This is a genomic window from Xanthomonas sp. 3058 (assembly GCF_014199765.1).
Classification (GTDB): Bacteria; Pseudomonadota; Gammaproteobacteria; order Xanthomonadales; family Xanthomonadaceae; genus Xanthomonas; species Xanthomonas campestris_B.
Genome location: NZ_JACHOF010000001.1, coordinates 509,804 through 567,245 on the forward strand (window position 1 = coordinate 509,804; position 57,442 = coordinate 567,245).

53 protein-coding genes, 1 tRNA gene and 1 riboswitch (2 of these 55 cut by a window edge) are annotated in these 57,442 nt (G+C 64.7%); of the genes, 29 read left to right on the top strand and 25 right to left on the bottom strand.

The genetic code is table 11. The features are described 5' to 3' along the window. From cyoC to murJ, 9 genes are all read right to left on the bottom strand, one after another. On the bottom strand, positions 1-492 hold the 5' portion of the coding sequence (gene cyoC, locus GGR61_RS02445) for a cytochrome o ubiquinol oxidase subunit III (protein WP_184408713.1). It extends 138 nt beyond the left edge of the window; the window shows 492 of its 630 coding nt (coding positions 1-492); the start codon lies at positions 490-492; its stop codon lies off the left edge, out of view. After that, positions 489-2,489 carry a cytochrome o ubiquinol oxidase subunit I gene (gene cyoB, locus GGR61_RS02450; RefSeq protein ID WP_184620338.1) on the bottom strand — a complete coding sequence of 667 codons (2,001 nt, stop codon included), beginning with the start codon at positions 2,487-2,489 and terminating at the stop codon, positions 489-491. Before cyoB ends, cyoC begins: the two co-directional genes overlap by 4 nt. After that, positions 2,489-3,424 (bottom strand): ubiquinol oxidase subunit II, encoded by a 936-nt coding sequence (gene cyoA / locus GGR61_RS02455; RefSeq protein WP_184408715.1) that lies wholly within the window; start codon positions 3,422-3,424, stop codon positions 2,489-2,491. Before cyoA ends, cyoB begins: the two co-directional genes overlap by 1 nt. 358 nt (positions 3,425-3,782) lie before the next feature. Beyond that, a tRNA-Thr gene (locus tag GGR61_RS02460) sits at positions 3,783-3,858 on the bottom strand. Between the two features lie 172 nt (positions 3,859-4,030). Then, positions 4,031-4,981 (bottom strand): 4-hydroxy-3-methylbut-2-enyl diphosphate reductase, encoded by a 951-nt coding sequence (ispH, locus tag GGR61_RS02465; protein WP_184408716.1) that lies wholly within the window; start codon positions 4,979-4,981, stop codon positions 4,031-4,033. Positions 4,982-5,060: 79 nt separating this feature from the next. Then, positions 5,061-5,573 (bottom strand): signal peptidase II, encoded by a 513-nt coding sequence (gene lspA, locus GGR61_RS02470; RefSeq protein WP_184620339.1) that lies wholly within the window; start codon positions 5,571-5,573, stop codon positions 5,061-5,063. A gap of 301 nt (positions 5,574-5,874) precedes the next feature. Next, on the bottom strand, positions 5,875-8,706 hold the full coding sequence (gene ileS / locus GGR61_RS02475; RefSeq protein WP_184620340.1) for an isoleucine--tRNA ligase: 2,832 nt from the start codon (positions 8,704-8,706) through the stop codon (positions 5,875-5,877). A gap of 6 nt (positions 8,707-8,712) precedes the next feature. Continuing rightward, positions 8,713-9,798 (bottom strand): bifunctional riboflavin kinase/FAD synthetase, encoded by a 1,086-nt coding sequence (locus GGR61_RS02480; protein WP_184408719.1) that lies wholly within the window; start codon positions 9,796-9,798, stop codon positions 8,713-8,715. A 219-nt stretch (positions 9,799-10,017) separates the two neighbouring features. After that, the gene (gene murJ, locus GGR61_RS02485; RefSeq protein ID WP_184620537.1) at positions 10,018-11,622 is read right to left on the bottom strand and encodes a murein biosynthesis integral membrane protein MurJ; all 1,605 of its coding nucleotides are present in this window, start codon (positions 11,620-11,622) and stop codon (positions 10,018-10,020) included. Between the two features lie 116 nt (positions 11,623-11,738). Between murJ and rpsT the strand changes: the two genes are divergently transcribed. Then, a complete protein-coding gene (gene rpsT, locus GGR61_RS02490) occupies positions 11,739-12,008 on the top strand; it encodes a 30S ribosomal protein S20 (RefSeq protein WP_002807888.1) in 270 nt (89 codons plus the stop codon). Positions 12,009-12,099: 91 nt separating this feature from the next. On the opposite strand, the gene obgE is transcribed toward rpsT, so the two are convergent. From obgE to rplU, 3 genes are all read right to left on the bottom strand, one after another. Next, positions 12,100-13,149, bottom strand: a complete 1,050-nt coding sequence (gene obgE / locus GGR61_RS02495; RefSeq protein ID WP_184408721.1) for a GTPase ObgE — start codon at positions 13,147-13,149, stop codon at positions 12,100-12,102. A 235-nt stretch (positions 13,150-13,384) separates the two neighbouring features. Then, positions 13,385-13,645 (bottom strand): 50S ribosomal protein L27, encoded by a 261-nt coding sequence (gene rpmA / locus GGR61_RS02500; RefSeq protein WP_184620341.1) that lies wholly within the window; start codon positions 13,643-13,645, stop codon positions 13,385-13,387. Between the two features lie 12 nt (positions 13,646-13,657). Further along, positions 13,658-13,978, bottom strand: coding sequence for a 50S ribosomal protein L21 (rplU, locus tag GGR61_RS02505; RefSeq protein ID WP_006450001.1), 321 nt, complete (start codon positions 13,976-13,978; stop codon positions 13,658-13,660). Positions 13,979-14,304: 326 nt separating this feature from the next. On the opposite strand from rplU, the gene uvrA reads away from it, so the two are divergent. Together uvrA and GGR61_RS02515 are read left to right on the top strand one after the other, a co-directional pair. After that, positions 14,305-17,271, top strand: coding sequence for an excinuclease ABC subunit UvrA (uvrA, locus tag GGR61_RS02510; protein WP_184620342.1), 2,967 nt, complete (start codon positions 14,305-14,307; stop codon positions 17,269-17,271). Next, positions 17,271-17,678: a thioesterase family protein gene (locus GGR61_RS02515; RefSeq protein ID WP_184408723.1), complete on the top strand. Its 408-nt coding sequence runs from the start codon at positions 17,271-17,273 to the stop codon at positions 17,676-17,678. Before uvrA ends, GGR61_RS02515 begins: the two co-directional genes overlap by 1 nt. Positions 17,679-17,981: 303 nt before the next feature. Here the strand turns inward: GGR61_RS02515 and GGR61_RS02520 are convergent, their stop codons facing one another. Beyond that, the gene (locus GGR61_RS02520; protein ID WP_184408763.1) at positions 17,982-18,410 is read right to left on the bottom strand and encodes a copper chaperone PCu(A)C; all 429 of its coding nucleotides are present in this window, start codon (positions 18,408-18,410) and stop codon (positions 17,982-17,984) included. Positions 18,411-18,475: 65 nt separating this feature from the next. Here GGR61_RS02520 and GGR61_RS02525 point away from each other — a divergent pair, with 65 nt between their 5' ends. From GGR61_RS02525 to GGR61_RS02545, 5 genes are all read left to right on the top strand, one after another. Then, complete coding sequence (locus GGR61_RS02525) at positions 18,476-19,246, top strand: enoyl-CoA hydratase/isomerase family protein (RefSeq protein WP_184620343.1); 771 nt, start codon at positions 18,476-18,478, stop codon at positions 19,244-19,246. Between the two features lie 70 nt (positions 19,247-19,316). Beyond that, positions 19,317-20,222: an acyl-CoA thioesterase II gene (tesB, locus tag GGR61_RS02530; RefSeq protein ID WP_184620344.1), complete on the top strand. Its 906-nt coding sequence runs from the start codon at positions 19,317-19,319 to the stop codon at positions 20,220-20,222. 158 nt (positions 20,223-20,380) lie between these two features. Beyond that, complete coding sequence (locus GGR61_RS02535; RefSeq protein ID WP_184620345.1) at positions 20,381-20,890, top strand: DUF2007 domain-containing protein; 510 nt, start codon at positions 20,381-20,383, stop codon at positions 20,888-20,890. A gap of 82 nt (positions 20,891-20,972) precedes the next feature. Beyond that, on the top strand, positions 20,973-22,166 hold the full coding sequence (locus GGR61_RS02540; protein WP_184620346.1) for a sigma-70 family RNA polymerase sigma factor: 1,194 nt from the start codon (positions 20,973-20,975) through the stop codon (positions 22,164-22,166). Between the two features lie 388 nt (positions 22,167-22,554). Next, positions 22,555-23,013 carry a hypothetical protein gene (locus GGR61_RS02545; protein WP_184408764.1) on the top strand — a complete coding sequence of 153 codons (459 nt, stop codon included), beginning with the start codon at positions 22,555-22,557 and terminating at the stop codon, positions 23,011-23,013. Between the two features lie 353 nt (positions 23,014-23,366). Here the strand turns inward: GGR61_RS02545 and GGR61_RS02550 are convergent, their stop codons facing one another. Next, complete coding sequence (locus GGR61_RS02550; protein WP_184620347.1) at positions 23,367-24,104, bottom strand: EF-hand domain-containing protein; 738 nt, start codon at positions 24,102-24,104, stop codon at positions 23,367-23,369. On the opposite strand from GGR61_RS02550, the gene GGR61_RS02555 reads away from it, so the two are divergent. From GGR61_RS02555 to GGR61_RS21010, 4 genes are all read left to right on the top strand, one after another. Then, positions 23,995-24,909, top strand: coding sequence for an arginyltransferase (locus tag GGR61_RS02555; RefSeq protein WP_184620348.1), 915 nt, complete (start codon positions 23,995-23,997; stop codon positions 24,907-24,909). The two genes, GGR61_RS02550 and GGR61_RS02555, sit on opposite strands and share 110 nt — an antisense overlap. A gap of 51 nt (positions 24,910-24,960) precedes the next feature. Further along, a complete protein-coding gene (locus tag GGR61_RS02560; protein ID WP_260286810.1) occupies positions 24,961-26,193 on the top strand; it encodes an endonuclease/exonuclease/phosphatase family protein in 1,233 nt (410 codons plus the stop codon). A gap of 245 nt (positions 26,194-26,438) precedes the next feature. Next, a complete protein-coding gene (locus GGR61_RS02565) occupies positions 26,439-27,053 on the top strand; it encodes a hypothetical protein (protein ID WP_260286811.1) in 615 nt (204 codons plus the stop codon). Positions 27,054-27,078: 25 nt separating this feature from the next. Continuing rightward, entirely contained in the window at positions 27,079-28,131 is a 1,053-nt protein-coding gene (locus GGR61_RS21010) for an XVIPCD domain-containing protein (RefSeq protein WP_260286812.1), read from the top strand. Between the two features lie 284 nt (positions 28,132-28,415). Here GGR61_RS21010 and purT read toward each other — a convergent pair whose 3' ends face one another. Beyond that, positions 28,416-29,618, bottom strand: coding sequence for a formate-dependent phosphoribosylglycinamide formyltransferase (purT, locus tag GGR61_RS02575; protein ID WP_184620349.1), 1,203 nt, complete (start codon positions 29,616-29,618; stop codon positions 28,416-28,418). A 126-nt stretch (positions 29,619-29,744) separates the two neighbouring features. Between purT and GGR61_RS02580 the strand changes: the two genes are divergently transcribed. From GGR61_RS02580 to GGR61_RS02600, 5 genes are all read left to right on the top strand, one after another. Next, a complete protein-coding gene (locus GGR61_RS02580; protein WP_184408732.1) occupies positions 29,745-30,602 on the top strand; it encodes an SPFH domain-containing protein in 858 nt (285 codons plus the stop codon). A 9-nt stretch (positions 30,603-30,611) separates the two neighbouring features. Further along, positions 30,612-30,896 carry a hypothetical protein gene (locus GGR61_RS02585; protein WP_184408733.1) on the top strand — a complete coding sequence of 95 codons (285 nt, stop codon included), beginning with the start codon at positions 30,612-30,614 and terminating at the stop codon, positions 30,894-30,896. Then, positions 30,893-31,072: an Arc family DNA binding domain-containing protein gene (locus tag GGR61_RS02590; protein ID WP_184408734.1), complete on the top strand. Its 180-nt coding sequence runs from the start codon at positions 30,893-30,895 to the stop codon at positions 31,070-31,072. The genes GGR61_RS02585 and GGR61_RS02590 overlap by 4 nt, the downstream gene beginning before the upstream one ends. Positions 31,073-31,397: 325 nt before the next feature. Next, entirely contained in the window at positions 31,398-31,850 is a 453-nt protein-coding gene (locus GGR61_RS02595; RefSeq protein WP_326520607.1) for a PH domain-containing protein, read from the top strand. A 15-nt stretch (positions 31,851-31,865) separates the two neighbouring features. After that, complete coding sequence (locus GGR61_RS02600; RefSeq protein ID WP_184620351.1) at positions 31,866-32,663, top strand: M15 family metallopeptidase; 798 nt, start codon at positions 31,866-31,868, stop codon at positions 32,661-32,663. Positions 32,664-32,699: 36 nt separating this feature from the next. On the opposite strand, the gene GGR61_RS02605 is transcribed toward GGR61_RS02600, so the two are convergent. From GGR61_RS02605 to GGR61_RS02625, 5 genes are all read right to left on the bottom strand, one after another. After that, positions 32,700-33,374 (bottom strand): DNA-3-methyladenine glycosylase, encoded by a 675-nt coding sequence (locus GGR61_RS02605; protein WP_184620352.1) that lies wholly within the window; start codon positions 33,372-33,374, stop codon positions 32,700-32,702. Positions 33,375-33,376: 2 nt separating this feature from the next. Next, the gene (locus GGR61_RS02610; RefSeq protein ID WP_184620353.1) at positions 33,377-33,748 is read right to left on the bottom strand and encodes a DUF423 domain-containing protein; all 372 of its coding nucleotides are present in this window, start codon (positions 33,746-33,748) and stop codon (positions 33,377-33,379) included. A 97-nt stretch (positions 33,749-33,845) separates the two neighbouring features. Then, positions 33,846-35,033: an SRPBCC family protein gene (locus GGR61_RS02615; protein ID WP_184620354.1), complete on the bottom strand. Its 1,188-nt coding sequence runs from the start codon at positions 35,031-35,033 to the stop codon at positions 33,846-33,848. Between the two features lie 376 nt (positions 35,034-35,409). Next, positions 35,410-36,051 (bottom strand): response regulator transcription factor, encoded by a 642-nt coding sequence (locus GGR61_RS02620; RefSeq protein ID WP_006450021.1) that lies wholly within the window; start codon positions 36,049-36,051, stop codon positions 35,410-35,412. Positions 36,052-36,062: 11 nt separating this feature from the next. After that, positions 36,063-37,244, bottom strand: coding sequence for a sensor histidine kinase (locus GGR61_RS02625; protein WP_184620355.1), 1,182 nt, complete (start codon positions 37,242-37,244; stop codon positions 36,063-36,065). A 233-nt stretch (positions 37,245-37,477) separates the two neighbouring features. Between GGR61_RS02625 and GGR61_RS02630 the strand changes: the two genes are divergently transcribed. The 5 genes from GGR61_RS02630 to GGR61_RS02650 all read left to right on the top strand — a co-directional run bounded on the left by GGR61_RS02630 (position 37,478) and on the right by GGR61_RS02650 (position 40,693). Further along, positions 37,478-38,077 carry a GNAT family N-acetyltransferase gene (locus GGR61_RS02630; protein WP_184408741.1) on the top strand — a complete coding sequence of 200 codons (600 nt, stop codon included), beginning with the start codon at positions 37,478-37,480 and terminating at the stop codon, positions 38,075-38,077. Positions 38,078-38,080: 3 nt separating this feature from the next. After that, the gene (gene minC / locus GGR61_RS02635) at positions 38,081-38,827 is read left to right on the top strand and encodes a septum site-determining protein MinC (protein ID WP_184620356.1); all 747 of its coding nucleotides are present in this window, start codon (positions 38,081-38,083) and stop codon (positions 38,825-38,827) included. A gap of 36 nt (positions 38,828-38,863) precedes the next feature. Beyond that, positions 38,864-39,673, top strand: a complete 810-nt coding sequence (minD, locus tag GGR61_RS02640; protein ID WP_005994582.1) for a septum site-determining protein MinD — start codon at positions 38,864-38,866, stop codon at positions 39,671-39,673. A gap of 2 nt (positions 39,674-39,675) precedes the next feature. Further along, the gene (minE, locus tag GGR61_RS02645; RefSeq protein ID WP_003484370.1) at positions 39,676-39,933 is read left to right on the top strand and encodes a cell division topological specificity factor MinE; all 258 of its coding nucleotides are present in this window, start codon (positions 39,676-39,678) and stop codon (positions 39,931-39,933) included. 268 nt (positions 39,934-40,201) lie between these two features. After that, positions 40,202-40,693, top strand: a complete 492-nt coding sequence (locus GGR61_RS02650; protein ID WP_184408743.1) for a hypothetical protein — start codon at positions 40,202-40,204, stop codon at positions 40,691-40,693. A gap of 46 nt (positions 40,694-40,739) precedes the next feature. On the opposite strand, the gene GGR61_RS02655 is transcribed toward GGR61_RS02650, so the two are convergent. Both GGR61_RS02655 and GGR61_RS02660 read right to left on the bottom strand, forming a co-directional pair. Next, a complete protein-coding gene (locus GGR61_RS02655; RefSeq protein ID WP_184408744.1) occupies positions 40,740-42,041 on the bottom strand; it encodes a HAMP domain-containing sensor histidine kinase in 1,302 nt (433 codons plus the stop codon). Beyond that, the gene (locus GGR61_RS02660) at positions 42,034-42,750 is read right to left on the bottom strand and encodes a response regulator transcription factor (protein ID WP_184408745.1); all 717 of its coding nucleotides are present in this window, start codon (positions 42,748-42,750) and stop codon (positions 42,034-42,036) included. The genes GGR61_RS02655 and GGR61_RS02660 overlap by 8 nt, the downstream gene beginning before the upstream one ends. Positions 42,751-42,898: 148 nt before the next feature. Here GGR61_RS02660 and GGR61_RS02665 point away from each other — a divergent pair, with 148 nt between their 5' ends. The 5 genes from GGR61_RS02665 to GGR61_RS02685 all read left to right on the top strand — a co-directional run bounded on the left by GGR61_RS02665 (position 42,899) and on the right by GGR61_RS02685 (position 51,381). Continuing rightward, a complete protein-coding gene (locus GGR61_RS02665; protein WP_184620357.1) occupies positions 42,899-44,632 on the top strand; it encodes a glycosyltransferase family 39 protein in 1,734 nt (577 codons plus the stop codon). A 99-nt stretch (positions 44,633-44,731) separates the two neighbouring features. Then, positions 44,732-45,496: a phosphatase PAP2 family protein gene (locus GGR61_RS02670; protein ID WP_184620358.1), complete on the top strand. Its 765-nt coding sequence runs from the start codon at positions 44,732-44,734 to the stop codon at positions 45,494-45,496. After that, positions 45,493-47,160, top strand: a complete 1,668-nt coding sequence (locus GGR61_RS02675; RefSeq protein WP_184620359.1) for a phosphoethanolamine--lipid A transferase — start codon at positions 45,493-45,495, stop codon at positions 47,158-47,160. The genes GGR61_RS02670 and GGR61_RS02675 overlap by 4 nt, the downstream gene beginning before the upstream one ends. Positions 47,161-47,295: 135 nt before the next feature. Further along, entirely contained in the window at positions 47,296-49,323 is a 2,028-nt protein-coding gene (locus tag GGR61_RS02680) for a M2 family metallopeptidase (protein ID WP_184620360.1), read from the top strand. Positions 49,324-49,455: 132 nt separating this feature from the next. Then, positions 49,456-51,381, top strand: coding sequence for an XVIPCD domain-containing protein (locus GGR61_RS02685; protein ID WP_184620361.1), 1,926 nt, complete (start codon positions 49,456-49,458; stop codon positions 51,379-51,381). Positions 51,382-51,654: 273 nt separating this feature from the next. Here GGR61_RS02685 and GGR61_RS02690 read toward each other — a convergent pair whose 3' ends face one another. Next, on the bottom strand, positions 51,655-52,059 hold the full coding sequence (locus GGR61_RS02690; RefSeq protein WP_184408752.1) for a hypothetical protein: 405 nt from the start codon (positions 52,057-52,059) through the stop codon (positions 51,655-51,657). Between the two features lie 16 nt (positions 52,060-52,075). Further along, a complete protein-coding gene (locus GGR61_RS02695; protein ID WP_184408753.1) occupies positions 52,076-53,329 on the bottom strand; it encodes a multidrug effflux MFS transporter in 1,254 nt (417 codons plus the stop codon). A 266-nt stretch (positions 53,330-53,595) separates the two neighbouring features. Beyond that, positions 53,596-53,710: riboswitch (glycine riboswitch) on the top strand. Positions 53,711-53,799: 89 nt separating this feature from the next. Here GGR61_RS02695 and gcvP point away from each other — a divergent pair. Continuing rightward, positions 53,800-56,673: an aminomethyl-transferring glycine dehydrogenase gene (gene gcvP, locus GGR61_RS02700; RefSeq protein ID WP_184620362.1), complete on the top strand. Its 2,874-nt coding sequence runs from the start codon at positions 53,800-53,802 to the stop codon at positions 56,671-56,673. Between the two features lie 134 nt (positions 56,674-56,807). Here gcvP and GGR61_RS02705 read toward each other — a convergent pair whose 3' ends face one another. Continuing rightward, positions 56,808-57,026, bottom strand: a complete 219-nt coding sequence (locus GGR61_RS02705) for a hypothetical protein (RefSeq protein ID WP_184620363.1) — start codon at positions 57,024-57,026, stop codon at positions 56,808-56,810. A gap of 236 nt (positions 57,027-57,262) precedes the next feature. On the opposite strand from GGR61_RS02705, the gene GGR61_RS02710 reads away from it, so the two are divergent. Then, a protein-coding gene (locus tag GGR61_RS02710; RefSeq protein WP_184620364.1) for a carboxylesterase/lipase family protein crosses the window boundary here: on the top strand, positions 57,263-57,442 show its start. 1,476 nt of this gene lie beyond the right edge of the window; only the first 180 of its 1,656 coding nucleotides appear in the window; the start codon lies at positions 57,263-57,265; its stop codon lies beyond the right edge, outside the window.

Sequence of the window (57,442 nt, forward strand, 5' to 3'; positions counted from 1 at the left end):
CACCGCCATCCACAACAGACCGGAGGCGACGTGCAGGCCGTGCGTGCCCACCAGGGTGAAGAAGGCCGACAGGAACGCGCTGCGCCCCGGGCCGGCTCCTTCATGGATCAAGTGGTTGAACTCGTAGACTTCCATGCACAGGAAGCCGATACCCAACAGTGCAGTGACCGCCAGCCAGCCGTACAGGCCACCCATCTTGCGCTTGTGCGCGGCGATCATCGCAAAGCCGAAGCTCAGGCTGCTGAACAACAGCAGGAAGGTTTCCACCAGCACGAACTTCAGGTCGAACAACTCCTTGGCGGTCGGTCCGTCCACCGTGGCGCCGGAGAGCACCGCATAGGTGGCGAACAGACCGGCGAACAGCAGGCAGTCGCTCATCAGGTAGACCCAGAACCCGAAGACGGTGTTGCCACCGGCGTCGTGATGCTCGTGGTCGTCGTGGCCGCCCGCGTGGGCGGCGTGGTCAAGCGTGGTCGAGGAAGACATGGTCATACCACCTTCGCGGCCTGCGCCGCCTGTTGCTGTTCGAGCAGGGCAAAGCGCGCGTTTTCGATGCGCTCCACTTCGTCGGCCGGCACCCAGTAATCGATGTCGTCATCGAAGGTGCGGGCGATGAAGCTGCCGATCATGCCGACCAGGCCGATGATGGCCAGCCACCAGATGTGCCAGATCAGACCGAAGCCCAACAGCACGCTGAAGGCACCGATATAGACACCTGCGCCGGTATTGCGCGGCATGTGGATGGCCTCGTACTTGGACGGACGCACCCAGCCCTTGCCGTTCTGCTTGTCGGCCCAGAACTGATCGCGGTCATCGATGTGCGGCAGCACGGCGAAGTTGTAGAACGGCGGCGGCGAAGAGGTTGCCCACTCCAGCGTACGGCCATCCCACGGATCGCCCGTGTAGTCCATGTGCTCCTTGCGCTTCCACACGCTGTAACCGATCTGCACCAGATTCAGGAAGATGCCCATGCCGATGATCGCAGCACCCACCGCAGCGACATACAGCCACGGCGCCCACTCGGGGTGGTTGTAGGTGTTCATGCGACGGGTCATGCCCATGAAGCCGAGCACGTACAGCGGCATGAAGGCCACGAAGAAGCCGATGATCCAGCACCAGAACGAGGCCTTGCCGATCTTCTCGTTGAGCTTGAAGCCGAACGCCTTCGGGAACCAGTAGGTCAGACCTGCCAGGTACCCGAACACCACGCCGCCGATGATGACGTTATGGAAGTGCGCGATCAGGAACAGGCTGTTGTGCAGCACGAAGTCCACGGCCGGGATCGCCAGCATCACGCCGGTCATGCCGCCGATGGTGAAGGTGATGATGAAGCCGATCGTCCACAGCACCGGCGAGGTCATGTGCACACGACCGCGGAACATGGTGAACAGCCAGTTGAAGATCTTCACGCCGGTCGGGATCGAGATGATCATCGTCGTGATGCCGAAGAAGGCATTGACGTTGGCACCCGAGCCCATGGTGAAGAAGTGGTGCAACCACACCACGAACGACAGCACGCCGATGCACGAAGTGGCGTAGACCATCGAGGTGTAGCCGAACAACCGCTTGCGGCTGTAGGTGGCGATCAACTCGGAGAAGATGCCGAACGCCGGCAGGATCAGGATATAGACTTCCGGGTGACCCCAGATCCAGATCAGGTTGACGTACATCATGGCGTTGCCGCCACCGTCATTGGTGAAGAAGTGCGTGCCCAGGTAACGGTCGGCACCCAGCAGCGCCAGCGCCACGGTCAGGATCGGGAACGCGGCGATGATCAGGATGTTGGTGATCAGCGCGGTCCAGGTGAAGATCGGCATGCGCATCAGGGTCATGCCCGGCGCGCGCATCCGCATGATCGTCACGAAGAAGTTGATGCCTGTCAGCAACGTGCCCAAGCCTGAGACCTGCAACGCCCAGATGTAGTAATCGACGCCGACCCCCGGACTGTATTCCAGCCCCGACAACGGCGGATACGCCAACCAGCCGGTCTGCGCGAATTCACCGACACCCAGCGAGATGTTGATCAGCGCCGCACCGGCCACGAACAGCCAGAAGCTCAGCGAGTTCAGGAACGGGAACGCCACGTCGCGCGCACCGATCTGCAGCGGCACGATCAGATTCAACAAGCCCGTCATGAACGGCATGGCCATGAAGAAGATCATGATCACGCCGTGCGCGGTAAAGATCTGGTCGTAGTGATGCGGTGGCAGCACACCTTCGCCGCCGTTACCCGCCAGCGCCTGCTGGGTGCGCATCATCGCCGCATCGGCAAAGCCGCGCAGCAGCATGACCAGCGCCACGATGATGTACATCACACCGATGCGCTTGTGATCCACCGAGGTGAACCACTCGTTCCACAGGTAGCCCCACAGCTTGTACTTGGTGATGGCGCCCGCGATGAGCAGGCCGAGCAGGCCGGCGCCACCGAGAGCGACCATGATGATCGGCTCGTGGTACGGAACCGCCTCGATCGTAAGTTTGCCTAGCATCACTTGTCTCCAGAAGTGCACATGGCGACCGGCTCTGCAGCCGATGCCTGATGGTCGCCATGGCCTTTGCTATGGCCCGGACCATTCATGTATTTGTCGACGAGCGAGCGGAACATGCCGTCCTGCACCGACGAGTAGTAGGTGACCGGATACTGTTCCTTATCGTTGCGATTGGCGGCCAGCACCTGGTACTCGGCGGCATTCAACGCGGTCGGCGATGCCTTGACCTTGGCCACCCACGCATCGAAGCCGGCCTGATCGACGGCGTGCGCCTTGAAGCTCATCTTCGAGAAGCCGTGGCCGCTGTAGTTGGTCGACAGGCCGAAGTATTCGCCCGGCTCGTCGGCGACCAGATGCAGCTTGGTTTCCATGCCGGCCATCGCGTAGATCATGGTGCCCAGATGCGGGATGAAGAACGAGTTCATCACCGTGTCGGAGGTGATCTTGAAGTTCAGCGGCGTGTGCACCGGGAAGGCGATTTCGTTGACCGTGGCAATGTTCTGGTCCGGGTAGATGAACATCCACTTCCAGTCCAGCGACACCGCTTCGATGGTGATCGGCTTGACGTCCGAATCCAGCGGCCGGTACGGGTCCAGCGCGTGCGAGGAGCGCCAGGTCAGCACGGCAAGCACCAGGATGATCACGCACGGGATCGACCACACCACCACTTCGATGGCGGTGGAGTGCGACCAATCCGGCTCGTAGCGCGCTTTCGTGTTGGACGCGCGGTATTTCCACGCGAACGCAATCGTCATCACGATCACCGGGATGACCACGATCAGCATCAGCACCACCGAGGTGATCAGCAGTTGCTTCTCGTCGTGGCCGATCTGGCCTTTCGGATTGAGGATGGCCGAGTTGCAGCCTGCCAACAGCAGGAACGGCAGCATCAGGCCTGGACGAAGTACACGCCCGAGATGTTTCAACGGAATCATCGGTCGATCCAAGTGCGGAGGAACGCCAGCCTCGTTCGTCGTATCCGTTGGGGGACGTGTCCGCCGGTGCGCTTCGTGAGGGAAGGCGCCGTGCAGACCGAAGACACGGGTTAGCTCCCTAATTTTAGACTTTGCTGCACCTGCACGAAACCCATCGACACTGATCTGCCGCAATTAAAGCGCGCAAAAGTATGCGACATGTTGTCGCAGCGCAGCGTGGCGCCGGAAATACGTCGCTGCAGGCGTCGATTGCGACCAGCGCGATAGGCAGTGCATTGGGCGCGCATTCCACGCCTGCACGGGCACCCCCCCCAAAACGCAACTGGGCCGACCAATGGCCGACCCAGTGTTGAAGCGATGGTGCCGGAAATAGGAATCGAACCTACGACCTACGCATTACGAATGCGCCGCTCTACCAACTGAGCTATTCCGGCGAGCCGTGAATTGTAGGAGCGCAGCCGGCTTGCGGTCAATCGCCGGCAGCGACGAGCGGGCATTGAAAGCCAAGGCGCTGGGTTGCGACCGACCCAACCTGGTCAGCTGCAGCCATGCACCACCGCCAAGTACCACACCGACTCGATGCCCCTCAACCAGCGGCGCGCGCCTTCAGCTAACCAGCCGCAGCCGCAGTTCCTTGGGCAGTGCGAACACCATCGATTCCGGCTCGCCCTCCAGCTCGGACACGCCCTGTGCGCCCAACTCGCGCAACCGGGCCAGCACGCCATCGACCAGCACCTGCGGCGCCGAGGCGCCGGCGGTCAGGCCGATATGCTGCTTGCCGACGATCCAGGCCGGATCGATCTCGCCGGCATTGTCGATCAGATAGGACTCCACCCCGTCGCGCCGGGCCAGCTCGCTGAGGCGGTTGGAGTTGGAGCTGTTGGGCGAACCGACCACCAACACCAGGTCGCACTGGCGCGCCAGATCGCGCACCGCGTCCTGGCGGTTCTGGGTGGCGTAGCAGATATCGTCGTGGCGCGGCCCCTGCATCGCCGGGAAACGCGTCCGCAATGCCTCGATGATGCCCATGGTGTCGTCCACCGACAGCGTGGTCTGGGTGGTGTAGGCAAGGTTGTCGGGCTGACGGATCTGCAGCGTGGCGACCTGCTCGATGTCTTCGACCAGATAGATCGTGCCCGGGCCGCGCTCGCGGCTCCACTGCCCCATCGTGCCTTCCACTTCCGGGTGTCCGGCATGGCCGATCAGCACCACGTCGCGGCCGGCCCGGCAATGCCGCGCCACCTCGAAATGCACCTTGGTCACCAGCGGGCAGGTGGCGTCGAACACCTTGAGTCCACGGCGCTCGGCTTCCTGACGCACCGCCTGCGAGACGCCATGTGCGCTGAAGATCACCGTGGCGTTGTCGGGCACCTCGTCCAGTTCTTCGACGAAGATCGCGCCGCGCTGCTTGAGGTCATCGACCACGAAGCGGTTGTGCACGACTTCATGGCGCACGTAGATCGGCGCGCCCAGCGTTTCGATCGCGCGCTTGACGATCTCGATCGCGCGGTCGACACCGGCACAGAAACCACGGGGATTGGCGAGCAGGACATCCATGACTGGCATTCTACGGGAATGGGGAAAGAGGGGTCGGATCAGGCGGCGGGTATCGGCACCCGGGCTTCAGCGTCGATTCCTAGTGACGAGTGCCCGATTCCCGCTTGCCGCCCTTGTCGAACAACCCGAACAGGGCAATCCCGATGGCGCCGCCCACGATCGCCGAGTCGGCGATGTTGAACGACGGCCAGGTGTGGCTGCCGATGTACCACTGGATGAAATCGACCACGTGGCCGTGCATCAGGCGGTCGATCACGTTGCCGATCGCCCCGCCGATCACCAGCGCATATGGCAACGCGCTGCGCCATTCGCCGCGCGCAGTGCGCGACAGCCAGAACGCCAGCAGGCCGCTGATACCCACCGCCAGTGCGGTGAAAAACCACAGCTGCCAGCCGCCGGCATCGCTCAGGAAGCTGAAGGCTGCGCCGGTGTTGTAGGTGCGGTACCAGTTCCAGAAGCCGTCGATCACCGGCACCGGCGTGTATTCGGGCAGGCTGGACAGCACCCAGGCCTTGCTCCACTGGTCCAGCCCGACCACGACGGCCGATAGCACGAGCCAGATCAAGGCGGAGGGTTTGGGGCGTTGACTCATGTCGAAAGATCGCAGTTGGGGTGGCTTCTCCTGCGAAGGAGAAGATGCCTGGATGGCAGAGCAGACGTGGCGATGAGACGTACAAGCATGGCACGTGCGACGAATCCATCCGCGCCCCTGCTGCTGCCGCGTGCGGACGCTTCAGCAAGCGAGCCTCCGCAGCTGGGCATCGAGCGCAGCAACGTGACAGCGCGCTGCTGCCGGCGGCAGCAAAACCCGCCACGCCATGCAGCTGGTTCACACCGCTGGAGCGGCAACGCGTGGCGGACATTTCCCGCCACGCGCGGTCAACAACCCCACATCAGAACCAGCGACGCTGCTCGCCCGGGCCTTCGAGATTGCTGACGCAGCGGCTGCACAGTTCCGGATGGCGCGGGTCGCTGCCCACGCTGGCCTGGTGGTGCCAGCAACGCACGCACTTGGCCTTGGTGGTCGGCTGCGCGCTGACGAAGATGTCGTCGGTGCTGGCCGCGGTCACGGTGACATCGCCGCTGATGAACAGGAAGCGCAGTTCCTCGGCCAGCGGCTGCCAGCGCGCGGCGGTCTGCGCATCGACGGCGATGGTGATTTCCGCTTGCAGCGCCGCGCCGATCGCGCCATTGGCACGCATCGGCTCCAGCACCTTGGCCACCTGCTCGCGCAAGGCCAGCAGCTTGTCGAAGTCGGCGCTGGTCAGCGCGGCATCGGCCGACAACGGCGCCAGGCCGTCGTACCAGGTGGCGAACAGCACGTTGTCGGCGTGCTTGCCCGGCAGATACCCCCACAGTTCTTCGGCGGTGAAGCTCAACACCGGCGCGATCCAGCGTACGAACGCCTCGGCCACGTGATACATCGCGCTCTGCGCCGAACGGCGGCCGCGCGCATCCTCGGCCATCGTGTACAGGCGGTCCTTGGTCACGTCCAGATACAGCGAGCCCAGGTCCACGCTGCAGAAATTCAGCAGCGCCTGCACGATCTCGGCAAAGTCATAGCGCGCGTAGGCGGCGACGATCTTTTCCTGCAACTCATGCGCGCGATGCACGATCCAGCGGTCCAGCAGCACCATGTCGTCGAGCGCTACCAGATGCTGCAGCGGGTCGAAGCCATGCAGGTTGCCGAGCAGGAAGCGCGCGGTGTTGCGCAGGCGGCGATACGCATCGGCATTGCGCTTGAGAATCTCCTGCGACAACGACATTTCGTTGCTGTAGTCGGCCGACGCGATCCACAGGCGCAGGATGTCCGCGCCGAGGGTCTTCATGATCTCCTGCGGCTCGATGCCGTTGCCGGACGACTTGGACATCTTGCGGCCATGCTCGTCCACGGTGAACCCGTGGGTGAGGCACTGCTTGTAGGGCGCCGCCTTGTCCATCGCCACGCCGCTCAGCAGCGAGGACTGGAACCAGCCGCGATGCTGGTCGGAGCCTTCCAGGTACAGATCGGCGGGCTTGGGCAGGCCGCGGTCCACCAGCACCGCTTCATGCGTCACGCCGGAGTCGAACCACACATCCAGGATGTCGGTGATCTTGTCGTAATCGGCCGCTTCATCGCCCAGCAATTCGGCCGCGTCCAACGTGTACCACACGTCCACACCGCCCAGTTCCACCCGGTCGGCGACCTGGCGCAGCAACTCGGTGCTGCGCGGATGCGGCTCGCCGGTTTCGCGATGCACGAACAAGGCGATCGGCACGCCCCAGGTGCGCTGGCGCGAGATGGTCCAGTCCGGGCGACCCTCGACCATGCCGGCGATGCGCGCCTGGCCCCAGGACGGATACCAATGGACGTTTTCGATCGCCTTGAGCGCATCGGCGCGCAGGTTGGCCTGCTCCATCGAGATGAACCACTGCGGCGTGGCGCGGAACGCGATCGGCGTCTTGTGGCGCCAGCAATGCGGGTAGCTGTGCTCCATCTTGCTGGCAGCCAGCAACACGCCGGTATCGCGCAGCGCGTCGATGATGACGTCGTTGGCTTTCCAGATATGCAGCCCGGCCAGCACGGTGTCGCCCAGCGGCGGCGTGGAGGGCAGATACACGCCACGCCCGTCCACCGGATTGATCTGCGCGGCGGTGTAGCGCTCCAACAGGCCGTACTGCTTGGAGACCTGGTAGTCCTCCTGGCCATGACCGGGCGCGGTATGCACGGCACCGGTGCCTTCTTCGGCCGAGACATGTTCGCCCAGCAGCAGCGGGATCTCGCGCTCGGCATAGAACGGGTGATCGAGCAGCATCTGGTCCAGCACGGCGCCCTTGGCATGGCCATGCACTACCACTCCATCCACGCCGTAGCGCGCCAGCACCCTGGCCGCCAAGGCTTCGGCCACCACCAGCCAACGTGGCTGGCCACGGTCGGCCGGCCCTTCGACCAGCACGTAATCGAGCTCCGCACCCAGGCTCACCGCCAGCGATGCCGGCAGCGTCCACGGCGTGGTGGTCCAGATCGGCACCGCCACGCTGGTGCCGGCCGGCAGACTGGCGCCGAACGCGGCAGCCACGGCCCCCGGATCGCGCGCCGGATAGGCCACATCCACGGTCGGCGAGACCTTGTCGGCGTATTCGATCTCGGCCTCGGCCAGCGCCGAGCCGCAATCGAAGCACCAATGCACCGGCTTGACGCCGCGGGTCAGGTGGCCGTTGTCCACCACCTTGGCCAGCGCGCGGATTTCGTTGGCTTCGAAGCGGAAGTCCAGCGTCTTGTACGGATTGTCCCAATCGCCAATCACGCCCAGGCGCTTGAAGTCGCGCCGCTGCAGATCGATCTGCTCGGTCGCGTATTCGCGGCACTTCTGGCGGAACTCGGCGGCATCGAGCTTGACCCCGACCTTGCCGTATTTCTTTTCGATCGCAATCTCGATCGGCAGGCCGTGGCAGTCCCAGCCCGGGATGTACGGCGCATCGAAGCCAGCCAGATACTTCGACTTGACGATGATGTCCTTGAGGATCTTGTTGACCGCATGACCCAGGTGGATCTGGCCGTTTGCATACGGCGGGCCGTCGTGCAGCACGAACAGCGGGCGCCCTGCCGCGTTGGCGCGCAGCTGCGCGTACAGCCCCTCGCGCTCCCAGCGGTCCAGCATCGCCGGCTCGCGCTTGGGCAGGTCGCCGCGCATCGGGAATTCCGTCGCGGGCAGATGGAGCGTGGCTTTGTAGTCTTGGGTCACAGGTCTCTACCGTTGCGCTGCGTGAGGTGATGTACGGGGATGTTGCGAGGGAGTGGCATCGACGGCGTCCGGGTCTGCCGAGCGGCGCGAAGCACTGCCGTGTTGTCCCTCGCTGGAAACACCGACGGAGCGAGCAACGTCCGCATCGGCAGGCAATCGCGAGGGACTCGCCTTGAGCACGGCGCGCGCCTGCTCGGCGTCGCGGTGCATCTGCACGGTCAACGCATCGAGCCCGTCGAACTTTTCTTCGTCGCGCAGCTTGGCGACGAATTCGACTTCGATATGCCGGCCATACAGATCGCCCTGGAAATCGAACAGGTGCGCTTCCAGCAACGGCTCCACGCCGGCCACGGTGGGTCGGGTGCCAAAGCTCGACACCGACGGCCATGGCCGCTCGGCCACGCCATGCACCCAGGTCGCGTAGATGCCCGATAGCGCAGGCGTGCGCGGAAAACGCAGATTCGCAGTGGGATAGCCGAGCGTGCGCCCCAGTTGTTTGCCGCGCACCACCCGCCCGCCGATCGCATACGGGCGGCCGAGCAGCTCGCCGGCATGCACGAACTCGCCGATGCCCAGCAGCTCGCGGATGCGCGTGGCAGAAATCCGTTCGCCATGCAGGTGCACCGGGGTGATTTCGCCAGCCACAAATCCATGCTGCTCACCCAACGCACGCAGCAAGGCGATATCGCCACCACGCCGATGGCCGAAACGGAACTCGGGGCCGATCCACACCTCTTTGGCGCACAGCCGACCGACCAGCGCCAGCCGTACGAAGTCTTCGGCGCTCATTGCCGACAAGCGGCCATCGAAACGGATCATGCCCACGCTGTCGGCACCGAAACGGTGCAACCCTTCGACCTTGGCGCGGGCCAGGGTCAGGCGCGGCGGCGGCGCGGCCGGGGCGAAAAACTCGCGCGGCAGCGGCTCGAAACTCACCGCCACCGCCGGCACGCCCAGCGCGCGCGCGCGCGCGACCGCGTGCTGCACCAACGTCCGATGCCCCAGGTGCAGGCCATCGAAGGCGCCGATGCAGACCACGCTTCCGTGCGGGAACAGGGTCCCGCCCTCGACGTCTCTAAACAGCCTGCTCATTCCTCGATCCAAACAGATGCCGGCCTGCCAGCCGACCCTCGTTGATGCATAACCCGCAAGTATAGCCGTGCCTGTCAATATGCATGGGCGCGGCCCCAGGCCGGTGCCGCACTGCTGCGTCCCGGAAGCGGGCAGGCGATTGCGCGGCTCCCCGGCCCGGCATCGGCCCCTCCGTGCGTGACGGATGGTGCCGCACCCGCTCAGCCGCTCGGCGGGCGACTAGCCCTCGCGCAGATGCCGCGGCCGCAATCCCAGTGCCACTTGCGCCACCAGATAGGTCGCCCCACCGCTGCCGACCAGCACCGCCAGCCAGCCGATGCGGTCCCACTTATCCATCACGGTGAACGATGGCAGCCACCACAGCAGACCCAACAGCACTACTGCCATGGCCGCACACGCCAGCAGCAGACGGGCCGCATAGCTGCCCCAACCCGGCCGCCGCTGGTACACGCCGGACTTGCCCAGCCAGTACCACAGCAAACCCAGGTTGAGATAACTCGACAGCGCACTGGCGATGCCCAGCGCCAGATGCAGACCCGGCTGCTTGCCCAGCGCCTGCATCACGCCCTGCGCCTTGAGCTCCGGCGGCACCATGATCTGGTAGACCACCGCCAGCAGCGCGAAGTTGAACACCATGTTGGCGATCAGCGCTGCCACGCCCGCGCGCACCGGGGTGCGGGTGTCCTGGCGGGCATAGAACGCCGGCAGCACCACCTTGAGCATGGCGTAGGCCGGCAGGCCGAAACTCAGACCGTAGACCGACATTGCGGTCATGCGCGTCTCGAAGGCGGTGAACTGACCGTACTGGAACAACGTCGCCACCAGCGGTTCGGCCAGCAACAGCAATCCCAGCATCGCCGGCATCGCGATCAATAGCGTGGTGCGAAAGCCCCAATCCAGCGCGCCGGAAAACGCGCTGCGGTCGGTCTTGACGTGATGGCGCGCCAGCGCCGGCAGGATCACCGTGCCCAGCGCTATCCCGAACACGCCCAGCGGCAGTTCCAGGAACCGGTCGGCCAGCGACAACCACGACTGCGAGCCATCGGCCAGCCGCGCGGCGATCACCGTGTCCAACAGCAGGTTGATCTGCGCTACCGATGAGCCGAACAGGGTCGGCACCATCAGGGTCAGCACCTTGCGCACGCCCGGATGTCGCCAGCCCCAGCGCGGCAGGATCAGCAGGTTGATCCCTTTCAGCGAAGGCAGCTGGAACAGCAACTGCAGCATGCCCGCCGCCAGCACCGCCCAGCCCAGTGCGAGGATCTGCTTCTCCGGAGTTCCGCCCAGCCGCGGCGCCAGCCACACGGCCCCGGCGATCATGCACAGGTTGAGGATCACCGGGGTCAGCGCCGGCATGGCGAACTTCTGGAAACTGTTCAGTGCCCCGCCGGCCAGCGCGGTCAGCGAGACGAACAGCAGGAACGGGAAGGTCAGACGGAACAGGTCCACCAGCAGGCCATGCTTGGCCGGGTCGGTATCGACGCCGCTGGAGAACAGCGTGGCCAGCTGCGGCGCAAAGATCAGCGCCAGCGCGGTGACCAGCAGCAGCACTCCCCCGAGGGTACCGGCCACGCGCGACATCAGTTCACGCAGATCGTCATGCGGCCGGGTTTCCTTGACCTCGGTGAACACCGGCACGAAGGCGGTGGCGAAGGAGCCTTCGGCAAATAGCCGACGCAGGAAATTGGGGACCCGGAAGGCCGTCCAGAACGCATCGGTCAGCGCATTGGTGCCGAAGGTGGTGGTGATGACCTGGTCGCGCACCAGCCCCAACACCCGCGACACCATGGTCATGCTGCTAAATGAGAGCAGGCTTCTCAACATGCCGGGCTTGCTCACGCTGTATCCCTCTTGACAACTGACTTGACGTACATAACTAAGTCCATCATACTTTCCCGCTTGCTTTTTCCACCATACCGATTTTTCAGGAACCCACCACCGTGGCCAATATCAAGTCCGCCAAGAAGCGCGCCAAGCAGACCGTCGTGCGCAATGAGCGCAACACCGGCCAGCGTTCGATGCTGCGCACCGCCGTCAAGAAGGTGATCAAGGCCCTTGACGCCAACGATGCTGCAGGCGCCGAAGCCGCTTTCGCCGTTGCCCAGCCCATCCTCGACCGTTTCAGCGCCCGTGGCCTGATTCACAAGAACAAGGCTGCGCGTCACAAGAGCCGCCTGACCGCTCGCATCAAGGCCATCAAGGCCGCGTAAGCGAGCCGTGTTGGCACCACCGCAGGCCTGGCTTGCGGTGGCATAGAAAAACCCGGCCTCGGCCGGGTTTTTTATGTGCCTGCGCATGCGCTCAGCCGGCATTGCGCGCCTCGAGCTCGTCCTCGCGCTGGCGGTCGAAGAATGCCATGACGTCCTTCATGATCGGGAAGGTGCCATCGCGACCCAGCGCCGAAACCAGATACCACGGTGCGGTCCAGCCGAGTTCGGCCACGATGGTCTCGGCTGCGGCGCGCGCCTCGTCCTCGAACATCAGGTCGGCCTTGTTGAGCACCAGCCAGCGCGGCTTTTTCAGCAGCTCGGGATCGTGCCGTTCCAGCTCGCGCTCGATGGTGCGCACCTGATCCACCGGCGACACGTCCACACCGCCGTCCATCGGCGAAATATCCACCAAATGCAGCAGCAGACGGGTGCGCTGCAGATGGCGCAGAAACTGCGTGCCCAGCCCGGCGCCGTCGGCAGCACCTTCGATCAGGCCCGGCACGTCGGCGATGACGAAGCTGCGATAGGCCTCGACACTGACCACGCCCAGATTCGGATACAAGGTGGTGAACGGGTAATCGGCCACCTTCGGCGTGGCCGAAGACACCGCGCGGATCAAGGTGCTCTTGCCCGCATTGGGGAAGCCCAACAGGCCGACATCGGCCAGCAGCTTCAGCTCCAGCTTGAGCAGACGCTCCTCGCCCTCCTCGCCAGTGGTGGACTGGCGCGGCGCACGGTTGACCGAGCTCTTGAAATGCATGTTGCCCAGGCCGCCCTTGCCGCCTTTGGCCACCAGCAGACGATCGCCATGCTGGGTCAGGTCGCCGATGATCTCGTCGGTCTGCACGTTCATCACCACGGTGCCGACCGGCACCACGATGATGCGGTCTTCGCCACCCTTGCCATAGGCCTGACGCCCCATGCCGTTCTCGCCGCGCTGCGCCTTGAAGGTGCGCTCATGCCGGAAGTCGACCAGCGTGTTGACGTTCTCGTCGGACACGATCCACACGCTGCCGCCACTGCCGCCATCACCACCGTCGGGACCACCCAGCGGGATGAACTTCTCGCGGCGAAAGCCGACACAGCCATTGCCGCCATTACCGGCGGTGACCAGGATTTCTGCTTCGTCGACTAACTTCATGAGATTTGGGATTCGTAATTTGGGATTGGTAACACCACCGCAGGGCGCCACTTGGCGGCCGCGGAAAAAGCAGGAAGCAACCGTATCGGAACGCACAGGAATCCGCTGTTGCGAATCCCAACTCCCGAATCACCACTCCCGGCTCTCAAACGAAAAACCCCGCCGAAGCGGGGCTCTCCGTGTCGTTCGTCACCGCGCTGGCGCGGCTACGAACTGGCCTGCATGGAACGGGCGATTACGCCTCGGCAACCACGCTGACGGTACGACGCTTCTTCGCACCCTTGACCGAGAACTCCACCTTGCCGTTCACCAAGGCGAACAGGGTGTGGTCGCGGCCGAGGCCAACGCCGCTACCCGGGTGGAACTGGGTGCCGCGCTGACGCACGATGATGTTGCCGGCGTCGATGGCCTGGCCACCGAAGATCTTCACGCCGAGGTATTTCGGGTTGGAATCGCGACCGTTGCGCGAGGAACCTACGCCCTTTTTATGTGCCATGACTGGTTCTCCTTACTTCTTATCGCCACCGGCAATGCCGGTGATCTCGATTTCGGTGTAGTACTGACGGTGTCCCTGACGCTTCATGTGGTGCTTGCGGCGACGGAACTTGATGATGCGCACCTTGTCGGCGCGGCCATGGGCCACAACCTTGGCGGTGACCGAGGCGCCCTTCAGCGCATCGCCCAGCTTGATGCCATCGCTATCGCCCAACATCAGGACGGTGTCGAACTTGATCTCGTCGCCTGCTTCGACTTCGAGCTTTTCCACGCGGAGCGTTTCGCCCTGCGCGACGCGGTATTGCTTACCGCCGGTTACCAGAACTGCGTACATGACCAGGTTTTCCTCTGTAGTTATTATGGTCGCACTGACGTGCCCTAGGGCAGACAGGAGCGGGATTGTACTGGCCTATCGGGTTTTGGGTCAACCCGCAAGCGGGATGCCGGCCGGTTTCCGATTGACGGCATACAGGCTTGCCCCAGCCCACGTCGAACGACACCCATGCAACGCATCATCCGGCCGCCACAGCGCTCCGGTCAGACTGGCATTTCGGGCAATTGCCCTCACCTAGGTCGGCGGGTAGGCTGATCGACTGCCACTCATTCCTGCTGAGCACGCTCGCATCACCGCCGGTTCGCCGGCCCGACATCGGATCCCCCATGGCGATGGATTTCATCCGCATCCGCGGCGCGCGGACGCACAACCTCAAGAACATCGATCTCGACCTGCCTCGCGACAAATTGATCGTGATCACCGGCCTGTCCGGCTCGGGCAAGTCGTCGTTGGCGTTCGACACCATCTATGCGGAGGGCCAGCGCCGCTACGTCGAGTCGCTGTCGGCGTATGCGCGCCAGTTCCTCAGCGTGATGGAAAAGCCCGACCTGGACCATATCGAAGGTCTGTCTCCGGCGATTTCGATCGAGCAGAAATCCACCTCGCACAATCCGCGCTCCACGGTCGGCACGATCACCGAGATCTACGACTATCTGCGCCTGCTGTACGCGCGGGTCGGTCAGCCGCGTTGCCCGGACCATGGGTTCCCGCTGGAAGCGCAGACCGTCAGCCAGATGGTCGACCACATGCTCACGTTGGACGCCGAGCAACGCTACATGCTGCTGGCGCCGGTGATCCGCGACCGCAAGGGCGAGCACGCGCAGGTGTTCGAGCAACTGCGTGCGCAGGGTTTCGTGCGCGTGCGCGTGGATGGCGAGCTGTACGAGATCGATGCGGTGCCGGCATTGGCGCTGCGCCAGAAGCACACCATCGAAGCGGTGATCGACCGTTTCCGCCCGCGCGAAGACATCAAGCAGCGGCTGGCGGAAAGTTTCGAGACCGCGCTCAAGCTCGGCGAAGGCATGGTCGCGGTGCAGTCGCTGGACGACCCGGCCGCCGCACCGCACCTGCTCTCGTCCAAGTACAGCTGCCCGGTCTGCGATTACTCGCTGCCGGAGCTGGAACCTCGGCTGTTTTCGTTCAATGCGCCGGTCGGTGCCTGCCCGAGTTGCGATGGCCTGGGCGTGGCCGAATTCTTTGATCCGGATCGCGTCGTGGTGCATCCGGAGCTGTCGCTGTCGGCCGGCGCGGTGCGCGGCTGGGATCGGCGCAATGCCTATTATTTTCAGCTGATCGCCTCACTGGCAAAGCACTACAAGTTCGACGTGGATGCGGTGTGGAATTCGTTGCCGGCCAAGGTGCGCCAGGCGGTGCTGTTCGGCAGCGGCGATGAGGTGATCAGCTTCACCTACTTCACCGATGCCGGCGGGCGCACCACCCGCAAGCATCGCTTCGAGGGCATCCTGCCGAACCTGGAACGCCGTTACCGCGAAACCGAGTCGCCGGCGGTGCGCGAAGAGCTGACCAAGTACGTCAGCCAGCAGCCCTGCCCTGCCTGTAACGGCACCCGCCTGAATCGCGCCGCACGCAATGTCTTCGTGGCCGATCGCCCGTTGCCCGAACTGGTGGTGTTGCCGGTCAACGAGGCGCTGGCGTTTTTCCGCGGGCTGTCGCTGCCCGGTTGGCGCGGCGAGATCGCCGGCAAGATCGTCAAGGAGATCGCCGAGCGGCTGGGCTTCCTGGTCGATGTGGGCCTGGATTACCTGACCCTGGAACGCAAGGCCGACACCTTGTCCGGCGGCGAGGCGCAGCGCATCCGCCTGGCCAGCCAGATCGGCGCCGGACTGGTCGGGGTGATGTACGTGCTGGACGAACCGTCGATCGGCCTGCACCAACGCGACAACGAACGCCTGCTCGGCACGCTGACGCGGCTGCGCGACCTGGGCAATACGGTGATCGTGGTCGAACACGACGAAGACGCGATCCGCCTGGCCGACCACGTGCTGGATATCGGCCCCGGCGCCGGCGTGCACGGCGGCGAAATCTGCGCCCAGGGCACGCTACAGGACATCCTGGATGCGCCGCGTTCGCTGACCGGCCAATACCTGTCGGGCAAGCGCCGTATCGAGATCCCCAAGCAGCGCCACAAGCCCAACCCGAAGATGATGCTGCATCTGCGCGGGGCGACCGGCAACAACCTCAAGAACGTCGACCTGGACATTCCAGCCGGCCTGCTGACCTGCATCACCGGCGTGTCCGGCTCGGGCAAGTCAACGCTGATCAACGACACGCTGTTTTCGCTGGCCGCCAACGAAATCAATGGCGCCTCGCATCCGGTGGCCGCGCATCGCGAGGTCGAGAATCTCGACCTGTTCGACAAGGTGGTGGACATCGACCAATCGCCGATCGGGCGCACCCCGCGCTCCAACCCGGCGACCTACACCGGCATGTTCACGCCGTTGCGCGAGCTGTACGCGCAGGTGCCGGAGTCGCGCGCACGCGGCTATTCGCCGGGACGCTTCAGCTTCAACGTGCGTGGCGGCCGCTGCGAGGCCTGCCAGGGCGATGGCATGATCAAGGTGGAGATGCACTTCCTGCCCGACGTCTACGTGCCGTGCGATGTGTGCCACGGCAAGCGCTACAACCGCGAAACGCTGGAGATCCGCTACAAGGGTTACAACATCAGCGACGTGCTGGAAATGACCGTCGAAGATGCGCTGCAGCTGTTCGAGCCGGTGCCGAGCATCGCGCGCAAGCTGGAGACCCTGATCGATGTCGGCCTGAGCTATATCAAGCTGGGCCAGAGCGCGACCACGTTGTCCGGCGGCGAGGCGCAGCGCGTCAAGCTGTCCAAGGAATTGTCGCGTCGCGATACCGGACGCACCCTGTACATCCTCGACGAACCGACCACCGGCCTGCACTTCCACGACATCGAGGCGCTGCTCGGCGTGCTGCACAAGCTGCGCGACGAGGGCAATACGGTGGTGGTGATCGAACACAATCTGGACGTCATCAAGACCGCCGACTGGATCGTCGACCTGGGCCCGGAAGGCGGTCATCGCGGCGGCACCATCCTGGTGTCCGGCACGCCGGAAGACGTGGCTGCGCACAAGGCCTCCTACACCGGTCAGTTCCTGGCCAAGATGCTGCCGTCGGTGAAGGCACGCGAGACCCGCCCGGCGGCGATGGCCAACAAGCCCGATGCGCGCCCGCCGCGCAAGGTCAAACCGGAGAAGGTGGCCAAGGTCGCCAAGTCCGCCACCAAGAAAACCGCAAAGAAGAAGGCGAGCTGATGAGCGAAGAGCAAAAGATCCTGGCACGTATCCCGATCAGCGTGCGCTGGCGCGACATGGACAGCATGGGTCACGTCAACAACGCCAAATACATTTCGTACCTGGAAGAAGCGCGCGTGCGCTGGATGCTGGGCGTGCAAGGCGTGGCGATGACCGACCGTATCGCGCCGGTCGTCGCCGCCACCAACGTCAACTACAAACGCCCGCTGGTGTGGCCCAACGACATCACGGTGGAGTTGTTCGTCGAGCGCCTGGGCAGCAGCAGCATCACCATCGGCCACCGCATCGTCGACCAGAAGGACGACAGCGTGCTGTATTCGGACGGCAACGTGGTGGTGGTGTGGATCGATACGCAGACCGGCAAGAGCGCGTCGCTGCCGGATGCGGTGCGCACGGCCAGCAGCTGACTGCCCGGACCCGAGCACTGGGTTTCTCAGCGTTCGGTGGCGACGGCGGCTCTGGTAGGAGCCGCCGTTTTTGTGTTCGGCGATAGGGTGATCGTCACTGCGTAATGCGGTTGGCCCGCATTGTCGGCGCAGGAAGAACCCGGTGACGCGGCAACGGTTGGTGCCGCCTCAGGCCGTTGCCTGGTCGATCGACTGCGTTGCTGAACCGCTGCACGTGTCGATCGGCATCAGCATGCACGCTGGCTTCGACGACACTGCCGCCTGCATGCTGCAATGTCGCGTGTCACTCCGCGCAGCGCTCGATCAGGAGCCCGGCGCGCGCGTGCGCGCCTGCAACGTGGCCTCGATCTTGCGGCCATCCTGCAAGGTGAAGGTCACCGGCACCTGTGCGCCTTCCTGTAGCGGCCCGGTCGCGTCCATCAGCATCAGATGCACACCGCCCGGCGCCAGCGTGACCGACTTCCCGGCCGGCAATGCCAGCGCGGGCACCGCTCGCATGCGGCTGACCCCATCGGCCTGCGTGGTCTGGTGGATGGACACATCGGCAAACACGCGGCTCTTGGCTGCGGTCACCGTCACCGGTTGCGCGCAGCCGTTGTGGAATTGCCCGAACCCCGCCGCCATGCCCATGCCGCCAGGCGGCGGAAGGCGGATCCAGCCGTCCTTGAACGCGGGCAGACACTGCGCGCCGACGCCCGCACTTGCCACCGCCAACAACGCACCGAACAGCACGCATCCACGCATACGCCGCCTGCTATGACTGCCGTCTATCATGATCCGATCTCCAGGAGCCCCGAATGAGCATCCAGATCTTAGACCATGGCCGTCTTCGCGAAATCCGGCTGGCGCGCCCGCCGGTCAATGCGCTGGACACTGCGCTATGCCAGGCACTGAGCGTTGCGGTGCAGCAGGCCGGCGATGAGACCGATGGCATCGTGCTGTCGGGCAGCGAGCGCATTTTTTCCGGTGGCATGGACGTACCGCATCTGCTGTCGCACGGCACCGACCGCGCCGCGTTGCTGGCCAGCTGGACGGCCTTCTTCGAGGCCGCGCAAGCGCTGGCCAACAGCCGCGTGCCGGTGGTGGCCGCCATCGGCGGACATGCGCCGGCCGGCGGCTGCGTGCTGGCGCTGTGCTGCGACTACCGGGTGATGGCGCGCAGCGCCGACACCGCCAAACCGTATGCGATCGGCCTGAACGAAGTGCAGGTCGGCCTGGCCGCGCCGGAAGGCATCCAGCGGCTGCTGCGCCGCGTGGTCGGGGCGCACCGTGCCGAGCGCCTGCTGATCTCCGGCCAGTTGCTGCCCGCCGAACAGGCGGTCACGATCGGCCTGGTCGATGAGTTGGTCGATGGTGATCTGGTCACCGCCCGCGCAGTGGCCTGGCTGCAGGACCTGCAGCAGCTGCCGCGCCAACCGATGCTGACCACGCGCGCGATCGCCCGCGCCGATCTGCGCGCGGCACTGGCGCCGGAGCTGATCCAGCTGGAGCGTTTCATCGACGGTTGGTACGCGGCGGATGCGCAGGCCGCCTTGCACGGCCTGGTCGCGCGCCTGCAAAAGAGCTGAACCCGCTCGGGCACGGCGCGCACAGGGCGGCCGCTATAATCGTGGTCCATCGCACGCCCAGGCCCGCCCCTTGTCCGTCCCTGCCGAACCCGTCGCATCCGAATTGATCAGCCTGCTGTCGCTGGAACGGCTGGAGGACAACCTCTTTCGCGGCCAGAGCCGCGATATCGGCACCAAATACGTGTTCGGCGGACAGGTGCTGGGCCAGGCGTTGTCGGCGGCGCAGGCCACGGTGGAGAACGGCCGTCAGGCGCACTCGCTGCATGCGTATTTCCTGCGCGCCGGCAATATCGACCACCCGATCGTCTACGAGGTCGATCGCACCCGCGATGGCGGCAGTTTTTCGGTGCGCCGGGTCACCGCGATCCAGCACGGCAAGGTGATCTTTTTCTGCGCGGCCTCGTTCCAGGAAAGCGAGGACGGCGCCGAGCACCAGTCGGTGATGCCGGTGGTGCCGCCACCCGAAGACATCGAACCCACCCCGCCACTGGCACAGGAGGTGCTGGAGAAACTGCCGGCCAAGGTCCAGCGCTGGCTGTCGCGCGGCGGGCCATTCGAATTTCGCCACGTGTTTCCACGCGACGAACTCCGGCCGCCCAAACGCCCACCGTTCCAGCAGATGTGGCTGCGCCTGAGCGACTCGATCGGCGACGACCTCGGCCTGCACCGTGCCTTGCTCGCCTATGCCTCGGATTTCCAGCTGCTGGGCACCTCCACCTTTCCGCACGGCATCAGCTACTACACGCCGAATGTGCAGATGGCCTCGCTCGACCATGCGCTGTGGTTCCACCGCCCGTTCCGCGCCGACGACTGGCTGCTGTATTCGCTCGACAGCCCGACCGCGCAAGGCGCGCGCGGGCTGGCACGTGGGCAGTTCTTCACCCGCGATGGCGTGCTGGTCGCCAGCACCACACAGGAAGGCTTGATCCGTGTCGTGCCCGACGGTAGCGCGGTCGCCGTGCCGGCCAAGGAATAGGCGTGTCGATTTCTTCATGGCACTCGCCGCGCCCAGGCGTGGCGACCGGTGCATCAACGCTCTGGCATGGATCGACGTCCCCGCCAACTTCTCTTTCCACCTCGAACACGCGCATTTGCTGCGCGATCCGTTCGGGAGCCAACGGCACACCCTGAATCATGCGCAAGATCTTCAGCAGTCAACGTATCGAAACCGCCGAAGGCGTGGCCAATCTGCTGCGCGAGGCCGGTATCGACGTGCGCATGAGCAATGGCCGCTCCTATGAAAGCAAGCGCACCGGCCAGTTCAGCTATCTCGAACAAGGCAATGCGCAGGCCTATCCCACGGTGTGGATCGTGCACGCCGACGACCAGCCGCGCGCACGCGAGCTGCTGCGCGACGCCCGCCTGCTCGATACCACCCGCCGCGATCTGCCGAATGTGGAATACACCTTCCGCGAAGGCGAGAACGGATCGAGCTCCAGCGCGCGCAGCTGGGCCTGGCGCATCCGGCTGGTGCTGCTGTTGGTGATCGGCGCAGTGGCCATGTTCGTGGTCATGCGCCATCGCAGCGCACCTGATGCGGCGCCGCTGGTACAGCCGGCATCGCAACCGACAGCTCCTGCAGATACACAACCGCCTGCAGCAGAGGATGAGGAAATGCGCGTGCGGATCCAGCCGGCGCGCTGAGGACCGCTGCCCAGACCGCATCATATCGGTCACATCCAGCGCCACCATGCGTCATGCTGGGAACAGGACATGGATTGCGCCGATGCACACCGACACGCTGGACCTGATGTTGCAACGCGAATTACCCAACGCCGCAGCCGGCTGCCAGCAGGCGTACGGTCGCATTGTGCGCGCCAGCCAGAATACGGTGACCGCCATTGCACTGGCGATCACCCGCGATATCGCCGCCAGCGAAGACATCGCCCAGGAAGCGTTCCTGCGTGCCTGGCAGCGGCTGGCGCAATTGCATCAGCCGGCCAGCTTCCTGCCGTGGCTGCGGCAGATCACCCGCAACCTGGCGCGCGACTGGCTACGCGCCAACCGGCATCGTGCGCTCAGCGGCGAAGCGGCCGAGCTTGCGATGGCGATGGCCGCCGACCCGGCCCCCTCGCCTGCCGACCATCTGCTGCAGGTGGAAGAAGAGATCGCCGCGCTCGACATCATTTCTGCACTGCCGGAAGAGAGCCGCGAGACGCTGCTGCTGTATTACCGCGAAGGCCAGAGTTCGCAGCAGGTTGCCTCACTGCTCGGCCTCAGCGACGCCGCCGTGCGCAAACGCCTGTCGCGGGCACGTGCCAGCGTGCGTCACGAGTTGCTGTGCCGGTTCGGCGAGTTCGCGCGCAGCAGCGCGCCCAGCGTCGCCTTCGCGACTGCGGTGACCTCGGCAACGATGCTGGCAGCGCCAGGAACCGCAAGTGCAGCCATCGTATTGGGCGGCATCGGTGGCGCGGGCAAGCTGGGCATGGGCGGTTTGACCGGCTCTGCCGTTGGCGGTGGCGGCGCGGCCGGTGCGCTGAGCATCTGGTTCGGCATGCCGGCGCTGTTTGCTGCAGGCAGCGTGCTGGTTGCAGCACTGGGAACCTACTGGTCGGGCTGGTATCTGCTGCGCTTTGCCGAGACGGCTCGCGAAACCGCAGGTATCCGCCGCTTCATGCTCACAAGCACGCTGACGTCGGTGATCGTGTGCGGCAGCACGTTGCTGCTGAATCGACTCAGCACCGAACCCTGGTCGGCCTTGCTGGTGCTGTGCGCAGGCATGGTCGTGATCAACTATCAAATGCTCCGCGTGCTGCCCCGGGTGATGCGCCCCATGCTGGAACGTGATGCACAACGGCGCGGCACCACGCAGGCACCAGTGCTTCACCGCTGCATGTTCAGTCCAGGCGCAACGCTCGTGAGCACGCTGGCGGTCCTGCTGCCAATCCTGCATCACTCCATCAGGGCGGGGATGTTATGACGCACTTGAAAGCCACGATCAGCCTGCGCAGCGGTCGAGCGAGACAGGCAGCGATCCAGAATCCTCGCATGGCGCTTGCAACCGGCATGCACCATGCCCTTCACAGACGCGCAACGGCGCTCTACGTGCTGTTCGCCGCGTTTGTTGATGCGATCTCGGTCATCGCGTGAGACACATGGATCAGCGAACCGCGGCGATCTTGAACGGCACGGCCCTGTAACAGCGTGGCTGAACCGCACTTTTTGACTGTATCCCAATGAATTTCATTGCCACTACTTCTCTGCGAGTATTCCAGCGGCTGTGCGACTGCAGCCGTGCAGTTTCGGCATACGCCGCTTTAAAAGACCAGGAGAGCAATGCAGTGAAAAAGATCGTGACCGCAGGCCTGATGCTGCTGAGCAGCGCTGGCGCGTACGCGGAAGGACTGACAACCTCGCCCGACGGCCAGACGCTGGCCGTGAGCTTTGGAGAACCCACCGTCAAACAGGTGCTCCACTATCGCAAGATGTACGAGAAGAAGCCGTTTCCCGATGCGGAGATTTATTACTACGCCAACGGCATGTACAAGATCATTTCGCAGGGCGAGAACCACTATGGCGTCTACGTCCTGCAAGGCAGTTTCGACGACGAGACCTGCACGGTGAAGTTCATCTCACTCCCCTCTCCAGACTGGGGCAACAAAACCGCTTTCCACCAGCTGACCTTCATCCGCGGCAGCAAGGAAAACGTCTTCATTCAAAACGCCGTCGTCGAAACGGGTGAAGCCATTGCACAGCAGAACGGCACCTACACGCAGGAAAAGAACACGCTCGCCAATCCTGTCCCCAAGCAGTGGCACAGCAAATGACAACCTGCGCTGGCGTCGCACGGTGATGTCGAGCGCCCGAATCGGCACTGTTGTTGTCGCCGGAGAGTATTCCAACGCCGCCGGAACCTGACGGCAGGCCGTGATGCTGCACCGGCCGGAACACACTGGCACATCGCGCTATCGCTACCCGGCGAGCTGCCATTACGGCATGAGCTCGGCTTTTCCAGCAACGGGTGAGGTAATCGCAGCGCATCGGCAGCGCCATGCAAAAAGCCTCCCTTGCGGGAGGCCATGGGTCGATCGGCGCCTTGTTGCATCATCCGTGTGACTGAAATCCTTACCGCTACCGTTGACGCAGCACGTGTTCAGCCACGTGCCGCGTCAACACCTGCTCAGTTGCCCGCAGCAGGCTTGGCCGGCATCGCACGTTTGCCGTGTTCGCCATGCTCGCCCTGTCCCCAGCGGCCATGCTCGCCGCGTTGCTTGGATGCCGCATCGAACTCGGCCTTGCTCAACTTGCCGTCCTTGTCGGTGTCGGCCTTGGCAAACCACGCATCGCGATGCTGTTGCATGCGTAGCTCACGGTCGGCACGATCGACGAAGCCGTCCTTGTTAAGGTCCATTGCATCGAAACGTGCAGCGAACTTGGGGTCGGTCTTGGCTTCTTCGCGGCTGATGCGGCCGTCCTTGTTGGTGTCGAGCTTGCTCATCCATTCGCCACGTCCGCCACGCCCCATGCCACGGTGATGCGGGCGCTCATCGCGCGAGAGCTTGCCGTCCTTGTTGGCGTCCAGCGTGTCGAACTGCGCGGCAAGTTTCGGATCGGCCGCGGCTTCGCTGCGATCGATCATGCCATCGCCGTTGGTGTCGAGCTTGGCAGGACGCGGCGCATCGCCGGCGGCCGGCGGGGTGGCGGCGAACGCCGAGCCGGTGGACAGGGCGGCTAACACAGCAAGTGCGAGAAAGGGTTTGCGGGACATGAGAAACTCCTGGGATGTGAAAACCACACGCGGCACCTGCATGGGCCGCATCGCGTGGGTGGCGCACCCGGATTCACCGTGCGCTGCCACCAACACCCACATCAACGAGCCATCGACGCGCCCGTTGACCTGCCAGCCCGGCGTATTCATCCGGCGGACAGTCGCCGCTGTTGCGACGCCCAGGCGTTATCCTGAAACCATGGCCATTCACGCCGACACCCACGATGACCTGCGCCTGTTCCAGACCGGCGAGCATGCCTGTGGCTACTGGTCCGACCGCCAGGCGCGCGACTTGGTACTGGACCCGCACGACCCGCGCTTGGGCGCGATCTATCCGCAGGCATTGGCATGGGGATTTCGCCGCTCCGGCGACCTGGTCTACCGGCCGCATTGCGAAACGTGCCGCGCCTGTGTACCGGTACGCATTGCCGTAGACGCGTTCCGCCCCGATCGCAGTCAACGCCGTTGTCTCGCGCGCAATGAAGATCTGGTGGTGCGTGTGGCTGCCGCCGAGCGCACCGACGAACAACTCGCGCTGTATCGGCGCTACCTCAAGCACCGGCACCCCGGTGGCGGTATGGACGAGCACGGCGCCACCGAGTTCGACCAGTTCCTGATCGGCGGCTGGTCGCACGGGCGCTTCCTGGAAATCCGCGAACCGGCGGTGGCGCATGCACCGGGGCGGCTGCTCGCCGTTGCGGTCACCGATGTCACCGAGCATGCGTTGTCGGCGGTGTACACGTTCTACGCGCCGGAGGCTGCAGCGCGCAGCCTGGGGACGTTTGCGATCCTTCAGCAGATCCAATGGGCACGCCGCGAGCGCCGTGCGCATGTGTACCTGGGCTACTGGATCGAAGGCCATGCCAAGATGAATTACAAGCGTCGTTTCAGCGCACTGGAAGCCTACGACGGCCGCCAGTGGCGCGGGTTACCCGCCACCGCATCGGCACCGTGAATCGCAGCGCGCGACATCGGGCTGTCGCATCGGGCATGCGAGAATCGCGCGATGATCAGACCTCTTCTTTTGCTCGCGCTGACCGCGCTCTGCGCCGCCTGCACCCATCGCACGCCTGCATCGGCTGCCACCTCCGATAGCGCCACTGGCGAACCCGTGGCCACACAGCTACGCATCGCCACCTACAACACCTCGCTGTACTCCGACGAGGCAGGCGGCCTGGTGCGCGAGCTGCAGGGCGACAGCGCGCATGCACGCAAGATCGCCGCCGTGCTGCAGCGCGTGCGCCCGGACCTGGTGTTGCTCAACGAATTCGATTTCGACCCGGACCACCGCGCTGCCGATCTGTTCCAGCAGCGCTACCTGCAGGTCGCCCAGCCGGGCGGCGGCGAACCGTTGCGTTATCCGTATCGCTATCTGGCACCGGTCAATACCGGCGTGCCGAGCGGCCTGGACCTGGACAGCAACGGCACCGTCGGTGGCGATGGCCGCTCGCGTGGCAACGATGCCTGGGGCTATGGGCTGCACCCCGGCCAGTACGGCATGCTGGTGCTGTCGCGGTATCCGATCGATGCGCAGGCCGTACGCAGTTTTCAATTGCTGAAATGGAGCGCGCTGCCGGGTGCGCTGCGGCCGCTGGATCCGGGTACCGGGCGTGCGTTCTACAGCGACGCGATCTGGTCGCAGCTGCGTCTGTCGTCCAAATCGCATTGGGACGTGCCGGTACGCACGCCGCTCGGGGTCGTGCATGCGCTGGTGTCGCACCCGACGCCGCCGGTGTTCGATGGCGCGGAAAAACGCAACGCCGCACGCAACCACGACGAGCTCGCGCTATGGCGTGCGTACCTGGACAATGCGGCCGACAGCAAGCGCTGGCTGTGCGATGACAAGGGAATCTGCGGCGGTCTGGCGGCCGATGCGCACTTCGTGATCCTGGGCGATCTGAACAACGATCCGATCGATGGCGCAGGCCGCCACGAAGCGATCCGCGCATTGATCCATCATCCGCGCGTGCTGCACTACCCCACCCCGCGCAGCGAAGGCGGCCCGCAAAAGACCGCCGAATACGCCGCACAAGGCATCGTGCACACGGGCGACCCGCACCAGGTCACCGGCGATTTCGGCCCGCAAGCCGGCACCATGCGGCTGGACTACGTGCTGCCATCGCACCAGTTCACGCTAATCGGCAGCGGCATCTTCTGGCCGGCCAGCACCGCCCCGGAAGCGGCGATTGCCGATGGCAGCGACCATCATGCGGTGTGGGTGGATGTGGTTGACAAGTAAAGGTCAACAGCACTCGAGAGATTTTATGAATGATGCCCGTCGACAGCAGGCGGCGCCTGCCCGGGCCGACAGTGGCAGCACGCTGGCTGATGGTTTGCCGCCTGCCAGCCAGCCGTGACGAAGCTCGGCATTTCAGCTTGTACAGGCGCCAGAGATGACCTCGTCCAGTATATACAAGGCAGGCCTAGCTGGCTTCAGATCGCGGGTTTACACTCTGACGCAACCCTGTCTGCAATGAGAACCGGATGAGACCACACTTGCAGGATGTGCGTGCCCCCGTGCGGAGTTTGTGGCCGTCGTTTGTGATCGCTACGATGCTGGTTGCCTGTAGCGCAAGCAAAGCGCCGCAGTCCGAGAAGCAAGACCTTTTTCTCATTAAACCATTCCGCGTAGATGCCACGGACGAACATGTGCGCTTTGAATTTGAAGCCACACCGGACAACGTGAACCTTACCCAGTCCTACATCGTCGGGTTGAACCTAAGTCGCAAAGGACCGATCGACCCCGTCACCACGTTAAACAAGAGCGAGTCCCCCGTGCGGTATTCGCTCAAAGTGAACGCATGCAGGTGGGAAGAAGGAATTTGCAAAAAAATATTCACAGAAGACAATTTTCAAGCCTCATTGCGCAAAGAACCCCAAAAGGAAGAATTCCTTAGATGGCGCGTGGGAAATGATGAAATTAAGTACATCAGTTCCGGAGCGTATGACTCCGATTCGAGCAACTGGATTGTCTGCAATCTTCACCTCAACAAATATGGCCGATACCGTGTAGATATATCGCCAAAACCGGGCAGCATCATATTAAATAACCCTAATGCAACAATTACAATCCAGAAAAAGTTAACATCCTCAAAATAGTCAAGAAATCGACAAGGAATGCATCATGGACAAGCAACGCTACACCGTAACTATCGTTATAGCGGCACCAGGCACACCTCTATATGAAGAAGGTAAGCAGCAAATAATCGATGGAGTGCCCGTTACATCTGGCCCAGGCCATATGTTCTTTATAACTAGTGATGGGAACCAAGCGACAAGTTATGGATTTGCTCCAATCAACCACGGACAGACGAACGGCCCTGGACTAATCTACAATACCGATGCAGATGAGTATCATGCCCCTGTTTACTCTAGAACGCTTGAAATAAGCAAGGAACAGTATGACAAGCTCCAAAATTTCGGCCAAGAACCGGAAAAATTGGGGTTCGACAAAGAGTACAAGGATGTGCGCAACAACTGTGTCGACTTTACCTGGGCCGCACTCAATCATGCCGGTCTGCATCGCAACCAGAGCATCGATGTAAATGGGTTGCTTGGCCCCGCTGGAGTCGGGCAACTGCTTCCTGACGTTCGCATCCCTTTACCGCTCGAAGGCCAGGGGAAAGATGCTTACCGCCCCTTACGCAATATCCATGGCGTGGAAAGCATTGAAGCACCGTTTCCAGAAAGTCCCCTGAACAAGGAAGTTCGGCATCCGCTTCCCGCAGACAGATCGATCCAACAACATATTTTGAGTGATGAGCGGCAACCGCCCTCACTGCGTAATCCCGATCATCCCGGGCACCCGCTGTTTGCACAAGCGCAGTCCCATGTGCAAGCCCTGGATCAAGCAAACAACCGACAATCGGACGTACGCAGTGACAACCTGGCTGGTTGCCTGGCGGTGCAATCCTGCAAAATGGGCATGGACCGCATCGACGACGTGCGTCTAAGCGAGGACGCCTCACGTGCGTTTGCGGTACAGAACAATCCCAACTCACTGGGACCGCACGACCAGTTGCGTGCCCATGTGGATACTGTCGCTGCACTCAATACACCGCTGGAGCAGAGCAGTCAGAGCTGGGTCCAGGCTGCGGCGGAACGCGCGCACGGCGAACAGCAAAGGCAGATACAGCAAGAGCAGAGCCAACCACACCCTGCAAGGGCTTTGACCTGAAACTTGCAGTTCGGCTTATACATGCCCTTGCGTCTACATGCCCTTGCGTCCGACGCCTTCGATGGAGCACACGGATGCCTATCAGATCCACTGTCTGACCGTGGTCTGGTCTCACCCGCAACGGATGTAATGCGGGTGTAGCCACCATGGTTCACTAAGCAATGTTTCGTGATTGCTGCACGTTAGCCGCATGCCAATCTCGCCATCTGCAAGCAAGGCAGTCTTGAAAATCGCGGGCAACGGTCAGGCCGATGCCCACAAAACCCCCGCAAGAACTCCGTTATTTAGTCGCGAAGCTGAATCGTCAGCGCCGCAGCCGCGACACGCGCTTTCTCGCGTGCCGCATCGATACTCTCTGCACGCGCCAGGGTGACACCGACACGGCGGTGGCCGTCCACGCGCGGTTTGCCGAACAAGCGCAGCGCGGTGTCCGGGTCGCGCAATGCAGCGGCAACGTTGTCGAATACCGGCACGCCATTGCCGTGCGCGAGCAGCGCGCAGGACGCCGACGGGCCGCTCTGGCGGATCACGCCGCCGTTTTCAGCACCGACTGGCAAGCCGAGGATGGCGCGTGCGTGCAGTGCGAATTCGCTCAGTTCCTGCGACACCAGCGTCACCAGGCCGGTGTCGTGCGGGCGCGGCGACACTTCGCTGAACCACACCTCGTCGCCCTTGACGAACAACTCCACCCCAAACAAACCCCAGCCGCCCAGATCGTCGGTGATGGCTTTCGCAATCTCCTGCGAGCGTTGCAAGGCGGCGGTCGACATCGGCTGCGGCTGCCAGCTTTCGCGGTAGTCACCGTCCTGCTGCCAATGGCCGATCGGGTCGCAGTACGAGGTGCCGCCGGCATGCCGCACGGTCAGCAGGGTGATCTCGTAATCGAAATCAATGAAGCCCTCGACGATGCAGCGGCCAGCGCCGGCGCGTCCGCCAGTTTGTGCGTAGTCCCAGGCCGCGTCGATGTCGGCTTCGCTACGCAACGTGCTCTGGCCCTTGCCCGAGGACGACATCACCGGCTTGACCACGCAGGGCAGGCCCACCGCAGCGATCGCCTCGCGATACTGGGCGGCGGTGTCGACAAAGCGATACGGTGACGTCGGCAGGCCCAGGGTTTCGGCAGCCAGGCGGCGGATGCCTTCGCGGTCCATGGTCAGGCGCGCGGCGCGCGCGGTGGGAATCACGCGCTGGCCCTGATCGCGCTCCAGCACCACCAGGGTTTCGGTATGGATGGCTTCGATCTCCGGCACGATCAGGTGCGGCTGCTCGGCGGCGATCAGCGCGCGCAGCGCGGCAGGATCGAGCATGTCCAGCACGTGCGAGCGGTGCGCCACCTGCATCGCGGGTGCGTTGGCGTAGCGATCGGCAGCGATCACCTCCACCCCGAAGCGCTGCAATTCGATCGCCACTTCCTTGCCCAGTTCGCCCGAGCCCAGCAGCAATACACGGGTGGCGGAAGGCGATAACGGCGTACCGAGGGTGGTCATGGGCGCGGTCCAGATCGAAGGGGGACGTCATTCTAGCGGTCCGTCACTCAGACCGCCGGCTGCGGCCCTTGCGCCACCTGATATCACTTTGATATCTTTTTTCCACTCTCCAAGGATATCCGCACGATGAAAGAGAAGCCGATCCGTTCACTGCCGGGCATCCCCGTCGTCGTTGTCGCCGGCGCAGCGTTCGCTGCCGCCACCTGGATGCTGCTGACGGGCAACGCCATGCCCGCAGCGCTGATCGTCACCATCGTGATCGGTGCGGTCGGCATCTTTTTCCTGGCCGGCCTGTACACCCTGGAACCCAACCAGGCCGCCGTGCTCAGCCTGTTCGGCAAGTACATCGGCACGGCCCGGGACTCCGGCCTGCGCTGGAACAGCCCCTTCTACGCCAAGCGCCGAGTCAGTCAGCGGGTGCGCAACTTCGAGAGCGGACGACTCAAGGTCAACGAGCTCGATGGCAGCCCGATCGAGATCGCTGCGGTGATCGTCTGGCAGGTGCTGGATGCTTCGGAGGCCGTCTACAACGTCGACGACTATGAGAGCTTCGTGCATATCCAGTCCGAAGCGGCGCTGCGCGCGATGGCCACCAGCTATCCCTACGACCAGCACGAAGATGGGCAGATCTCGCTGCGCAGCCACCCGGCCGAAATCAGCGAACAGCTCAAGCGGCATCTGGACGAGCGCCTGACCCAGGCCGGCGTGGACGTCATCGAAGCGCGTATCAGCCACCTCGCCTACGCACCGGAAATCGCCCAGGCCATGCTGCAGCGCCAGCAGGCCAACGCAGTGATCGCCGCACGCACGCGGATCGTCGCCGGTGCGGTGGGCATGGTCGAAATGGCGCTGGCCGAGCTGCAGAAGAACGGCGTGGTGCAGTTGGACGAGGAGCGCAAGGCACACATGGTCAGCAACCTGCTTACCGTGCTGTGTTCTGATCGCGGCACCCAGCCGGTGGTCAACGCCGGCTCGCTGTATTGAGGTGATGCAATGAATGTCATGGTGCCGCTGGTCGTCGCTCTTTCCGGCTTGCCCGCGCTGGCGATCGCCGCCTCCATCGGGGCGGACGACGACGACCGTGCGCGCGGGCTGGGCCTGCGCTGGGCCTTGATCAGCCTGGTGATCCTGATCGGCGCCGCCTGCCTGTACTGGGCCGGCGACAGCCGCGCCGGTATCTACGCGGTGGTGATCGGCATGCTCGTCGGCGTCAACGTATTGATCGTTTCGATGGTCATGCACCTGCGCCGCCACAGCGGCCGCGGTGAGCGCGAGTGAGCGAAAAAAAGGCCTACCCGCTGCGCATCAACGCCGATGTGCTGGCTGCCATGCAGCGCTGGTCCGACGACGAGTTGCGTAGCCTCAACGCGCAGATCGAATACGTGTTGCGCGATGCGCTGCGCAAGGCCGGCCGGCTGCCGAAGCCGCACGACGACAAGGAACCGCAGGCATGAGCAGGCGCTGCAGCCGGCGAAGCATCGCCACAGCGCTGCCATGTCTCAAAGCCTTCAACGGCGATGACAGTCAGCTCGCGGCGGCCACACCAAACACCCCCGGCATGCGCGTTATCAGGCACCCACACGTATCGCCAGGTGCCGCAGCGCCACTGCCCACCAAGGAAGCCCGATGACGACGCGATCCGGCCAACGCCCCGGCAACGCTGCACAGCACACGGTAGGCACCGGGCACCGCCCGCACCGGCGCGATTACGCCGTCGCTGCGGTCGCGCCCTGGGGGCTCGCGCTGTGGCTGTGGCTCCCGTTGCTGGCTGTCGCGTGCGTGATCGTCGTGGTGCATGCGGACAATGTCCGCAACGGGCATCCTGCCGCCCTGTATGCCCACCTGGCACTGCTGGTGGCAATCGCAGTGAGCTGCACCGCCGCGCATGCGCGCCGCGGTATCCGGCTGCAGGACGAGCGCTTGATCGTGCGCTCGACACTGTTCACCAAGCAGGTGCCTGTCGACCAGATGCGGCTGGACACGGCGCGCGTGGTCGATCTGGCCGAGCACACAGCCTTCAAGCCAGGCCGAAAGTCTTTGGGCTTTGGCTACCCGGGCTTTCATTCCGGGTACTACCGCAGCAGACAGGCAGGCCCGGGGTTCTATCTGATCACCCAGTCAGCCCGCGTGCTGATCCTCCCACTCAAGAGCGGCAGCCTGCTCGTGCTCAGTCCCGAACAGCCGCGCCAGCTGCTGCAGGATCTACAGCAACTGGCCGCGCAACGCGCTTAGCCCTACCCTGTCGCGATGCGCACAACGCCGTCCCTGCTACTCAACACCACCGCCATCGAACTGGTGCCAGCCGCCCTCCTGCGTGCCCGCAGCAATGCCGACGCCCGCGTGCTGGCGCAGGCCGACTGGCTACTAAGACGCAAGCGCGATGGACACTATCTGGCCGCGCAGCTGCCGCACGGGCTGATGCCGCTGGTGCCGCGACTGGCGCGCGAGCCAGGCCTGGACGAGGCACTGGACCGGCTGCAGAACGCCACTGCGCGATTTCACCAAGGCGACGAGAGCGTTCTTGCGGTCGACGGCTTGCAGCATCGCCTCACACAGCTCGGACTTGTCGCCGATGACTATGTAGAACGCACCGGACTGCACCTGATCGCCGAACCGGCAACGCTGCAGTTCGCCGGGCGCGATCGCTTCGGCCGGCCGCTCTGGCTCAGCGCAGGCGCCGCGCGTGCCTGGCGGCAGATGCATGCGGCCGCGCTGCGTGCGGAGATCGTGCTCGATGCGATCTCCGGCTATCGCAGCCACGATTACCAACTGGGCATCTTCGAACGCAAGTTCGCACGCGGGCTGAGCCTGACGCAGATCCTGGCAGTGAACGCGGCGCCCGGCTTCAGCGAACACCACAGCGGCGATGCGCTGGATATCGGCACTCCGGGCGAACCACCGGCCGAAGAATCGTTCGAGGTCACCACTGCGTTTGCCTGGCTGAGCAGTCACGCGGGCCAGTTCGGCTATTGCCTGAGTTATCCACGCGACAATCCGCATGGCATCGTCTACGAACCTTGGCATTGGCGGTGGCACGCGGCCTGATGCGTGCGGCAACCAAGCGCGGATCGATGCGCGCGCCTATTCCTGCGAGCGCGGCGTCGGTACTTTGGTCGCGACGCTGAAGTCGGCGATCTTCCATAGATAGAACGCGGCGTAGGTGCGATACGGGCCCCAACGCTCGCCACGTGCGGCCAGTTCCTTCGGCGTCGGCATCTGCTCCTGCTTGTCCACGCGCTGGGCGCCCTTGCGCACGCCCAGGTCGTCGATGGGCAGCAGATCCGGGCGCCCCAGGCGAAACATCAGCATCATTTCCACCGTCCAGCGGCCGATGCCGCGCACCGGCACCAGTGCCTGGACGATCGCCTCTTCGTCCATGAAGGCCAGCCTGCGCAACGAGGGAATCTCACCCTCCAGCTCGCGCCGCGCCAGATCACGCAAGGCCAGCGCCTTGTTGCCTGACACGCCGCATGCACGCAATGCCGCATCGTCGACACGAGCGAGCGTGTCTGCATGCAAGCGCTGCGCACCGATGGCCACTTCCACCCGCGCCACGATCGTCGACGCGGCCTTGCCGCTCAGTTGCTGAAACAGGATTGCGCGCGCCAGCGCGTCCACCGGGTCGAACGGCTTGCGCCAGCCCGGTTGTGCGGCGATCGGGCCAATGCGCGTCATCCACGCACCCAGCGCGCGGTCGCGCCGGGCCAGGGACGTAAACGCTGCCTCCACATCGAAACCGCGTGCATGGTGCGGCATGCTCAGCGCCGCAACGCGCCGAGCGCCAGCACCACCCAGCCCAGCATCAGGCTGATGCCGCCGATCGGCGCCAGGCCGGTCGACCAGTGCAACAACGCGCCGCCCACCAGACTGCCGGCGAACAGCAAGGTGCCGAGCAACAGCAGATACAGGCCGACCCGGCCGAACGCACGCGTTTCGGTCGCGCCAAGCGCCGTCAGTACGGCGCCATGGCCGAAGGCGTAGAACGACGCCAACTGCAGCCGCGATTGCACCAGCGCATCGGTTACGCCGTGCGACGCATAGGCCGACACCCCCACGGCGGCGGCGGCCAGCAATGCACCGCAAAACGCCAGCAACGAGGGATGTTTCTTACGACGTTCAGGCAGAGACATGAAAGCAGGCTCCCGTTACAGCGCCGCAGCGCAAAAAAAAACGCGCCGCAAGACTGCGGCGCGTTTTCGTCTGGATCAGATCATCGTGGTGAGACGATTACTTGATGGCCCAGTAGACGTCGTAGGTGCCTTCCGGCGTAAACGCCTTGTCCACGCCGCCCTTCCACGCTTCGTACGGACGCTCGGTCACGTCGTTGCCGCTGGTGGCGGCCCAGGCGCGCAGCGAGTTACGCACTGCATCCAGGCCGGCCATGTGACCTGCATAGGTCGCAAAGGCGGAACGATGTGCCTTGGTACGCTCGTACTTGACCGGCGCTTCGGACGGAATGTTGACCTTCAATTCCTCACCCGTTGCGGCAACCGGGGTTGCGTCCACAGGTGCGGCGGCAGCGTCGTCCTTCTTGGCGTCCTTGGCGTCAGCCTTGGCGGTATCGGCCTTGGCATCGGTCTTGGCTGCGCCACCGGCACGCTTGCGCACCGGCTGCACGACGTCGAACGCATACTTGTCGCTGGCGAAGTCGGTGGTCACGATGCGAACGGGACCAGCAGCCTCAAGGCCGTTGGATTCCATCACACGCTTGATCCACTCCTGGTTGTCCTTGATCGACTTCTTGATCGTCTCGTTGTCACGATCGATGTTGCCTGCGGTGACGACCAGCAGGTCCTCGGCGGGCACATCGACGATCTTGAGATCGCTCAACACCGGCTTGCCATCCAGCTCGGCGCGGTAGTCGAAATTCGGCACGGTGGCCAGGGCGGTGGCCAGGCGCGACAGACCCAGCTTCAGGTCGTCGCCCACATGGCGGCTGACATACAAGCCGGCATAGCGACCGAACAGGTTCCAGCCGTACTTGACGCTGTAGTCCTGGGTGATCTTGACGTTCTTGTTGTTCTTGCCGGTCGTTGCCAGAGTGAAATTGGTGACCTTGTCGTAGCCCTTGGTGGGATCTTCGATCGCGATCTCAACACGCTCGTTCTTGACGGTGTTTTTGATTTCCCAGCTGCCCTTGCCGATATAGCCCTCTTCGGAGCTGTAGTCGACGCGTGCACCCTTGCCCTCTTCCGGGCCGGCCAGCTTCAGCTGGATCTTCGGGTCACGCAGCACAAGCGGGTTCCAATCCTTGAAACGACGGAAGCTGTTCACGGTGTCGTAAACAATCGTCATTCTGCGGTTGGTCTCAACACTCTCGGACATCTGCCGCTCCGAGGGCAATACCAAGCCCACCACGACAAACAAGCCAGCCACGATCCCCAAGGCGATCAGGAACTCGATAATACGGGTCATTCAGGAGGTCTCCGGGGCCGATCCCACGGCCGGGTTGAGTGAAGCGAAGCCGCCATCCTAGCAGGCTTCGAGAAAGATGTTCAGTTGTGCGACGGGTAGCGCGGTCTTGCAGTGTCATCCATTGCGCAACCGCGCCGTGCGGAACTGCGCGATCCCAACCTGCACAAGGGTTTTGGGCGGATTGCGCGCAGCCATCATGCATATCGCGCGCTGCGTGCGTGTGATGCGATCGCTATGCGACACGATTTTAGTGTGCGGCCACCCACCCGGCCACGCGGCAAGCGACCAGACCACACGCCGTGGCCTATCCGGCGTCTGGTGCAGCCCCGGCGCACACCGTCAAGCGCCGGACCTGCCGCTGGCCCGGCTCCGCCGATCAGACCAATTGCAACTCGAAGGCCTTCAGCACCGCGCGGGTGCGGTCGCGCACGCCGAGCTTGGACAGGATATTGGACACGTGATTCTTGATCGTGCCCTCGGCCACGCCCAGCGAATTGGCGATCTCCTTGTTGGAAAAGCCGCTGGCCATCAGCCGCAGGATCTCGGTCTCGCGGTCGGTGAGCGGATCGGGCCGGTCGAGGCTGACGAACTCGTTGCGCATGTGCTCCAGGCCCGAGAGCAGGCGCTGGGTCACCGCCGGCTGCACCAACGAGCCGCCGCCGGCGACGGTGCGGATCGCGCCGACCAGTTGTTCCAGCGACACGTCCTTGAGCAGATAGCCCTTGGCGCCGGCCTTGAGCCCGGCCAGCACCAGCTGGTCGTCGTCGAAGGTGGTCAGGATGATGGTCGGCGGCAGCGTGCCGTTGCGCGAGAGCATCTGCAGCGCTTCCAGGCCGGACATCACCGGCATGCGCATATCCATCAGCACCACATCGGGCTGGATCTGCGGGATCTGCTCGACCGCCTGCTTGCCGTCCGAGGCCTCGGCGACCACCTCAATGCCGTTATCCAGCGCCAGCAGCGAGCGGATGCCCTGGCGTACCAGGGTTTGGTCGTCGACCAGGCACACACGGATCATCAGAACACTCCTTAGGTCACGGCCGCAGGCATCAGTGCCGGCGCGCCTGGAACGGAGATGCGCAGGCCGAAGCCGTCACCCCGCCGGGTTTGTATCTCGAGCTGACCACCATACTGGCTCAGTCGCTCGCGCATGCCGCGCAGCCCGTTGCCGGGCGCCACCGTCTCGGCGCCGTGGCCATCGTCGCGCGCGTCGATCAGCACGGTCTCGGCATCGCGGCGGACCTGGATCCACAGGTTGCGCGCGCCGGCGTGGCGCACCGCGTTGGTGATGATTTCCTGCGTGCAGCGCAACAGCACATGGGCGCGTTCGGGGTCGTCCAGGGTCAGCGGCTGGGCGATGTCCAGATGAATGTCCAGCGACGGCACCTGGGTCACCAGCGGGCGCAGCGCCGCTTCCAGGTCGATCGCGCCGCTGTCGCGCAGGTGGCTGACCGCTTCGCGCACATCGGTGAGCAGCAGCTTGGCCAGCGTATGCGCCTGGCGCACGTGCTCCTGGGCCTGGCCCTCGGTGATATGGCCGGCCACTTCCAGATTCAGGCTCAGCGCGGTGAGGTGGTGGCCGAGCAGGTCGTGCAATTCGCGCGAAATGCGGGTGCGCTCGTTGATGCGGGCGCTTTCGGCCAGCAGCGCGCGGGTGGCGCGCAGTTCGGCATTGAGCCGGCGCTGTTCTTCGCGCGCCTCGGTCTGCTGGCGCGCGACCAGGCTGGTGACGAAGATGAACATCGAAAAGCCGCCGTACAGCAGCGACTGCATCAATGCACCCGAGATCGGAAAGCCCAGCAGCAGGTGATAGACCGGCAGCACCGCCAACTGGCTCAGCACCAGCCACACCACACCGACGCGCAGCGGCAGCAGCCAGGGGATCACACCGGCCGCCACCATCATCAGGATGCTGCCGAGCCCGGTGCCGGTCAGATAACTGACGGCCAGCGCGCACACGGTGAGCAGCAGCAGGATCAGCCGGTCATACCAATGGGCGTGCCCGCCGCTGCTCAGGCCACGGGTCAACCAGAAGTAACTGGCGCCGAAGCCGACGAAGAACGCCGACATCAGGACGGCCTGGGCCACGCTGCGGTGTCCCCCCTCCTCGGCCGGCGTCCAATAGATGAATACCAACGGCATGGCGATCATCGCCCAGGTAAACAGGCCGGCGAAGCGCAGCACGCGCGTATGACTGAGGTGTCCCAACATGCACGCATCTTAGGCGCAACGCGCCGCCTTGCCCTCTTGCCGGAAGTCATGCATGGCGCACAGCAAGGCCGCCGCATGGCGATGCACTACCTCGCCATGCGGGCGGCGCAGGCACGGCGGTCTCGCACGCAGGCGCGTCGGACAGCACGCACCGGTCGCCGCTGCAGGCCCCGCATGTAATAATCCGACGCAGATCCGATTTCGGATCGAGAGCGTTACCCCACGGAGTCCTAATGTCGATCGTTATCCGCGACGTGCGCGAGCACGAGCTCGATTCCGTCCTGGCCCTGAACAACAATGCCGGACTGGCAATCCTGCCGCTGGATGCAACCAAGCTGCAACGCTTCTACGCGCAGGCCGAATATTTCCGCGTCGCCGAGCGCGACGGCAACCTGGCCGGGTTCCTGGTCGGGTTCGGCAGTGGCAGTGCCCATGACAGCAGCAATTTCGCCTGGTTCCGGGACCGTCACCCGGAATTCTTCTACATCGACCGCATCGTGGTCGCCAGCCGCCGTCGCGGTGGTGGCGTCGGGCGTGCGTTCTATGCCGACGTGCAGAGCTACACCGAGCTGCGTTACCCGCAATTGGCTTGCGAGGTGTTCCTGGACCACGGCGCCGACGCGGCGCTGCTGTTCCATGGCAGCTTCGGCTTCCGCGAGGTCGGCCAGAACACCATGGCCGACGTGGACGTGCGCGCCAGCATGCTGATGAAAGACATGTGCAGCTATCCGTGGGTCAAGGAGACCTATGGCGGCAAGTTGCCCGAGCAGTTGCCGTGGGTCGGCCGGCCGCGTCATGCCGCCACCACCGACAACCCGTCGACGGGGAGCTGAGGCGTGGCTAGCGTGAATGTAGATTTTGAACAAGCCGGCGAACTGAAGATCGGCCAGGTGGGCATCGCCAATCTGCGCGTGCGCACGCTGGACGTGCCGCGCCTGGTGCAGGAGATGCGCGAGCGCGTGTCGCGTGCGCCGAAGCTGTTCGGGCGCGCGGCGGTGATCCTGGATTTCGGCGGACTCTCGCAGCTACCGGACGTAACCACCGCCAAGGCGCTGCTGGACGGCCTGCGCGATGCCGGCGTGCTGCCGGTGGCGCTGGCCTACGGCACCAGCGAGATCGACCTGCTCTCGCAGCAGCTCGGCGTGCCGTTGCTGGCCAAGTTCCGTGCGCAATACGAACCGACGGCAGTCAGCCCGCCGCCTCCACCGCCGCCCCCTGCGCGCGCCGAACCTGCAACGCCGGCCGCGCGGCCCGCACCTGGCCGCATGCAACGCAACGCGGTGCGCTCGGGCCAGCAGCTGTACGCGGAGAACTGCGACCTGACCGTACTCAGTACGGTGGGTGCCGGGGCCGAGGTCATCGCCGACGGCAGCATCCATATCTACGGTACCCTGCGTGGCCGCGCTTTGGCCGGCGCGCAGGGCAACCCTGACGCGCGCATCTTCTGCCGCGACTTCCACGCCGAACTGGTCGCCATCGCTGGCCACTACAAGGTGCTGGACGATGTTCCCATGGACCTGCGTGGCAAGGCCGTCCAGGTCTGGCTGGAGCAGGATCAGATCAAGATCGCTGCGCTGGACTGACGCAGCCCAACCACAGAAATATTTCGGAGAAATCCTTTGGCTGAAATCATCGTAGTCACCTCCGGCAAGGGCGGCGTCGGCAAGACCACCACCAGCGCGAGCCTGGCCTGCGGGCTGGCACGGCGCGGCAAGAAGGTCGCCGTCATCGACTTCGACGTCGGTCTGCGCAACCTGGACCTGATCATGGGCTGCGAGCGGCGCGTGGTGTACGACTTCGTCAACGTCGTGCATGGCGAAGCAACGCTCAAGCAATCGCTGATCAAGGACAAGCGCTTCGACAACCTGTACGTGCTGGCTGCCTCGCAGACCCGCGACAAGGACGCGCTGACCCAGGACGGCGTGGAAAAAGTGCTCAAGGATCTTGCCGCCGACGGCTTCGAGTACATCGTCTGCGATTCGCCGGCCGGCATCGAAAAGGGCGCGTTCCTGTCGATGTACTTCGCTGACCGCGCGGTGGTGGTGGTCAACCCCGAGGTGTCCTCGGTGCGCGACTCGGACCGCATCATCGGCCTGCTCGATTCCAAGACCCGCAAGGCCGAGGAAGGCAAGACCGTGCCGGCGTTCCTGCTGCTGACCCGCTACAGCCCGGGCCGCGTGGAAGGCGGCGAGATGCTCAGCATCACCGACGTGGAAGAAGTGCTTGGCCTGAAGGCCATCGGCGTGATTCCCGAATCCGGCGACGTGCTCAATGCCTCCAACAAGGGCGAGCCGGTGATCCTGGATGCCGAGTCCCCGGCCGGCCAGGCGTATGACGACGCAGTCGCCCGCATCATGGGCGAAGAGCGCCCGATGCGATTCATATCCGTGGAGAAGAAAGGCTTCTTCAGCAAGCTGTTCGGAGGGTAAGCATGGGCCTGCTCGATTTTCTCAAGAGCAAGAAGAACACCGCCGAGACGGCCAAGAACCGCCTGCAGATCATCATTGCGCAAGAGCGCAACCACCGCGGCGGGCCGGATTACCTGCCGCTGATGCAGCGCGAATTGCTGGAAGTGATCAAGAAGTACGTCAACATCGACGCCGATGCGGTGCGGGTGGATCTGGTCAAGGATGGCGAGCACGACGTGCTGGATATCTCGGTCGCCTTGCCGGAAGACGGCGACAAGTAAGCGTCTTCGACGGCACCGTCTACGCACGGTGCCGTTTTTACCGCTGGCAACATCCATGCTTGCGCGAACGCCGGTTGATGCGCTGCGGGTTGGGAAGCGAAACGGCCATGCCACCCTGGATGTCTACGCACCTGTCCGTGCAAGCGATTGCCTGCTGCCTGGTGTCAGTGAACTCAATGCATTCTGATGGCACGCGGTTCGTCCAGTGCCGTCATCGTGTCTGCCCTGCCGCAGCGCTGCGGCGTCCATCGACCGCGAGCTCTCCCGCGTGACCATCGACTCTTCTTCCAGCTCCGGGTCTGCCGCCGTGTTATGCGTGGGCGATATCGGCCTGGACGCACCCAACGCCCTGCTCGCCCGTTATGGCCTGCGCCTGCATCGCGTGGAGACCGGGGCACCGATACCGGGCAGTTTCTGGGGCGAGCCGGAAGCGGGCATCATCGGCTGCGACGTGTACGTGCGCGACGACACGCCGGTGCATTCGCTGCTGCACGAGGCCGGGCATCTGATCGTCTTGCCGGCAGAAAAGCGCGCTGCGGTGCATACCGATGCCACCGACTCGGTGGATGAAGAAGATGCCACCTGTTACCTGCAGATCTTGCTGGCCGATCAGTTGCCGGGCGTAGGCAGCGCACGCCTGATGGCCGACATGGACACCTGGGGCTACACCTATCGGCTCGGGTCCACACGCGCATGGTTCGAACAGGACGCGGAAAATGCGCGCAGCTGGCTGCGCGAGCGCGGGTTGTTGCCAGCCTGATCGTCGGCTGGACGATCCAGCGCAGCGCCCAAAGCGCCAGGCGCGCCTAGTCCTGCACCAGCCGCGTCGCAGCCATCGCGCCAGACAGATCCAGCGTGGCCACCGTGCCCTGCCCTGCATTGGAATCCAGGTTCAGATGCCAGCCCAGGTGCTCGCAGAGCCGCCCGATCAGCTCCAACCCGATGCCGTTGCCCTGACGCGCATTGCCGCGCGCCAGGCGCGCATAGATCGCACTGATTTCCTCCGGCGTCATGCCGTGGCCCGGGTCGGCGATGCGCACCACGCCGGGTGCACTGAGCGAGACATGGATGATGCCGCGATCGCTGTTTTCGATCGCATTGCGCAGAAGATTGCCGATGGCGGTCTGCACGATCGCCACCGGTGCGGTCAGGCTGCACGGCGGCAGCGTGTCGATGACCACCTGCAGATCCTTGTCTGCGCACAGGTGCGCGTGGTCGGCGACGATGTCCGGCAGCAGCTGGTCCAGGCGCACGGCATCGCTGTTGCGCGTCAGCCGGCCGGGATCCTTGGCCAATACCAGCAACAAGGTGATCAGCTGTTCTACCGCACCGCTGGTCTGCGCAATGCGCTCCAGCTGATGGCGTACCGCCTGCGGTGTGCCGGGTTGCTCCAGCGCCAGTTCGGCGGCATTGCCGATCACCGCGATCGGGGTGCGCAACTCGTGGCTGGCGCTGTCGATGAAGGCGCGCTCGCGCTCGACGAACTGCCCGTTGCGATCCAGGTAGTCGTTGAGCGCATCGGCAATCACGTACAGCTCGGCGCTGCCCTGCGCGCCGACTGCAATGCGTTGCGAGCGCCGCTCCGGGCGCAGCGCGCCGATATCGCGCGCCAGCTCGACCAGCGGGCGCACCAGCCGCGCCATCGCATAGGTGCCCATCAACAAGGTGACACCGATCAAGGCAACGCCTGCGGCCAGCATCCAGCGGGTGATGAAGTGTTCCAGCGCCTCGAAGTCGGTGATGTCCAGCACCAATGCCAGCCGCCCGGCGTGCGCCGTGTCGCGCACCATCACCGCGCTCCGGCGACCGGCGATTGACAGCCCGTCGTGCAACCCCGGATGCAAGGTGCGCAGCACCGGCGGCACCGCCGCGCTGTCGTCGACGCGGTACAGCCGCAAGGTGTCCGAATCCTGCCAACGGTAGTCCGGATTCTGCGCGCTGCGGTCCAGGATGCTGTTCAGTTCCGAATTCAACAGCGAGCGCCAGACCCCGTGTTCGGCGCGTTCGTGCAGATACTGCGCAGTGCCGAACACCGCCAGCGTCATCAACAGCGTATAGCCAAACAACCACGCCACGACGCGACGACCCAACGGGCGCTGCCTAGCCATCGTTGCAGTCGCCATTGGCAGGCTCGCCGCCATCCTCCAGCGCCGCCAGGCGATACCCCAGGCGCGGCAGCGTGTGGATCAACTTCTGCGCAAACGGGCCATCCACGCTACGGCGTAATTCGTAGATGTGGGAGCGCAGCATGTCGCCATCGGGCGGCTCGTCGCCCCAGAGCGATTGCTCCAACCGTTGCCGGGTGACGGCAGCGGGGCTGGCCTGCATCAGCACTTCCAGCAACTTGCGGCAGGCCGGATACAGATGCAGTGCCTGCCCGGCGCGGGTGGCTTCCAGCGTCGCCAGATCCAGACGCAGGTCGGCCACCTGCAGCAGCTTGCGGCGACGGCGACCTTGCGCACGCGCCAGCAAGGCCTCGATGCGCACTTCCAGCTCGGGCAGCGCGAACGGTTTGGTCAGGTAATCGTCGGCACCGGCACGGAAGCCGGCGATCTTGTCGGGCAGTTCGTCGCGCGCGGTGAGCATGATCACCGGCAACTCGGACTGGTGCTGTTCGCGCAGCCGACGCAGCACTTCCGGTCCGTCCATGCGCGGCATCATCCAGTCCAGCACCAGCACGTCGTACTGCTGGGTGGTGGCCAGATGCAGGCCAGTGACGCCATCGGGCGCCGCGTCCAGGGTGTGCCCGCGTGCTTCGAAATAGTCGAACAGGTTGGCAACCATATTGCGGTTGTCTTCGATGACCAGCAGCCGCATGAGCGCGTTTCCAGAGCGCCCCGACAGGGACGGTGTGCGCATCCTAACCGAGGCGAGCCAAACCCGACCGCTCCAGGCGGGCTGGCACGCATTCCGACAACATTCCGACCTGCTTGCCAGCTATCGTTCTGCCCCTTTTGATCGGGGCGTGCGCGTGTCGCCTGCCAGCTCTGCCTCTGTCCCGCGTCGGCGCGCGCTGCTTGCCGCATTGCTGCTGATCGTTGTCAGCCTGCTGGCCGGGCTCGGGCTACGCCAACCCAATCCGCCGGACGAGCCGCGCTTTGTGCTGGCCGCACGCACCATGGTCGACAGCGGCCATTGGCTGCTGCCGCACCGTGGCAGCGAGCTGTACGCGGAAAAGCCGCCGGTGTTCATGTGGCTGCAGGCGGCGAGCCATGCGCTGGTGCCGCACTGGCCGGTTGCGTTTCTGCTGCCCTCGCTGCTGGCCGCGCTGGCAACGCTGTGGCTGACCTGGGACATGACCCGCCGGCTGTGGAATCGGCGCGTGGCGGGATATGCGGTGCTGGCGTTGTTTGCGGTGCTGCAGTTCGGCCTGATGGCCAAGCGCGCGCAGATCGACATGGTGCTGGTGGCGCTGACCACGCTGTCGCTGTGGGGGCTGCTGCGGCATGTGCTGCGCGGGCCGGATTGGCGCGCGTGGACGCTGGGGGTGTTCGCCGCCGGCGTCGGCACGGTGACCAAGGGCGTCGGTTTCCTGCCGCTGCTGCTGTTGCTGCCATGGATGGCGTTGCCGCGCCGGCATTGGAGCGTGCTGCCGGCGCGTGCGCAGGCCGGGCGCAGCTGGTTGCTGGTGCTGCCGGCATTCCTGGCTGGCACCGCGGTGTGGCTGGGACCGCTGGGCATCGCGCTGCTGCATGGCGATAACCCGCAACTGCACGCGTACGCGCACGAGTTGTTGTTCAAGCAGACCGGCACGCGGTATGCGCACGCATGGCATCACGTCAAACCGGCCTGGTACTACCTGCAGGTGATCGCCACGCTGTGGTTGCCGGGCTGCCTGTTGTTGCCGTGGCTGCTGCCGGCATGGTGGCGCCGGTTGCGCCGCGGCGACCCGCGTTATGTGCTGTTGCTGGCGTGGAGCGTGTTGGTGCTGCTGTTCTTCAGCGCCAGCCCGGGCAAGCGCGAGGTCTATCTCTTCCCGATGCTGCCCGCGCTGTGCATGGCGGCAGCGCCGCTGCTGGCCGGGCTGTTGCGCCGACGCGGTGTGCGTGCGCTGCTCAATGGCTATGTGCTGCTGCTTGCACTTGCCGGCCTGAGTCTGGGCAGCGGCATCGCGCTGCATCTGCATTGGGCGGAAAACACCGCGCTAAAACGCGGCATGGCGCTTGCGTCGTTGCAGTCGGTAGGGTTCTGGCTGATCGGTCTTGGCATCGTTGGCCTTGCCGTGTTGGCGTGGTCGCGCGGCCGCCGCGCGGGCACCGCGGTGGTGGCCATGACGGCGGCGCTGTGGATCGTGTACGGCCTGGGCTTGATGCCGGCACTGGACCCTTACAGTTCGTCCGCGCGGCTGATGCAGCGCGTCGGCCAGCGTATCGGCCCGGATGCCGAGTTGGGCATGCTGGCCTGGCGCGAGCAGAACCTGCTGCAGGCCGACCGCGCAGTGACCGACTTCGGCTTCAAGGCGAGTTGGCAGCAGCAATGGGACAAGGCAGGCCCGTGGCTTGCGCAGGCGCCGGAAAAGCGCTGGTTGTTCGTGCTCAGGCAGGCTGTACCGGCGTGTATCGATCCGGCGCAACGCATCGACATCGGCGAATCCAATCGCAATCAATGGCAATTGGTGCCGGGCACCGCATGGCATGCCGGTTGCATCGCCACTGCGTCCGACACCGAACAAACCGGTAGCGACGGCGATACAGACTGAACGCTTGGTGTCGGGTTAACGGCTGGGCAACTCCGGTCCGACCGCTCTCCGACATCCGGGTTTCGAAGATGCCGGGCAATGACACAGGCCGACATCCCGATGAGCACGCTTCCCGTCCATGCGCCAGTTCTGGCGCGCACCGCCCCTGATGTGCGGGCGCGCTTTTTTGTTCGCCATCTGTGGATGCCGCTGACGGGTGTGCTGTTGCTCAGCGCGTTGTTGATGGGCGCCAGCGGCGACCAATGGATTGCCGATGCGCTGTACCGGATGGAAGGCGGCCACTGGCTGCTCAAGGACCACTGGTTCACCAGCGGCGTGATTCATCGCATCGGTAGAGGCTTGAGCACGGCGGCGGGTGTCAGCGTCGTGATTCTGGCGGTGGCTGCCTGGTGCAGGCCGCGTTTGCGCGTGCTGCGTTGGCCGCTCACCTATCTGGCCGCATCGGTCGCCTTGTCGACCTCGCTGGTGTCGTTGCTCAAGTCGTGGACGGCGATGGATTGCCCGTGGGATCTGAGCCGGTATGGCGGCACGCAGGCAATGATCGGCTTGTTCGAATCACGCCACGGCATGGCCGCGTCCGGTTGTTTTCCGGCCGGACATGCCAGTGCCGGATATGCGTGGGTTGCGCTGTATTTCTGTGCGTTGTCGCTGCGTCCTGCGTGGCGCGTTCCAGGTTTGTGCGTAGGCTTGGTGGCAGGTCTCATTTTCGGCGTTGCGCAGCAACTGCGTGGCGCGCATTTTGTCTCGCACGATGTGTGGTCGTTGGCAGTGTGCTGGCTGACGGCACTGGCGTTGTACTGCGTGATGCTGGCTCGTCCGCATCGTGCGTCTGATGCGATGTTGCCATCGGGGGATGCAGCATGAGCACCTGGCTACCGGAACCGCAACCGCGCGGACGTAGCGGGCTGCGCGTGCGCGCATGGAGTACGCGGCCGACGCTGTCGACCGAAATCCTGGTATTGCTGTCGAGCCTGTTCTTCGCACTGGTATGCAATCAGCTGTTCTGGCGCTCGGCAATGGCCACGCACCCGGGCAGTGTCGGGTTTGCCATGTCGTTGTTGGCGCTGCTGGTCGCCGTGCACGCACTGTTGTTGGGTCTGCTGGTGTGGCGCTGGAACGCCAAACCGCTGTTGACCCTGCTGCTGTTCACCACCGCGCTGGCCGCGCACTACATGAACAGCTACAACGTCTATCTGGATGCGGACATGCTGCGCAACGTGCTGCATACCGACCACAAGGAATCGCGCGAATTGCTGACGCCCGGCTTGATCCTGCCGATGGTGTGCTACTTCCTGATTCCGACGACATTGGTGTGGCGCATACGTTTGCGCGCACGCAGCACCGGCAAGGCGCTGGCGATCCGCGCAGGCTTCCTGCTGGCCGTCGCAGCGGTCGGCGCAGCCGGCACGATGCTGTCGTTCCAGGATATTTCCGCATTGATGCGCAATCACCGCGAGGTGCGTTATCTGGCCACGCCGATCAATTACATCGTCGCGTTGCGGCAGGACCTCAAATCCGATTCGCCGATCAAGCATGCGCCCAAGCAACCGGTCGAACACGATGCCACCGCAACGCCGCGCGCTGCTGGCAGCCGTCCACGCCTGTTGCTGCTGGTGCTGGGCGAAACCGCACGTGCGCAGAACTGGGGCCTCAATGGCTATGCACGCCAGACCACGCCGGAGCTGGCGCAGGCGGGCGTGATCAATTTCCCGGACATGCATTCGTGCGGCACCAGCACCGAAGTGTCGGTGCCGTGCATGTTCTCGCCGTTCGGCCGCCGCGATTACAACGAAGACATGATCCGCGGCCACCAATCGTTCCTGCACGTGCTTGAACACGCCGGCATTTCCACGCTGTGGCGCGACAACCAGTCCGGCTGCAAGGGCGTGTGCGATGGCCTGGAGATCCAGAAGCTGGATGACGCCACCACCCCGGGCCTGTGCGCCGATGGCCGCTGCATGGACGAGATCCTGCTCCGCGATCTGGCCGCGCAAGTGCGTGCCAAGCCCGGCGACCGCGTGGTGGTGGTGCATCAACTCGGCAGCCACGGCCCCAGCTATTTCGAGCGGTATCCGGCGCAGTTCGAGCGCTTCAAGCCGGTGTGCAGGACTGCCGACCTGGGCAGTTGCAGCCGTCAGGACATCGTCAACGCCTACGACAATTCCATCGGCTATACCGACCATTTCCTCAATCAGGCCATCCACACCCTGCGCAGTTTGTCCGATTACGACACCGCGATGATCTATCTGTCCGATCACGGCGAATCGCTGGGCGAGAAGGGCCTGTATCTGCATGGCGTGCCGTATGCGATCGCCCCCAGCGAGCAGACCCACGTGCCGATGGTGATGTGGTTCTCGCCGGAGTTTGCGCGCGACCGCGGCCTGGACCAGGCCTGCCTGCGCCACCGTGCCGGCCAGTACACCGACCAGGACGCGCTGTTTCCCTCGGTGCTCGGCCTGATGCAGGTCAAGACCAGCGTGTATGCGCGCGAACGCGATGTGTTCGCGCAGTGCACGGGGAAAGGCTGAGCGTTTTGCACCGCCAGCGGCGGGATTGTCCGCCGCTGAGTGGCATCGGCAGCGGCAGCGCTTGCCGTGAAGCGCTGCTTGCCCTGAAGCCTCGCGCGCTCTAGCCTTCGCCGGACTTCACTGCAAGGACCACCCGTGAATCCTCGTCTGCTGTTGCTGGCACTGGCTGTCGCCGCCGGCACGCTATCGCTGTCGGCCTGCCGCAAGGACGCCGCGCCGCCGGCCACACCGGCCGCGACCAAGACCGCGCCTGCCGAAAGCGCCGACCAATTCGTTGCGCGTATCAGCGCCGAGTACAAGGCCGCCTACCCGGAAGTCACTGCGGCGCAGTGGCTGTCGTCGACCTATATCAACGGCGACTCGCAGCTTCTGGCGGCCAAGGCCAACGAGCGTTCGATGGCGCAGCTGGATCGCTGGATCGAACAATCCGCGCAGTACGCCGGCACCCCGATGTCCGCCGACAGCGCGCGTGCGCTGCAACTGCTGAAATTGATGAGCGCCCTGCCGGCGCCGCGCGACCCGGCCAAGCTGGCCGAGTTGACCCGGATCGCGGCCAAGATGGAAGGCGACTACGGCGCGGGCCGGTATTGCGTGGGCGATGGCGAACAACGCCGTTGCCGCCAACTCGGCGAACTGGAACAGGTGCTGGCCAGCAGCCGCGACTACAACGAACAACTCGACGCCTGGCAGGGCTGGCATGGCACCGCCCAGCCGATGCGCAAGGACTACCAGCGCTTTGTCGAGCTCGCCAACGAGGGCGCGCGCGCGCTGGGGTTTGCCGATGTCGGCGTGCTGTGGCGCAGCGGTTACGACATGCCGCCGGCACAACTGGTCAGCGAGACCGACCGCCTGTGGGAACAGGTCAAACCGCTATACGCGCAATTGCAGTGCTACGCACGCGGCAAGCTCGATACGCAGTACGGCAAGGACAAGGGCGAGGTTGCCGGCGGCATGCTGCCGGCGCATCTGATGGGCAATATGTGGCAGCAGGACTGGAGCAATCTATGGGATCTGCTGCAGCCATACCCGGGTGCCGGCGATCTGGACATCACCTCCGCGCTGGAAAAACAGTACCAGGGCAATCTGAGCGCAGTACTGGCCCGCAACGTGGCCGCTAACGGCAGCGACGGCGACGCCGCGGCACGCTTCAACGCCGAACGCGAAGCCCAGCTGCGCAGCGCAAAACAGATGACCGAGCGCGCGCAGGACTTCTACACCTCGCTGGGCATGCCCAAACTGCCCGACACCTATTGGCAGCGCTCGCAGTTCATCAAGCCGCTGGACCGCGACGTGGTCTGCCATGCCAGCGCGTGGGACATGAACATGGGTGGCGAGCCGAACCAGAACATCGGCGCCGACGTGCGCACCAAGATGTGCATCAAGCCGACCGAGGAAGACTTCACCACCATCTATCACGAGCTCGGCCACCTCTACTACGACCTGGCCTACAACCCGCTGCCGCCGCTGTTTCAAAACGGCGCCAACGATGGCTTCCACGAAGCGATCGGCGACACCATCGTGCTGGCGATGACGCCCAAGTATCTGCAGTCCATCGGCATGGTGGGCGAACAGCAGACCGGCCGCGAAGCGCTGATCAATTCGCAGATGCGCATGGCGCTGAGCAAGGTCGCTTTTCTGCCGTTCGGCTTGATGATCGACCGCTGGCGCTGGGGTGTGTTTGACGGCTCGATTCCTCCCGAGCATTACAACCAGGCCTGGTGGCAGCTCAAAGCCAAATACCAGGGCGTAGCGCCGGTGACCGCGCGCGGCGAAGATTTCTTCGATGCCGGCGCCAAGTACCACGTGCCGGGCAACACGCCATACACGCGCTATTTTCTGGCGCATATCCTGCAGTTCCAGTTCTACAAGGGCCTGTGCGAAGCCGCCGGCCATCAAGGCCCGTTGTACGAGTGCAGTTTCTACGGCAACAAGGACGCCGGGCAGAAGTTCTGGTCGATGCTGCAACGTGGTTCCAGCCAACCCTGGCAGACCACGCTGAAGGAACTCACCGGCAACGAGCGACTGGATGCCGGCCCGATGCTGGAATATTTCGCACCGATGAGCGAGTGGTTGAAGCAGCAGAACCAGGGCAAATTGTGCGGCTGGCAGGCGAGTACGCCCGCTGCCACCAGCAACGCGCCCGCGCCTGCCGCGACGCACTGACGCGCCGCTTTCGCTGCCGCATGCGACGGCCGTCACCATTGGCCGCCACATAACATCGATTTGATAACCGCATAAAACACCGGCGATATACTGCGCACCCGCTGCATCGGCGCAGCATGCAGGACGCATCCAATGAACAACGCCTCCACCGGCCCGGACCCGCGCGACGTGGACCGCAACAAGCAGTTTATCGACGACGCGAACGATCGCGCGTTCGACCCGACCTATAGCAGCCCCAACAGCGAATACGCGACGAAACTGGCTAGCGGCACGGTCACGGCCACCCCGGCAGAGCAGTCGGTCAAGTATTCGCAGACCAGCGAGCAGAGCAACGGCAGTAAAACCCAGTCGTTGGGTGAGAACAGCCTGCGCACCAGCAGCGCGCTAGCCCTGGGCAAGCTCAGCGATCCCGACGCGAAGACCACCACCTTCAACCTCGAGGCCGACGCACGCACCGGCCAGCAGCAAAGCCTGCAGACCAAGCTCGGCAACGGCAAGCTGGACATCGAAGCCAGCGTCAGTGCCGGGCAGCGCATGCGCTATTCACTGACGCTGCCCGGCGTCGACCAGCCTGCAGAGGCTGCCACACGCGTCAATCCGCTGCAGCCGGAGAGCCTGCCGATCGGCGCGCGCGCGGTGATGGACACGCAGACCTACACCCAGCGCGATGCCTCGGCGAGTCTGCAACACCTCGCCATGCAGAGCGAGATCACCGAAGCCAGCGGCCGCAGTTACCTGATCGAGCGTGTGGACGAGCGCCACGTGCGTGTAGTGACCGGGCCTAACGCAGCCATCGAGGCAGTGAACGCGGTTGGCTTCAAGGTGGGAACGGCGCAGGCCCTGCTCGGAGTCGCCGACTCACTGGGCCATTCGCGGGTGCAGAGCGCGCAGTTCGACCTGTCCGATCCGCGTGCGCGCGCGGCCATGGGCGAGTTCGTGCGCGAGGGCAAGATGGCCCCGGGCGTGCCCGGCGTCGACGAGATGCAGACGCTGGAGCGGATCAATTTCAGCTCACAGCAGCGCTTGCAGCTGGAACTGGGCCCGCTCAGCGCCGATGTTGCCGGCAACCGCAACCAGGGCAGCCAGGTGCGCATCAGCACGCCGGGCCAGGACGGCTACACGGTAGTGCAGCAACTGCAATACGCCGACAACGTGCCGCTGACGATCGTGCGCCAGTACGACGGCAACGATGCCGAACGCGTGCAGGAACGCAGCTACCGTTTCGAGATCGATGGCGACGTCGCCGCCCCGGGCTTGTTGCAGCGCCTGGGCGGGCGCAACGAGGCCAGCGAGGAAAAGGCGATCGCGCAGACCCTCAACAGCGCGTTGAGCGGCAAGATGACGGGCACCGGCGCAATCGCGCCAGGGCAGAAGACCACGCTGGAATTCAACGAGGTGCAGATGCAGGCGCTGCTGGAGCAGACCCGCGCCAGCGCCGACGCCGGCAAGATCGGAGGCAGCACGCTGACCGCGCTGGTCGGCGACCGCAACGCCCCGACGCAGTCGCCCGAGCAGTTCGCCATCGCGATGGCCCGCAACGTGGGTGGATCGCCTTATGCGTTCGCCGAACGGCTGCAGCGCATCGCCGACGGCGCCGACGGGACATACGACGGCCAGCTGCAGCGTGTCGATGCCACCGTACTGCCGCGGCCGACGGACGCCACCCCGACGCTCCCGGACCCGCGCGATGCAGCGCACCCGGATCATGCCTTGCTGCAGCAATGCACCGCGGCCGTGGAGCGCCTGCAAGCGGCACCCGGCCCCGCAGCCGGGATGGATAGCGAACGCCTGGCCTTGGGGTCGGTGGTGGCCGCACGCGAAAATGGCTTGCAGCGGGTCGATCACGTGCTGCTCGGCAACGATCCTGCACGCGGTTTCGTGGTGCAGGGAGCACTCGACTCGCCAGCGCATCTGCGGGGCAGCTTCGATGCCAAGGCGGTGCAGGAGGCGCCTGTGGCAGCCAGCCTGCAGCGTCTGCAGGCGCTGGAACCCGGCACCGAGCGCGACGCCGCTGCGCAGTCGCAGCAGGAAACGCAGCGACAGGCACAGGCGCGCTGAGACAGCGCGCCGGGGAGTTGCACCTGAATGCCCAGATCGAAGAACTTCGATCACATGTGTGGCCAACCACGGTGTTGGCCCCGTGCGCTGGAGCGAGAACGATGCTCGGCTGGCTAGCCAGTGATGCCGCGCGACACACCTGCAAGGCAGCGCCTACGCACCAGACCTAGAACCGGCCGGCTGCACACCCTTGCAGCAGGCGCAGCAACCCGGTGATCCGTCCTGAACGCCGCAGACCTCACCGTGCCAGCAAAGGCACACAGCGAGGGTGACTCAATTGAGCTTCGCGCCACCCTGCAAGCGTTCGCTCAAGCGGGCCTTGAACTGCTCGAACTCCATGCCATCGGCCTGGGCCTCGGCATGCGCGGCATCTTTCAGCGCGTCCGAGTAGGTCAGCCGCACCGGCGTGCCCTGGCGCTCGTGCAACTCGGCCGCGCGCATGATCAGCGTCAACACCTGCGCGGCGCTGGTGCTTTCGCCAGCGATGCGGCCATCCATGCCCAGCACCCATTCGCCGTCGCGGCGCACGATGCCGGCCAGCAGCGTGCGTTGCTGGTCGCGCAGTTCGGCATGCGCCTCGATCGGCGAGTCGGCCGTGGCCTTGGCGGCGGCCTGGTTGCGCTGGCGCTCGGTGGCGCGCTTGCGGGCATCGCGGCGCAACTTGGAATCGGTGGACATGCGGGCTCCTGTAGGGTCAAAGGTGGTCGGCCGGCTCCAGAGGCAGTGCCTCTTCGGCCTGGCGGCGGCGTAGACGGCGGCCGCTGCGGCGCTCCCAGCGCCAGAATAGCCAGCCCAGCAAGAAAAAACCGGTCATGCCGATCGCCAGATGGCGCGGGTGTTCACTCAGCAGCGGCGACAGCACCCCGGCCACCAGCGTGTTGGTCATCAGCTGGGTGAAGGCCTGCAGCGAGGACGCCAGGCCGCGCTGCTGCGGGTACATGTCCAGCACCGCCAGCGCCAGGATCGGGAAGATCAGCGCCATCCCCATGCCGGCCAGGAAGATCGGCAACACTGCCCATGGCAGGGCGATCTGCGCCGCCGTCATGGTGTAGCCCAGGTTCGCCAACGCCGCCACGCCGCAGCAGATGAAGCCGATGCGGACCTGCCGCACCGGGTCCATGCTGCCGGCCATGCGCCCGGACAGGAACGAGCCCAGCGTCATGCCGCCGATGGTGGGGATGAAGAGCCAGGCAAAGTCGCCTTCGCCCAGGTGCAGGTGGCGCATGATCAGCACCGGCGCCGAGGCGATATACAGAAAGATGCCGGCGAAGTTGAACGCACCGGCCGCCGCCAAACGTTGGAAGCGTGGATTGAAGCCGATCCGCACGTAGTCGTGCAGCAGGCGCTTGGGCTGCAGCGGCGTGCGCGCGTCCAGCGGATGGGTTTCCGGCAACCAGGTCATGGTCGCGACCAGCAGCACCAGCCCGAAGGCCACCAGAAACCAGAAAATCAGCGGCCAGCCAGCGCCGCTGAGCAGGATCCAGCCGCCAATGATCGGCGCGATCGCTGGTGCGATACCGAAGATCATCGACACCTGACTCATCAGCCGCTGCGCATCCGCGCCCTGGAACAGATCGCGGATCACCGCCCGCCCGACGATCATGCCCACCCCAGCCGACAGCCCCTGCAACGCGCGGAACGCCAGCAAGGTCGGCAGGTCCTGCGACAGCGCGCAGCCCACCGAGCCGGCGACGAACAGCACCAGCCCGCCCAGGATCACCCGCTTACGGCCCCAGGCGTCGGACAGCGGACCGTGCGCGATGCTCATCAGCCCGTAGGCGAGCAGATAGACGCTGATAGTCTGCTGGATCGCCACCTCGTCCACCGCCAGGCTGCGGCTGAGCCGCGAGAACGCCGGGAAAATGGTGTCGATGGAAAACGGGCCGAACATCGCCAGCCCGGCGAGCAGCAGCGCCATGCGACGGGTGGAAGGCGTGATGGGGGGCATGCAGGAATCCGAAACGTGGTGCATCGAAGGCGCACCACGCCGATGGGCGCTCGCTGCGCCGCCGGAATGAGCACAAGGCCGAGATGATAGGCGCTCGTAGATACAAGGTTAAGCAAGCCCAAGTAGGGGGAGCGCGCCACTGGTCCGGCGAGTCCGCCCGCTGCTGCGCACCCACGCTATAATCGGCCTGCAACACGGTGGGAGAAGCGGCACTGCCGCTGCCGAAGGCGCAACAGCCCGTAATCGCTCAGGCCCGATACCATCCGCAGTACAACTCTGGAGAGACCGGCCGATGCCGGCGCCGAAGGGGCACGGAACGCAGGCAGGCCAATGGCCAGGCCGCGTTCTTAAACTCTCAGGCAAAAGGACAGAGGGGCGCGAGGAAGACCGTCGCTGCGACGGGTCGTGGTGCGCGTGCGCGCCGGGCCGGTCGGAGGACGTGTCGACCATTCGTCTGCCCCCTGCCCCGGATGCCCGCCATGTCCCCGACCTCGTCTTCCCTGCGCGACCTCGAACACCACAGCGCGTTCGTCGAACGCCACATCGGCCCCAACGACGCAGAAATCGCGCAGATGCTGGACGTAGTCGGCCACGCCTCGCTGGATGCGCTGACCGATGCGATCGTGCCCGGCAACATCAAGTCGCCTGCGGCGCTGGCGCTGCCCGAGGCGATCACCGAAGAAGAAGCGCTGGCCAAGATCCGCGCCATCGCCAGCAAGAACCAGGTGCAGCGCACCTTTATCGGCCAGGGCTATTACGGCACCCACACGCCCAAGGTGATCCTGCGCAACATCCTGGAAAACCCGGCCTGGTACACCGCCTACACGCCGTACCAGGCAGAGATTTCGCAGGGCCGCATGGAAGCGTTGATCAACTTCCAGACCCTGTGCGCAGATCTGACCGGCATGCAGATCGCCAACGCCTCGCTGCTGGACGAAGCCACCGCCGCGGCCGAAGCGATGACGCTGGCCAAGCGTTCGGCCAAGTCGAAGTCGGAGACCTTCTTCGTGCACGACGCGGTGCATCCGCAAACGCTGGAACTGCTGCGCACCCGCGCCGAGCCGCTGGGCATCGTGCTGCGCGTCGGCACGCCGGAAGAAGCGCTGCAGGCCGAATGCTTCGGCGTGCTGCTGCAATACCCGGACAGCTTCGGTCACATCGGCGACCACGCCGCGCTGGCCGATGCGGTGCATGCGCAAGGCGGCCTGGTCGCGGTGGCCACCGACCTGCTCGCGCTGACCCTGATCGCCGCGCCCGGCGAATGGGGCGCGGATATCGTGGTCGGCAACTCGCAGCGCTTTGGCGTGCCGTTCGGCTTTGGCGGCCCGCATGCGGCCTTCATGGCCTGCCGCGATGCCTACAAGCGGTCGATGCCGGGCCGGTTGATCGGCGTGTCGATCGATGCCGCCGGCAACCCTGCCTACCGTTTGACGCTGCAGACGCGCGAGCAACATATCCGCCGCGAGAAGGCCACCTCCAACATCTGCACCGCGCAGGTGCTGCTGGCGGTGATGGCCTCGATGTACGCCGTCTACCACGGCCCCGAGGGCCTGACCCGCATCGCGCGCCGCACCCATCGTCTTGCCGCGATCCTGGCCGCCGCGTTGCGCGGTGCCGGCGTCAATGTAGGCGAGCATTTCTTCGACACCTTGCACGTCAAGGCGATCGATGCCGATACCATCCACGCCAAGGCCCGTGCGGCCGGCATCAACCTGCGCGCGATCGACAGCGAAGCGGTGGGCATCAGCCTGGATGAAACCAGCACGCGCGCCGATGTGGTGGCGCTGGCCCAGGTGTTCGGCACGCAGGCAGATGTGGATGCACTCGATGCCGCCACCGCCGACGCATTGCCGCCAGACCTGCTGCGGACCAGTGCGTTTTTGACGCATCCGGTGTTCAACACCCACCACAGCGAACACGAACTGCTGCGCTACATGCGCTCGCTGGCCGACAAGGATCTGGCGATGGATCGCACCATGATCCCGCTGGGCAGCTGCACCATGAAGCTCAACGCCACCGCCGAAATGATCCCGGTGACCTGGCCCGAGTTCGGCGCGATCCATCCGCTGGCTCCGGCCGAGCAGTCGGCCGGTTACGCGCAGCTGATCGACGAGCTGGAAGCGATGCTGGTCGAGTGCACCGGCTACGACGCGGTGAGCCTGCAGCCCAATTCCGGCGCGCAAGGCGAATACGCCGGCCTGCTGGCGATCCGCGCCTATCACCGTTCGCGTGGTGAAGCACATCGCGATATCTGTCTGATTCCCGAATCCGCGCACGGCACCAACCCGGCTTCCGCGCAGATGTGTGGCATGACGGTCGTCGTGACCAAGTGCGATGCCAACGGCAATGTCGACGTCGACGACATCCGCGCCAAGGCGGAAAAATATTCCGAGCGTCTGGCCGCGTTGATGATCACTTATCCATCAACGCACGGCGTGTTCGAAGAAGACGTGGTGGCGATCTGCGAAGTGGTGCATGCGCATGGTGGCCAGGTCTATACCGACGGCGCCAACATGAATGCACTGGTCGGTGTGGCCAAGCCCGGCAAGTGGGGCTCGGACGTGTCGCACCTCAACCTGCACAAGACCTTCTGCATTCCGCACGGCGGCGGCGGCCCGGGCGTGGGCCCGTGTGCGGTGAAGTCGCACCTCGCGCCCTTCTTGCCCCGCACGCTGGGCGGCGAAGGCGACGTCGGCATGGTCAGCGCGGCCAGCTACGGCTCCGCCTCCATCCTGCCGATCAGCTGGATGTACGTGACCATGATGGGCAGTGGCGGGTTGCGCAAGGCGACCCAGGTGGCGTTGCTCAACGCCAACTACATCGCCAAGCGCCTGGCGCCGCATTACAAGACGCTGTACACCGGCCGTAATGGCCTGGTGGCGCACGAATGCATCCTGGATGTGCGGCCGCTGGAGAAGACCAGCGGCATCGGCGCCGAAGACATCGCCAAGCGCCTGATCGACTTCGGCTTCCACGCACCGACGTTGAGCTTCCCGGTCGCCGGCACCTTGATGGTGGAGCCGACCGAAAGCGAATCACAGCACGAACTGGACCGCTTCATCGACGCGATGATCCAGATCCGCGAAGAGATCCGCGCCATCGAAGACGGCCGCCTGGACCGCGACGACAACCCGCTCAAGCACGCCCCGCATACCGCCACCCAGGTGTCGGCCAGCGAGTGGACGCATGCCTACCCGCGCGAACTGGCCGCCTTCCCGCTGCCCAGCCTCAAGCAGCAGAAGTATTGGCCGCCGGTGGCACGCGTGGACAACGTCTATGGCGACAAGAACGTGATGTGCGCCTGCATCCCGGTGGATGCGTACAAGGACGACGTGGAAGCGTAAGCGCCGCAACGCGGCCCTTCGCTCGACTCAAACCCGGCCGCGTACGTTGCGGCCGGGTTTTTTCTTGCATGGCGCCACCCTGCAGTGCGCTCCGTCGGTGATGTTGGCCGTCGCAAGACCACATGCGGCAAGCGCTAGCGGCGTGCGTGCCTGCGGCGTACCACCCACGCCAGCATCGCCGCGATGCCTACCAGAAAGATGGTGAGGACAGGCCACAGCACCAGTTCGGCCAGCAGTCCGCAGCCGCCTTCGATGCAGTCGAATTGGCCGCTCAAGGCCCACCAATAGGCAAGATTGAAGGCGACCAGGGCGCAGCCCCCGCAGATCGCCGCCCACAGGAGGATTCGCTTCAATCGTGTCATGCCGACCGTCCCTGCACGCGCTGTCGTCCAGGTCGGACATATAGCACATGCGCCTTCGCTACCCGCAGCATCGCCATGCCGCAGCCGGCCGTGCATGCCCGCGTCTACGCATTGCATCGCGCGCGACGTCATCGCCGCGCCATCGCGCGTTGACTCTTCCCTAAGCACGCACTTGCGATGCTGGCACGCCTCGACACATGGTAGGGCACGCAGTGATCAAGCTCGAGATGACCAGGCGCATACGCACGCTGACCTGCCTGCTGCTGGTGGGCTGCAGCGTCGCCGGTTGCACGCCCCGCCGGCCCGGCGCGGTGCCGGCCTTGGTGGAGGCACCGGACACGCAGCAAACCGTGGTGCGCACCGATACCGGTGCGGTACGTGGTGTGCACAACGCGCAGGGCGGCGCC

Bases quoted from the DNA above. Each gene is read 5' to 3' on its own strand.
- cyoB (WP_184620338.1), bottom strand. From the start codon at position 2,489: ATGCTAGGCAAACTTACGATCGAGGCGGTTCCGTACCACGAGCCGATC.
- cyoA (WP_184408715.1), bottom strand. From the start codon at position 3,424: ATGATTCCGTTGAAACATCTCGGGCGTGTACTTCGTCCAGGCCTGATG.
- ispH (WP_184408716.1), bottom strand. From the start codon at position 4,981: ATGGATGTCCTGCTCGCCAATCCCCGTGGTTTCTGTGCCGGTGTCGAC.
- lspA (WP_184620339.1), bottom strand. From the start codon at position 5,573: ATGAGTCAACGCCCCAAACCCTCCGCCTTGATCTGGCTCGTGCTATCG.
- GGR61_RS02480 (WP_184408719.1), bottom strand. From the start codon at position 9,798: ATGAGCAGGCTGTTTAGAGACGTCGAGGGCGGGACCCTGTTCCCGCAC.
- murJ (WP_184620537.1), bottom strand. From the start codon at position 11,622: ATGTTGAGAAGCCTGCTCTCATTTAGCAGCATGACCATGGTGTCGCGG.
- obgE (WP_184408721.1), bottom strand. From the start codon at position 13,149: ATGAAGTTAGTCGACGAAGCAGAAATCCTGGTCACCGCCGGTAATGGC.
- rpmA (WP_184620341.1), bottom strand. From the start codon at position 13,645: ATGGCACATAAAAAGGGCGTAGGTTCCTCGCGCAACGGTCGCGATTCC.
- rplU (WP_006450001.1), bottom strand. From the start codon at position 13,978: ATGTACGCAGTTCTGGTAACCGGCGGTAAGCAATACCGCGTCGCGCAG.
- uvrA (WP_184620342.1), top strand. From the start codon at position 14,305: ATGGCGATGGATTTCATCCGCATCCGCGGCGCGCGGACGCACAACCTC.
- GGR61_RS02515 (WP_184408723.1), top strand. From the start codon at position 17,271: ATGAGCGAAGAGCAAAAGATCCTGGCACGTATCCCGATCAGCGTGCGC.
- GGR61_RS02525 (WP_184620343.1), top strand. From the start codon at position 18,476: ATGAGCATCCAGATCTTAGACCATGGCCGTCTTCGCGAAATCCGGCTG.
- GGR61_RS02535 (WP_184620345.1), top strand. From the start codon at position 20,381: ATGCGCAAGATCTTCAGCAGTCAACGTATCGAAACCGCCGAAGGCGTG.
- GGR61_RS02540 (WP_184620346.1), top strand. From the start codon at position 20,973: ATGCACACCGACACGCTGGACCTGATGTTGCAACGCGAATTACCCAAC.
- GGR61_RS02545 (WP_184408764.1), top strand. From the start codon at position 22,555: ATGCTGCTGAGCAGCGCTGGCGCGTACGCGGAAGGACTGACAACCTCG.
- GGR61_RS02555 (WP_184620348.1), top strand. From the start codon at position 23,995: ATGGGCCGCATCGCGTGGGTGGCGCACCCGGATTCACCGTGCGCTGCC.
- GGR61_RS02550 (WP_184620347.1), bottom strand. From the start codon at position 24,104: ATGAATACGCCGGGCTGGCAGGTCAACGGGCGCGTCGATGGCTCGTTG.
- GGR61_RS02560 (WP_260286810.1), top strand. From the start codon at position 24,961: ATGATCAGACCTCTTCTTTTGCTCGCGCTGACCGCGCTCTGCGCCGCC.
- GGR61_RS02565 (WP_260286811.1), top strand. From the start codon at position 26,439: ATGAGACCACACTTGCAGGATGTGCGTGCCCCCGTGCGGAGTTTGTGG.
- GGR61_RS21010 (WP_260286812.1), top strand. From the start codon at position 27,079: ATGGACAAGCAACGCTACACCGTAACTATCGTTATAGCGGCACCAGGC.
- purT (WP_184620349.1), bottom strand. From the start codon at position 29,618: ATGACCACCCTCGGTACGCCGTTATCGCCTTCCGCCACCCGTGTATTG.
- GGR61_RS02580 (WP_184408732.1), top strand. From the start codon at position 29,745: ATGAAAGAGAAGCCGATCCGTTCACTGCCGGGCATCCCCGTCGTCGTT.
- GGR61_RS02585 (WP_184408733.1), top strand. From the start codon at position 30,612: ATGAATGTCATGGTGCCGCTGGTCGTCGCTCTTTCCGGCTTGCCCGCG.
- GGR61_RS02600 (WP_184620351.1), top strand. From the start codon at position 31,866: ATGCGCACAACGCCGTCCCTGCTACTCAACACCACCGCCATCGAACTG.
- GGR61_RS02605 (WP_184620352.1), bottom strand. From the start codon at position 33,374: ATGCCGCACCATGCACGCGGTTTCGATGTGGAGGCAGCGTTTACGTCC.
- GGR61_RS02610 (WP_184620353.1), bottom strand. From the start codon at position 33,748: ATGTCTCTGCCTGAACGTCGTAAGAAACATCCCTCGTTGCTGGCGTTT.
- GGR61_RS02615 (WP_184620354.1), bottom strand. From the start codon at position 35,033: ATGACCCGTATTATCGAGTTCCTGATCGCCTTGGGGATCGTGGCTGGC.
- GGR61_RS02620 (WP_006450021.1), bottom strand. From the start codon at position 36,051: ATGATCCGTGTGTGCCTGGTCGACGACCAAACCCTGGTACGCCAGGGC.
- GGR61_RS02625 (WP_184620355.1), bottom strand. From the start codon at position 37,244: ATGTTGGGACACCTCAGTCATACGCGCGTGCTGCGCTTCGCCGGCCTG.
- GGR61_RS02630 (WP_184408741.1), top strand. From the start codon at position 37,478: ATGTCGATCGTTATCCGCGACGTGCGCGAGCACGAGCTCGATTCCGTC.
- minE (WP_003484370.1), top strand. From the start codon at position 39,676: ATGGGCCTGCTCGATTTTCTCAAGAGCAAGAAGAACACCGCCGAGACG.
- GGR61_RS02655 (WP_184408744.1), bottom strand. From the start codon at position 42,041: ATGGCTAGGCAGCGCCCGTTGGGTCGTCGCGTCGTGGCGTGGTTGTTT.
- GGR61_RS02660 (WP_184408745.1), bottom strand. From the start codon at position 42,750: ATGCGGCTGCTGGTCATCGAAGACAACCGCAATATGGTTGCCAACCTG.
- GGR61_RS02670 (WP_184620358.1), top strand. From the start codon at position 44,732: ATGAGCACGCTTCCCGTCCATGCGCCAGTTCTGGCGCGCACCGCCCCT.
- GGR61_RS02675 (WP_184620359.1), top strand. From the start codon at position 45,493: ATGAGCACCTGGCTACCGGAACCGCAACCGCGCGGACGTAGCGGGCTG.
- GGR61_RS02685 (WP_184620361.1), top strand. From the start codon at position 49,456: ATGAACAACGCCTCCACCGGCCCGGACCCGCGCGACGTGGACCGCAAC.
- GGR61_RS02690 (WP_184408752.1), bottom strand. From the start codon at position 52,059: ATGTCCACCGATTCCAAGTTGCGCCGCGATGCCCGCAAGCGCGCCACC.
- GGR61_RS02695 (WP_184408753.1), bottom strand. From the start codon at position 53,329: ATGCCCCCCATCACGCCTTCCACCCGTCGCATGGCGCTGCTGCTCGCC.
- gcvP (WP_184620362.1), top strand. From the start codon at position 53,800: ATGCCCGCCATGTCCCCGACCTCGTCTTCCCTGCGCGACCTCGAACAC.